This window comes from Bacillus sp. FJAT-25509, from assembly GCF_001420605.1.
In the GTDB taxonomy this organism is placed as follows: Bacteria; Bacillota; Bacilli; order Bacillales; family Bacillaceae_G; genus Gottfriedia.
The window spans coordinates 230,686-288,356 of sequence record NZ_LJIZ01000026.1 but is presented as its reverse complement, the minus strand read 5'-3'; the positions used below and the strand labels follow the sequence as shown (position 1 = coordinate 288,356).

Here is a 57,671-nt window from a genome sequence, read left to right as displayed (position 1 = left end):
CTAACCCTCTATCATAAGAGGTTGTGAAAGATAATTTTCCTAACTTAATATTATTAGTGATTAACTCTTCAATTCCTGGTTCATAAATAGGAGAAATACCTGCACACAAATTTTTTATTTTAAGTTCATTTATATCAATACAAGTTACTGAGTGACCAATCTCTGCTAAACAGACTCCTGTTGTTAAACCTACATAGCCCGTACCTAATATCGAAATTTTCAAGTCAATCCACTTCCTGATTCTTCATATTTAGAGCATGTTCAGATATGACCTCATTTAAAAATTCAATTACCTCATCTTTTATATCTTCTCTATTAATCGCAAAATCAATTGTAGCCATTATAAATCCGATTTTATTTCCGATATCATATCGTTTACCTTCGAAATTATATGCTAAGACAAATTGATTTTTATTTAATTCATTAATCGCATCTGTTAATTGTAATTCACAGCCTTGTCCCACAGAAATTGTTTCTAAAACATCAAAAATCTCTGGAGTAAGAATGTATCTTCCCATAATTGCATAATTTGATGGGGCATCTTTCAATTTTGGTTTTTCCACTAGACACTCAACTTGGAATAGATTTGTATTTGTATCGTAAGTACTGTCCTTTTGTTTAATAACGCCATATTTACTTACTTCTTCATCAGGAACATTCTGAACAGCAATAACCGGGGCATTATATTTCTCGTAAACATTAATAATTTGCTGTAAGCAAGGTGTTGTAGACATTACTATGTCATCTCCTAACAAAACAGCAAATGGTTCATCTCCTATAAAACTCTTAGCACATAATATTGCATCGCCTAATCCTTTCGGTTCCTTTTGACGCACATAGAAGATTTTCACCATATTAGATATTTTCTGCATTTCTTCCAAAACAGTTAGCTTGTTTTTTCGAGATAATGATTCTTCTAATTCATATGATTTATCAAAATGATCCTCAATTGCTCGTTTGCCTCTACCACTAATAATAATAATTTCTTCAATTCCTGAAGCTACGGCTTCTTCAACGATATATTGAATAGTTGGTTTATCAACTATAGGTAACATTTCTTTTGGCAACGCTTTTGTTGCCGGCAAAAACCGAGTCCCGAGACCAGCAGCGGGAATTATAGCCTTGCGGATTTTCATTTAACTTGCCTCCAAACATTTGTTCATTATACTTTATATGTAAATACCGGAGGACTTGTCACCATATATACCTATTATGTTTAGAAAGTTTCTGACTTAAAAACTAGCTTTTTTAGCCTACAGATTTATTTATTTTAGAACACTAATAAACCATTCTATTAAAAAGAAATATTTGTAGGTATTCATGCACCAAAATAATCTATATGAAAGACTTTCCGTGTTATTTGAACTAGTTTTGTATGATTGAATCCATGATGTATATTTAGCTGTAATATGGCCAATTTTGTCGTTTATGGAATTGACACACTTAAGACATTCATTACGTCGTTTTGGCGTTAATTTAGCCAATTTAACCTTCATTAAGCTGTGTTATTACAAAGTGTTAGTAGTATAAACCGCTCTCGTCTGAAACCCCTCATAAAAAATTATTTCCAAACTAAAAAAGGCTATCTCAAAAGTATTTAAACTGATGAGACTGCCTCTTTTTATTTAGACATATTCCTCAAAAATATGATTTTTTATCGATATCTGTTTCTATGCACTTCAGTTACGCTAGGAATTTTCTTTAATCTAAATGGTTCTGATTTAACATGATTAGATAGATTGTTAGCCCTATTTTCTACTCTACTTACTTCATTTGCATATGGTCTTTCGTTTAGGTTTGAATATGAGCTTGCATTATTTACGACCTGATCAGTTACTCTTCTAATTCGTCTTAATACTCTTGGATTCGTATTAACTGAAAATTCTTCCGTTACTTTTGTGACTACATTTTCTTTAGGAACTGATTTTGCTTTCTCTACTAAGATTTCTAGCATTTCTCCAATAGAATTGATTTCGGACTGAGTTACTGGTTTTGGTACTTCTACTATTGATTCAGTAGTTGGTTTTATTTCTACAGTTGGTTCGATTACTTCAATGATTTCTGTCGTCGGTTGTTCGTTTACTTCAATAATTTCTGTCGTCGATTGTTCGTTTACTTCAGATACACTATTATTAGCTACATTCAACTGTGAATTTTGTACTGCAGTTTTAAATAATTTTTGAGGCTCATATTGTTCTAATAGTTCTGGTGAAATAGATGAAGCATATTCAGTTTGGCTCCATGTAGATAGAATTTCATTTGCTACACGACTCCATAAATACTTAGTAACTGCAAGTTCTCTACCTTTTATTCCCATATTCTTCATAAGCGTTTTGTTTGATAATATTTCTGTGATTTTGGTAGCGAATTCATCTGGATCCACTGGATTTTCTACGATTAATCCATTCTCACCTGGTATAATGACTTCAGGATTACCACCTCGAGCAGTTGTTACAATTGGAAGTCCAGCTGCCATCGCTTCATAGTGAACCCTTGCAAGAGGCTCTTGCCATAATGAAGTACATACAAATAAATCTGCTACTGCAAACCAGTTGTGAATTTCAAAAGGTGATACAAACCCTGTTGTAATAATCGGCACATCTTGCTTTTTGGCGATTGCACGAATATATGCTACATAGTCTGTAACATTATTTTGACTAAACCAATTGCTTCCTACGATGACTAAAGCTAAATCCTTGAAGGTTTTTGAAAGTGTTGGCAATGCTCTTATTAGACGGTCTACACCTTTGTTTTCTGAAAGTCTTCCTGCAAATAAAATAACCGTTTTATTTTCTAAACCAAATTCTTTTCTAAGTGTGTCTCTTGTACTAATCATTTTAGGATCATTACCAGGTAAGAAACGGTCAGAATCAACACCTGAGTAGATCGTTCTGATTTTATTTGCACTTTGAGGATAAAGTTCACGAATTACATTTCCTACATAATCACTTACTGTAACGATACTTGAAACTTCTTCTAATACTAAATTCGCTTCATCAACAGCTATTTTTCCAATATTAAACATATCATTATGCATACTTAAAGTGATTTTTGAATTTGGTGCTACTTTTCTAATCGGAAGGACAAGTCGTGGTCTGTTAAAAATGTGGATTAAATCAAATTGATTTCCTTTAATATATTCAACTACACCTTCACGATACAGTTCTAATACTTTCCCAGGCACACGTACATAATGTACACCGTCGATTGTTTCTTCATCTGGTAATGATGGGTCATTAACACCTAATACTGTTATATCGTGTACTTTACTTAAATAAGGTAAACTTCCTGCAATATAAGTCTGAATCGCACCACCTAAAACTGGAGGTACTGGTAGGTTTTCTGTACATACCATTAATATTTTCATTCTTTTCCACTCCAGTCGTTGCGAACCTCATTCAATGTTGCCCACTTTGACTGCTCTAAGTCAACGATTGATTGAATTAATTGTTTAGTCGGTTCACCTAAAAATAATTCTGGTTCATAAAGTACTTCTTTAATGTTTTTATAAAATTCATTTGGCATTGTAAAATCAATCATTAATACTTCATATAATTCTTTAGAAATTGGATTTGCTTCGTGATATGCGTTAATCATTTCCCTTACCCATGTAGCATCCCAAGCGAATAAATCGGACATTGTACCAGATATCAGTTTTCTAAGATCACGAATTGGCAAATCATATGCAACTCCGTCTAAATCAATAACCCACATTCCATTTGGTCCCATTTGACCATTTGACCAGCCGTAATCTTGGTGAACTAGGCCCCAACTTGCATTTCCTTCATTCACCATATTAAAGTAACCCGAATTGTTTAGGTCTTCCATACTCTTTCTTGCTTGTTCTTGAAATACATCTACTACATTTAATAAATCCTGACTAGCTGGCATTTCATCATAAGCCAATGCAATTGTTCTAAACCAATTCATTTTGTTATATACTTTTTCATAACTTTTTGGCCATTTGTGCAATCTTGATGCAATTTCTGCTTGAATCGGTGGTTCATAGCCTTTACTTAAACGATGAAACTCACCAAGCGCATAACATAACTGCTTAGCACCTTCTAAGTCTTTAGAAACTGGTGCTAACTCTTCAATCCATTCTGCAACGAACCATAGCTTTCCACCAGCTTCTACATATTCTTCGCCATCTCTAGTTCGAACAATGCTTGGAACCCTAGCCTGTTGAACCTCAACTAAATACTTCTGAGCCCCTAAACTAAACATACTTCTAGTTGGTCTTCTGTGTAAAAGCTTAAAACTTTTTGGACCATCGTTTGTTTCAATTTTCCAAATCGCTCCGCCTTTGTCAGCTTTCGTCGTAATTACTTGCATGCTATTTACTTGAAGGTCATAGAATTTAAGTACTTCAAGACCAATTTTTTCAATATATTCGGGCACATAGAATTCATCATGAATAAGCTCATCGACAATCCATGGCTCAATTATTATATTATTCAATTTCTCCCTCCTACTTTTTAGAGCCCATAAAAAAATTCACATTTCTTTTTCATGAAATGTAATAAATCATTGCTTATCTACTCTTATTGCTCTAAGTGTATTAAGACCTAATGTAATAATATGATTTTGTCCAAGTATTGTGAGGGTATATGTGTATTCTATTAAAAAAGTATTTTCCCTAAACTAGTTATATACATATTTATAAATGTATTCGAACTTTGTCGTTTTCTCCAACATATGATATTCCAACTCTTGTTAGATAAGGAGGTTTTTAACATTAAAAAAGCTAATACTATGCGCATCTTTATTACCGGATGTGCCGGATTTATTGGATTTCATCTAAGCAAGCGCCTATTAGATCAAGGTTTTCAGATTATTGGAATTGATAATATTAATGATTACTATGACAGACGTCTAAAATATGATAGATTGGAACTTTTAAAGAAATACGAGCATTTTAGTTTCATAAATGGCTCAATTCATGAAATGGAACTATTAGAAGAGCTATTCGCACAATATAATTTCGATCTAGTCATTAATCTAGCAGCACAGGCTGGAGTGAGATATAGTTTAGAAAATCCAGGGTCATATATCCAATCAAACCTTGTAGGTTTTGCCAATATATTAGAGTGTTGTAAAAATCATCAAATTAAACACCTCATATACGCCTCTTCTAGTTCTGTTTATGGAAATAATAAAAAAACTCCCTCTTCAATTAATGATCGAGTTGACCAACCAATTAGTTTATATGCAGCCACAAAAAAATCAAATGAATTAATGGCATATTCATATAGTCATACGTTTAATCTACCTACTACTGGATTGCGTTTTTTTACGGTCTATGGACCATGGGGTAGACCAGATATGGCATTATATAAATTTGCTAATTCAATTACTAACGGACAACCAATAGATGTTTATAATTATGGAAATATGAAACGAGATTTTACTTATATTGATGATGTAGTTGAATCAATTGTAAGAATCATTAAAAATGGACCACCAAATGAATCTTCCTCGTTTTATAAACTTTATAATATTGGTAACAATAGCCCAGTGAAATTAAACTATTTTATTGAAGTTATAGAAAAGGAACTTGGCATAAAGGCAAATATCCGATTATTGCCGATGGTTACAGGAGAAGTACTTGAAACATATGCCGATATTGATCAACTCGTAAATGACATTCAGTATAGTCCAACTACTTCGATTGAGGACGGTATTGCTAAATTCGTTAAATGGTTTAAGGAGTATAAAAAGATCGACTAATAACTTATGTAAATAAAGTTACAAATGAAAATAACCACATGGATTAATATTCCTTGTGGTTTATTTGTCTAATCTAAAAATAATTTTCAGCTATTGCTGTTTAATGACAAAAAGAAGCCCAGTTTAAGGGCTCACTGCATATAAATTATTCGACTGGTTCCGATCCTCACTTAACATTTGAATATAATCTTCATTTAATTGATCTGTTAAATGTTCTCTATAGTGCCAAATTGATAATAAGCATTGTTTAAATTTTTCAATTATACCTACATTTTTAACTTTTCTAGCTACCTTTATTAAATCATTTAGACCTTCAATATATTGCTTATTTTCACATTTTAAAAGTGATTGTGCGTAACAGAAATCCAAATACAATTGTTGTTTATACAAGTTTGTACTATATGCCATTTCATTAATTACTTTTTCATTTTGATTGATTAAAACTAAAGCATCTTCTAATCTACCTAATTTTACATAGGATTCTATAATTCTCGGAATACCTACATATAAATCATCTCGATCTTTTATCCAATCATAGTATTCATCAACATAATGTAACTCACCAAAATCAAGGAATGTAACATAACGATTACCGATCGCAGCCTCTTCAAAAAAATCATTAATCTTTTTATATTTCTTTATTATTTCAAGCACTTCATCTATTGAACTACTTAACCTATTTAAAGCGAAGCCTTGGTATACTAATGCATATCCAAAATGTTTTTGATTCTTTGCCATTTTTTCTAATCGTTTTGAATAATGGAGGACCTTGTCCCATTGTTTTAACATATAGTAAGTAGCCGTAATCCACAAAATTGTTAATTCCTGAAAATCATCTGGCATATAGCTCACATACTCAAGTACATGGACAAGAGTAGCTGGTCCTTCCTCTGTTAGTCTATTTAAATAGTACTTTCTAAAATAACTAATAGCGACTTCTTCTGCTGTTTGATCTGGCATGTCATGAATAATGATTTCATACAAAGGTAATGCCTCTTTCTCCTTCCCTTCAGAAAATAACTTTTCAGCAATCTCAAATAAATTTTGTAAATTTTTCGTCCGTATTGTCTTAGATTTTTCCTCTAACATTTCAGAAATGATAAAGTTTAACTCTTTTTTAAATCCCTTTATAGCACATTTATAAATAAACGCTACACTTCTTCGTTTATCTAAATATCGATTCTGATTAAAGCATAATTGTGTATAGCTCGAGTAAAAATGTCCTTCTGCCAAACCGAACGCTTCTGTAATTGCATCTAAATAATGCAAAGATAATGGTTTTTTATTATTAAATACTCTACTAATATCACTAATATGGATTCCAGAATATTTAGCCAAATCAGCTTTATTCCAATTTTTGTCATTCATTAATGTAAGAAAATCATATAGAAGTATCTGATTCATCGGCTTTCCTCTCATACTTGGTAATAATTTATTTCAATTTTTCGTTTCCAACCTTTTGTCTAGATAAAAAAATGGACAACTAGGTATTATCACACATATTCTAATAGGTTTATTATACTATTTTGCAGTTTTTTTAAAATAGGAAATATTCAATTATTTAATTAAAATTAATTAATTATTTAAAAGCTGTTTTATCCCCTTCTGCATGCTTTTCCTATAATGGGAAATAATACCTTTATCATTTATTAAAATTTTACCTGAGGATGATTAAATGTTGAAAAAGATTATTTCATTAATACCTGAGTATCCCATTTTCATTCAAGCTTTTGTTACCTTTATCGTTCCTGTAGGTTTATCAAAATTTTTCAAATGGGTTCATTATATGGAGAAAGAGTGATTTAAATGAAGCGGTGGAGATCCAAAATTAATCAGGAAAATGAGGACTCTCTAAATAATGAAGCTCAAAATAATGATGAGAATTTGTCCGATGAACTCCAAGTAAACCTGTCTCGGATTTTTAATGATATTGGACAAAATTCTGATGTTAAATTTAGAGAATTTCTATTAGGTGAAACAGATATTCAACTAGCAATCATTTTTATTGATGGCTTATCTAATGCAGACTTAATTCAAGTACATATTCTGGGCGAATTAATGACGGGACTCACTGACATCGCCATCAATCTAAGAAATAATGGACAATCTCTAAATCTAAAAGACATGAAAAGATTTATTAAAGAGCAATCACTCACTGTTTGTACAATTGAAGAGGTCAGTACTTATAAAAAATTAAAATCAGATGTTCTATTTGGTTCAATTGCTTTGTTAATAGATGGTATTTCTGAATGTTTTTTGATAGGAGAAGCATTAACGAAAACTAGAGAAGTAAAAGAACCTGATTCTGAGGCACTTGTTCGTGGTCCAAGACTTGGCTTTGTTGAAAATTTAGCTGATAATACAGCCATGTTAAGACGCTCTGGAAAAAATCCAGATTTAACAATGTTAGGCTATGAAGTCGGAGAAGTTTCAAAGAAACAATTAGTGATAGCATACATCTCAACGATTGCGGATTCAAAAATTATTGAAGAAGTAAAAAAGAGAATTAAACGAATTGAAATTGATAGCGTTCCCGATTCTGGTTATATCGAACAATTAATAGAAGATGATTATTTAAGCCCTTTTCCTCAGATTCAAAGTACCGAACGACCTGATCGAGTTATGAGTGCATTAATGGAAGGGCGGGTTGCCATTATATTAGATGGTTCACCATTTGTGCTAATTGCTCCTGTAACTTTTCAGATGTTAATACAATCTCCTGAGGACTATTATGAAAGATGGTTTGCAGCAACTTTAGTTCGATTATTACGATATTTAGCTTGTTTTATTGCATTGTTTGCTCCATCTTTATACATTGCATTTATTTCGTTTCATCAAGGCTTAATTCCGACAAAATTAGTATTTCATATAGCAGCCACTAGAGGTGGAGTGCCATTTCCTCCGTTAATTGAAGCACTAATAATGGAAATCTCGATCGAAGTATTAAGGGAAGCCGGACTTCGTTTACCAAAACCGATTGGGCAATCTTTAGGAATTGTAGGAGGATTAATTATTGGTCAAGCCGCAGTTGAAGCAGGTATTGTCAGTACAATTATGGTTATTGTCGTTGCAGTAACGGCAATCTCCTCATTTACATTACCACAATATAATGTAGGAATTGCCCTTCGTTTGCTACGTTTTTTATCCATGCTTTTTGCGAGTGTATTTGGTTTATATGGAGTCATTTTATTTTTTCTATTAATATGTAGTCATTTAGTTCAACTCAAAAGCTTTGGTGTTCCTTACCTAAGTCCTGCTGCTCCAGTTCGATTTAGTGATTGGAAGGATTTCGTCGTAAGAGCTCCTTTATTTATGATGAAAAAACGACCTAAAAGTATTCAAGCTAAACGAACTAGAAGGATGAAATAGCATGAGAAAAGAGGAGTACTAGATTATGGTTTCAAAGCCGATTGATCAAATATCAACGAATCAAACTGTGATGCTTATCGTAAATTTTATTTTTGGTGCAGGAATTTTACTATTACCAAGAACGATTACCGAAAAAGTAAAAACGCCAGATGGTTGGATTTCCGTAATAATTTCAGGATTATTAATTATGATCTTAGTCTTCTTTCTAGTTATGCTATGTAAACAATATCCTAACGAAACCTATTTTCAATTTACTCAAAAAATAATTGGTAAATGGTTGGCAATTCCACTAGGTATTATCATAGTCTTTTACTATATTTTCCTTTCAGCTTTTGAGGTTCGGGTAATGGCAGAAACTACTAGATTATTCTTACTACAAGGTACTCCTACTTGGGCCATTTTAATTCCATTCATGTGGATTGGTTTATATTTAGTTCTAGGTGGCATCAATCCAATCGCTAGAATATTGGAAATTATTTTTCCAATCACTGTATTATTCTTTTTATTAGTTATTTTTTTAGGAATAGAAATTATTGAAATAGACAACCTACGTCCTGTCCTAGGAAATGGTTTCAAACCCGTCCTTAATGGTATTAAAACAACTTCCCTTTCATTTTCAGGATATGAAGTGGTTTTGTTTATTTTTATGTTTATGAAGGATAAAAAGAAGATTACAAAATCAATTGTACTTGGGATAGGTATACCATTTGTTTTTTATTCGGTTACCGTTGTTGCTGTAGTTGGTGCTTTCTCGGTAGATGGTGTTTTATTACAAACTTGGCCTGTACTAACTTATATTCGAAGCTATGATATACAAGGTCTAATTGTAGAAAGATTTGACTCATTACTACTAGTTATTTGGGTTATGCAAATTTTTGCTACATTTATCATTGCATATTATATTTGTGCCCTAGGAGTATCTCAAATTTTTAATAAAAAAAGTATGAAGCCGTTTCTCTTTGGTTCATTACCATTTATTTACATTATTGCAATGATTCCAAAAGATATAAATGAAACTTTTAAAATGGCCGATACACTCGGAAATACTTCATTTTATGTATTTGGCATTGTCCCTCTTCTGCTGCTTGTGATTTCATTTGTGAGGAAAAAATTAAATGAGAAAATGTAGATTTAAACGAATCTTAATAAGTACATTTTTTTATCTAAGTCTCTTAACTTTATTATCAGGATGCTGGAGTAGTAAACCAATAGAGGATTTAAATATTATAGTAGGTTCTTCTATAGATATGGATGGTGAAGGGAAAATTAAATCGACACTACAATATGTAGTTCCTGAGGCAATGACTACAAAATCAGGTGGTGCTATTCCCACAAAACCTTATATAAATGTGATCGGCGAAGGCATTTCGTTAGAACCCTCTGGTTGGGAAACAACTTTAAAAAGAGAAGGATTCATTTTTGGCGCACATCAAAAATGCGTTGTAATTAGTGATGAACTTGCTAGAAAAATAAAACTACGTGAGCTTACTGATTTGTATTTCCGAGATATTGATATTCGTGGTAGTACTCTAATTTTTATAGGAAAAGGGAAAGCCAGTCAAGCACTAGAAACAAGTGAACCAAATGTAATACCTGCATTACGAATTGTAGAAATCGCAAATGAATCATTAACTTCAGAAATTGTCAGTAAAACTCCATTAATAAAAATTGGAGGATTAATGAACTCTGGTACAAGTTTTCTACTCCAATTATTAGAAACAACTGATAAAGGTGTTAAGTTTGCTGGTGGTGCAATCTTTAATGGTAAGAAAAACAAAATGATTGGCACTCTTGATAAACAGGAAGTTGAAGGAATTAACTGGATTACTGCACAAGGAAAAGGTGGTGCTGTAAAAGCATTCACAAAAAAATCGGATGGTCCAACTTGGTTTCAAATTGAATCAATGAAAAGCAAGGTTACACCTCATTTAAAAGGTGACAAAATCTCTTTTGACGTAAAAATTGAGTCAGAAGGTAGAATTTCAGAATATTGGAACCCTAAATTAAGACCGTTGTTTGATGAGAAAAACGTAACAAGAGCTGAAAAAGCTACAGAAAAGGAAGTAAGAAGCATTGTAGAAAATGTAACGAAGAAGCTTCAAGAAGAATATAAAACAGATGTTGCAGGATTTGGTAACGAAGTAAGAATTCAATACCCTAAACAATGGAAAAAAATGAGTAAGAATTGGGATGAACGATTTAGTAAAGCTAAAATAAACTACGATGTTCATATTTTGATCAGAGACTATGGAATGATTGGAAAGAAAAAAAATAAATAAAGAAAACTCGTCGATTGGTAAACCTTTAGGCGAAGACAGAGGCGTAGTTGCACTTATACTTAGTTCCTAAAATTGGCAACTACGTCGAGTTTTCTTCTCTGCTGCCAATTTATAATTTCTTAATGTGTAAAAAAAGAAAGCTCGAATCCATAATTCAACTGGATTTGAGCTTATTTAATAAGTTGGTTTTATTGATCATTTAATGTTTCTTTTGTTTGTAAGAAGAATGTAGAAACTATTCTTTCTTTACTTAATTCTAAAGTAATTATTTTTTTCATTTTTGAAACTAGATTAGCATCAACCCATAGTTCCGTATTTTCGTATTGTTCCGAAAATACATCATAAAATAAATGAGGAAATATTAAATCAGCTTTTAGCAACTGGTAATGATTACAAGTTAACGGATTGATTTCCTGATATGCGAGGATCATTTTCTTCATTAACTTTGGATTCCAATTTTTTTCTTTTTTCATTACCTTATTTAAAATTCTTCTCATATCATGAATCTGTAACTCGATTTTTAACGAACTCATATCTAAGAAATATAAATTTCCGTCTTCATCAATTGTAAGGTTTTTTACATCAAAGTTCTGATAACATATTGTTTTATTTATTGCTCCCTTTTCGCAAGTCATACTATATTTATCTATAATAGCTAATGCTTTCTCACATTGTATTAAAATGGTATTTATATTTTTTAAATACAGCTTATCAATCTCATTTGGATGCTTAACCTTAGCTCGTTCTTCTTTCCATTTAGTTAATTTTATAAATTTAGTTTGTAAATCATTTTTCCACTTTGTTTGAAATGATGAGTATTGTTCATTCGTTAATTCAATACCGATTGAAGCTTTATGAAAAGAAGCTATACCGTTCATTATCACTATGAGATCTTCTTCACTCTCAAAATTTGGTCTCCTCCCATTAACAGCTTCAAATAACATAAAATATTCATCTTTCATCTTTACAAAACCGTCACCTAATTTAGTTGTTAATACCTCTGGTGTATATACGCCATTATCTCTTAGATAGTCAATCGCATAGATTAAAAATTCAATATATTTATCATCAATTAAAACTTTCTTCAATAAAACTTCACCGATATTTGTATCAATGGGCCACTCAGCTTTTTTTTCATCCATGTATTCTAAAGATTTATGTTTTACTTCTATAGGGTAATTTGCAATTACTTTTTTTACTAAATCACTAAAAAAAGCGTCCAAAAAAGATACCTCCCAAATAATACTTATCCATTGTTAATCTATGAATATGTACATGTTTAGAGACGGCTAATCTACTAAATAAATTAGGAAGTAAATTATTTTCTACTAATAAAGTCTTACATTCTTTACTAAATCTTTAATTAGTTACTTTCTATTACAGTTTACTTTTAAATTCCTAATAAATTACAACAAAAATTCAATATTTTCTTAAGTGTTTAAATGCTTTTTGAAATAATAATTGATGATTATAATTGATGATTATAATTGATGCTTTTTAAGCACTTATTACACGTGTACAAATAAAAAGTAATATTGTCATGTATACCCAATTATCGTAAAGGGGGATGTACGGGGTTGATTTCCACTTCAGTGCGCTCGCTTTCCATGGGGCATCCTGTAGTGGAAAACAACAAGAGATTACTTTCTTAATTGACAACTTTATTATTCATAATGACACTTAAATTATAAGAGTAAAACCACCTCGAATTTCTAATAATACTCATAAAAAGGAGTGTTATGGTTGAAAGAAATATTGATTTTTGTTTTGTTATCATTTTTTTGTTTCTTGTTATTTTACGGGCTTACATTATTGCAAGGATTTGATTTGCATTATTTAATTTTAGCGATTTCTTATAATAAAGTTGGTTTTATGACTCTTGATAAAATTTTATTTGTTTATTTCATTCTCTATTTTGGTTTAACAATGTTAGTGAAACTAAGAAAGAGATAACTTTTTTTGAATCTTTAAAGTCACGAATAAAATGAATGGCAAAATAATTTGAAATGGCACATGAAGATATTTAGGGACTAAATCAAGTCCTATGTGAACATGCTGTGCATATGAGACAGTAGTGAAAATACTAAAACAGATAATAATAATTCCGATTAAAAAAGTTATTAACCAGTTTTCTTTTAAACGAAATATTTCCATCGTCCCTACAACTGCCCCAAAAAATAAAATTGATATTTTAATAAAGCCTAAAATTACAAATACAATTACCGCTAGTGATTCTAATCTAGTAAAAAAGTCTCCAATGTTAATTAATGATACACTAGAAAGGACTGGGTAAGTTGAAGCTTTAAAAATAATTTCACCTAAATTTGCAATATGTATGATTGTCGATATGATTAGAAAGAGACCCGCATAAATCATTGCTAAATAGCTCATTTTATGTACATTTTTTGGTTGTTCATAATGTTGCAGCAATAATAAAAATACGATTGATTCTCCAAATGGAAAAGTAATAGTAGTTGGAAATACTGATTTTAAAACTGGTTTCCATCCATATTCAAGGAAAGGTTTTAAATGGGAAAAATTTAAAAATCCAGTTAATAATTGTGAGAAAATGAGTATAAAAACCATAATACCACTTAATAGAAAACAAACCCAAACAGTCCTTGCAAAGCTTGTAAAGCCATGCATCACAGTATAAATCAAGAGAAACATCATTAACATCGAAATTGTAAATAATCCTGTATTATCTAATGCAACCGTTAAAATAAGCTCCGCAAAATCTCTCATCACTCTCGATGCAATATATATACAATAAACAATATATAATACCCCAATGAAGTTGCCGATGTATTTTCCCCACGCTGTTTGTAAACACTTAATTAGTGAATTAGAAGGGTTATTTTTATATATCCCTAAATATAAGCTTAATAAGATTAATCCACAAAAAAGACTGATCAAGATTGATAACCAAGCATCTCTTCCAGCATCCTTTGCAGGGTCAACAGCTACAGCACTTCCTATTAAGTAAATTGCTAATAAACTAAATAATTGCTCTGAATTAAATTTCATATTCTGCATTGCATCACCTTATTTCTTCTTCATAATAACAGGGTCCCCTAATAAGCCACTGCGTTTAATAATGACAGTAGTTTTCACATTTACTTTTGCTTTTGCGAAATCTTCTGCCCAATGGTTTTTAAGTTGTTTCCATTTTTTAGGATCATTTGTATGAATCATATCTCCGAAACCAAAGACATCACTTTTATAGTTTTGAGCTGATTTAATGCTATGCTCAATCTGTTGTTTGACTACTTTAGCAGCTTGTTTTTCAATCTTCATTAGATCTTCAACACTTTCAATATTTACCGAACAACCAGTTTCATCAAGTAATGTAAGCAGAGTATTATCAATTTGAATAATTGGGATATTCCCCTTAACCTTTACATTCGTTTTTATTTTTTGAGCATGTAGACGAAGTGAACTATATTTATTATTTCCACAAGGCACTGCAAAATTAGTTTGTTTTATTTTATCCAATACCATTAAGATGCCTCTAACATCGCGTCCGGAGATCCAACCAACTAGTTTACTATCTCGAAATAAAGCTAAGTCATCAATTTTAGTTTGAGCTGGCTCCATCGTTTGTAAATTAGTTAATGTATTTTTTTCCTTATTCCCATTAACAATTTCAACTCCACTAATCGCAATCTCTTTCCCAGAATAGGTAAGATCTTCTCCTAATTCAAATACATTAGGATTTACACTTTCTCCTAATGAAAAATTAACATTCTGTAATTTTGAAACCATTTCTGCTGAAGAAACTTTATTTATAGGTGTCATCGTATTTAATATTTGTTCAGCCGTTGAATTTTTAGCTACAAGAACAGACATAAAAGCAGAGACCCTTGGTTCTCGAATAATAGCGTCCACTATTTCTTCTATACCGTGCTTTGCTGCGTTCTCCCCTATTACCGTTAGGCCAACATGCGTAAAATCTTTGTTCTTCGTAATTTTTTTTCCTGCTTCTCGAATTGCTTCTGATAGTGTTTTCCCTTTACTTGTATAAAGAATCACCGGTGAAGAATTGCCACCACCATTTTGTCCGGTAGCTAATTCAGTTGGATTAATAACTTGTAATGTAACCTTAAAATTAGAATCGTCAGTCCAATCGACACCTAATCCTGTAATAAATGAAATTTTATTTAACTCCATATAATTACTACATCCTGTTAGTAACAATACAAATGACATTAACAACTTTATTTTAAGATTTCGTTTCATTATCTTCACCGTTTTTAGTTTTTTGTTGTTTTTTTGACCGAGTTGAATCTGGAACAAAATCTTTACTTGAAGTCTTCAAATTTTTCCAAGGTAAACGGATAAAATTATCTTCATTATCTCTAATTGATAATGGAGATATTGGCATTAAGTATGGCACTCCAAATGAATCGATTGTATTTAAATGAACTAGCCAAAATAAAAACATTAATGCAATTCCATACAATCCAGCAACTCCTGCACTTAAAATAAATAAATATCTGAGTAATCGTGCAGATGCAGCAACACTGTAATAAGGAAGAGTAAAACTTGAGATACCAGTTATCGAGACAAAGATAATCATTGCAGTAGATATAATTCCCGCTTGTACAACAGCTTGACCTATTACTAGTGCGCCAACAATTGCTACGGTTGATGCAAGTACTCTTGGGCTACGAATACTAGCTTCCCTAATAATTTCAAAAGCGAATTCCATTAGTAATAACTCAACGATCGCAGGAAATGGTACACTTTCTCTTTGCGCTGCAAGACTAACTAATAATGGTGTTGGGATCATCGAACGATGGTGTGTAATTAGCGCAAGATACAATGCCGAAACTAATAATGATGTAAAAAAAGCTGTAAATCTTAAAAATCGTAGAAAGGTTCCAACTATATATCGTTGATTATAATCATCAGGAGATTGGAAGAACATTGGTAAAGTAGCTGGAAGTACTAACCCCATTGGACTACCATCTACAATAATTCCAATTTTTCCTTCTAATAAATTTGCAGCAACTACATCAGGTCTTTCACTGTCCAAGACAGTTGGAAATGGACTAAAGGGTTTTGATTCAATTAAATATTCAATATTTATTGATTCTAAAACTCCATTAACTTTGGAGTTTTTTAATCTTTCTTTTAAAGTATGCAAAATATCTTGATCAACCTTGTCATCAATATAAGAAATGACTACACTCGTATTCGTAACATCACCAACTTTAATCATTTCCATTTTAAATTGAGCACTTCGAAGTCGATAACGAAGTAGCGACATATTCGTTGCGATTGATTCAGTAAAACTATCTTTTGGACCACGAATAATTGTTTGCGCAGTCGATTCTGAGACTGAACGGAATTGCCCACTTTTTGTATCAATTAGCAATACTTTAAGCTGATTATCAATAAAAATCGCTGTGTCACCATTTAACACCGCCACCATTATGTTATTCCATTCATTTTCAATTTTAACTTGTGGAACATCAAACGTATTTTCTTTCATTTCATTGAAAAAATTAAGATCACTTAAACAGTCTAAATTCGTGTTTTTACATCTATTAAGAATTGGTTCAACGATAAATTGACTAATCGTGTCACCATTAGAAATACCTTGCAAATGAATTAAAGCCATTTTTCTTTTTTTGGTTTCTCCAACCTCAAACTCTCTAACGATTAAATCAGCACAATATTGCAATTCACTATTTATATTTTTTAAATTTTTTTGTAACTCGGATGATAAAACAACTGGAGCTTTAACTTCCTTTGATTGTTTACTTCTCTTTGGATATCCCAATCGCATATCAATCACCTAATTAATTTATTTATTATTATTTAAAATTTGTTAAATGTAGAAAAATTATGCTATTTATTACCAATTTTTTAAACAAGCGTATAATATAGTGAAAAATAACCTTATTTATTTAAAATTTAGTAAACGTTTCAAATCAACAAAGTTCATTTTTTATTATGCTTTCTAATTTTCTTGTACAAATTTCTTAGGGGGTATTCTATTAGTCGTTCTAAAAGCTAAAAAGAAAATCAAAGGTAAAACTTAAGATGACATTTTGAAGGATTTAGAAATTCAATAATCAACTTTATAGAATAATAGAAAACGTCGGATCAATAGAACCGACGTTTTTCTTCCTATATACGTCTTATTGCTCAACTAATTTATCAATTCGCTTATTCGATGACATACTATTTCTTGTAATAAGACTAACAGTAACCATTACTAGCGCATTAATAATTAGTGCAATAATCCCTACATTTAAGTCTTTCACTACTTGTGGAAGGTGTGGAAAAGCTTGAGCAAAAGTCTTTTCACCTAAATCAAAAATTGAAACAATAACACCACCAAATATAATTCCAGTTATAGCGCCCTGCTTTGTTACAAAGTTCTTATTCATTAAACTTAAGAAAAATGGCGGAGCAAGCTGCGTTATAAAATTATACGCCACAATTGCAATACTAAATAAAGAACTACCACCTTTAAAAGTAAAATATAATCCAATTAAAGTAATAAAAGGAACAATTAATTTTATTAGTTTTGTAATATGTACTACTGATTTAGTAGGGACAATTACTTGGTATATATTTTTAACAAATAATGTGGATATTACCATTAGAATCAAAGAAGCAGGTACTAATGCAGCTAATACCCCTGTTCCACCTATTAAACCGACGAACCATGGATCAAAAGTCTTTTTCGAAAGAAGTAATAATATTTTGTCACTATCACTTCCTTGCAACCCTTTAATTTGTAAGATTGCTGCAAATCCCACGAAAAAAGCAAATAATAAAATTAACTGATACAAAGGCATTATGATTGCGTTTTTTCTTAAAACCTTTGCATTTTTTGCTGCAAAAATAGGTGGAAATGAATGAGGCCACATATACATCCCAATCCCACTTAATATAATAGTAGAAATATACCAAGTTAAATTCATCCCATGTTCTGGTAGGATTGTAAAGTTTGGCTTTGCTTGTTCAATAGCCTGATACATCGGCTTAATACCGCCATAAAAATGAACTGGAAAATAAATACCTAAAAATAAAATGATAGTAAGAATTAAAATATCCTTTAAAACAGAAGTCCATGCTGAACCATGAATTCCTGATAGCATGACGAATATAGTAACCCCGAGTGCGCCAAATAAAATAGCCATTTTTGAAGAAATAACTCCATAAGATGTAATCTCAACGATATAGCCTAGGCCTTTAAGTTGTAATACTAAGTAGCAAAATAAAGCCACGATTCCAACTATAGCAACAAGTACTCCAAGAATCGGACTACCGTATTTCTTCGCCATAAAATCTGACTGAGAAATTAGTTTATGTTTTTTAGAGTATTTCCAAATCTCAGGAAAAGCCCAATAAGATATAATTGATGCAATACACCCGTAAGATACGATACTAAATATGGAACCACCTTCACCGTATGCTGAGCCACTTGCACCTAAAAAGGTAAAGGTTGTATACATTTCGCCAGCTGATAATAAAAAGATGAAAAGCGTTCCCATTCCCCGGCCACCAACAGACCATTGTTCTAAGTTCATTTCTTTACCTTTTTTTGACCATATACCAATCACAATCGAAACAACGAAAAATAAGAAAATAAATAGTGTTCCAATATTCATTATATTTCCTCCTCTTTATTAGCAGGGTCAAATAAATAGATTAAACCTAAAAATGCAGTAGTAAGAAAAGACCACAGTACAATAGAGAAGTGAAAAAAAGGCATTCCAAGTACATAAGGTGTAACTTTATTCGAAAACAACGCACCTATTACAAAACCAATAATCGGAATAAAACCAAGTAAATAGATTTTCTTCATATTCTACTCTCCTTAATTTTTTAATTATTTAATATGTTAAATGCTCCTTGAACAAAAATCTTTACTCCATCCTTTAAAGCTCTCTCATCAATATTAAATTTTGGATGATGATGCGGATACACTATTCCCTCTGCCTCATTTCTTGCACCTACAAAAAAATAAGTCCCAGGAACTTCATGAAGGAATGCTGAAAAATCTTCACTTCCCATTATTGGTTTAATTAATTCACGATTTTCTTCTCCAACGATTTCACAAACAGTTTTGTCTATTAAACTAGTTACTTCATTATCATTAATGACCGGTGAGTATCCTAGATGGTATTCAATCTCATACTTTGCACCATGAGCATCAGTAATACCTTTTACTATTTGCTCGATTAACACTGGTATCTGATTGCGAACTTCAGGTTTAAAGCTCCGAACTGATCCACCAATTTTAACACTGTTAGGGATAACATTTATTGCTGTCCCGCCATTAAATTGTGTTACTGAGATGACAGCTGTATCGATTGGATCGAGTTTTCTTGACACAATATGCTGTATATTTGTGACAACTTGGGTTCCAATCAGAATTGGATCAATTACTTGATTCGGCTGTGAAGCGTGTCCACCTTCACCGATTATTGTAATTTTAAATTGATCTGCACCTGCCATAATGGGCCCATAATTTAATCCAATTTTTCCAGTTTCCAAATTACTCATTAAATGTGCCCCAATAATTAGATCAACTCCATCAAGTACACCCGCATTTACCATTTCTATTGCACCACCAGGTGGTAATTCTTCAGCATGTTGGAAAATAAAACGGACCTCACCTTTTATTTTATTTTTAAAGCTACAAAGTAGTTTCGCAGCTCCTAAAAGCATTGCAGTGTGTCCATCATGACCACATGCATGCATTATGCCATCCTTTTTAGAACTAAATTCAATTTTAGTTTCTTCTTGTATTGGGAGTGCATCCATATCTGCTCGAATTGCAAGTACTTTTCCTGGATGAATCCCTATTAATCTAGCAACAACACTAGTCTTTGTTGGTCTAGAGATTTCTAAGCCTCCAAATGAATTTAGTTGATCGTACACAAATTGAGCAGTATTTTCTTCTTGAAATGATAACTCTGGATTTTCATGTAAATATCTTCTCCACCCAATCACTTCATCATTAATCGAACTAACTACATCATCTAATTTTAATTCAGAAAAAACATAATACATCATCACTACACCTCCGAGATTAATTCAAATTTATTTAAGGAATATTTTCGGTCTTTTTCCTTATATATCGATTTTATTACCTGAAAACGGTTTCTTCAATAACTTTTTGTTAAAAATTCAAAATATTAATAATATTTAACGCTCACAAAAAAAATAAACACTCCAAATTTGGAATGCTTATTTAAAACGATATATTTTACTGGGTCTCCCACGGTAAGATAAAGATTCCTCACCTATACATTCTAATAATTCGACTTCACATAAATCTGCTACAATACGTCTAGCATTCCGTTCTGTCATTTTAAGCTGTTCAGCTAGATTTTTTGTCGTAAAATCCTTCCATGCCATTCTTTTAATTAAGTTCTCGATTTTATGATATGTCTTTACACTAATATTTCCTAATTTAAGCTTTTGCAATAGCTCTTGGTCGTTTGTACGGTATGCATAAGTCATCTCTTCTTCACGACCAAGTGACTCAATAATTTCGCCATTCTCTTGTACAATTATTATTTTTCGTTCATGCATCTCTTTTGACTGCTGAATTGATTCAATTGCATTTTTCTCTGCAGAATAAACAGTCTCACCAAAACCAATACCTACAGAAATTTTAGCATCCGATTCTAACGATAACTGCTCGAGCGTATTTTCTAGCAGATGAATCTCTCGTTCAATTGCACCTCTAGAACTATAAATCAAATATTTACCATATCCCTTTTCAATCAGTGAGCCATTTAATTGTTCGCAAAGTGTTAAAAGTACATCTTTCATTCGAAGTTCGATATGCTGTAAATGATAAGGTGATTTTGATTTCTGTATAATGCTCTCAAAATTTTCAATTTCAATTAACTCTACTCCAATTTGAGAGTCTTTAAAATAAAGAGCTTTCACTTTCTCTGTTAGGAGTCTTAATGTATGCTTAATATCAACACTACTAGTAGAGATCCATTCGACTGGAATATCGCGCTTTTTTAATTCCTGATAAATGAATGGAAAATTAGTCAATGCACCTTCTGTTTTATCGGAATCCCATAACTCAATATGAAATTGTAATAATTCCTCTAAATCAATCTGTTCTTCTTCAAACTGTTTGATATAAAACTGATCAAATGACTCATTTAATTGCTCTAAAGCATCTTCTAACAAATTAGAATACGTTGGCATATCGATGCTTAATTGATTAATTAACCCACCAGTACTATACATGATATTTAACAAACTTTTATAAGCCGAAGATTCTGTATGAGGAATATATAATAATTTTTCTTTTGAATGTAGGATTTTTTTTGCAATATTGTATGGCAATTGCCCCGAAAAAAGCCAGACATCTACATCTCGGTCATGTTTTTTTACAATTTCTTTTGTTTCAACAGGTTCATCATATGAAAATGGAAAAAATTCCAATTCATGTTCATATTCTTTAGTAAAACTTAATATTCGCTCCAAAGACCACTCTGGGCCAACAAGACCAATACGATACATTATTACACCTACCAATTACTCTAATTTTATAGGGGATTAAGTTTTCATATAGCTAATTTATATATAATTAATCTTAACAGTATCTCACTATAAATTACCATGATATTTAGAAATTGCTTGTGCAAAAAAAAAAAAGATCTTTTGACTAAGATCTTTTTCATTTCCTTTTAAAAAGGTTTCTTTTAGAAGGTCTTTTTAATCATTTTTCTTTTACTTTAATTTTTCCGTACTTAAAACGAACTTAAAAAATCCTTCATTTCATTAACTAATTCTTCAGGTGACTCATACATGCTCATATGTCCTGCACTGTTTAAAGTAGCAGTTTTAATATTATCTTTTTTTACCGAAAAAGTCTTTTCAGTTGGTATAATCTGATCGTCTTTACCTGCAAGTAAAAGTACAGGTAAACTTGTATCGTTAAGGACATAATTTCGGTCTGGTCTATTTTTCATGCTTATTAAGGCATTAACCGTGCCATCTACTGAAGTTTTATACCCAATTTGCTTTACCAAATCTATTTCTGCACTATTGATTTGAATATTTTTTGGAGAGAAAAGTTTAGGAATTAATCCGTCCACTACGTTTTTCACTCCTTCATTTTTTACTTTTTCACTAGTTGCTACTCTACCTTTTTTTGCTTCTTCACTATCCGGATAAGCAGTAGAGTGGATTAATGAAAATCCATTTAAGTAATTTGAATATCTTTGAGCAAATGCAAGTGTAATATAGCCTCCTAATGAGTGGCCAAACAACGTTATTTGCTTAATGTTTAGTTGATCAAGTAAATCTTTCAACACATCTGCATAATCTTCTATTGAATGCTCTTCTTTTATAGCTGTAGAGTCTCCATGTCCTGGTAAATCAATTGCGATCACGCGATAGTTTTCAGATAGCTTTGGAACTACTTTTTCCCAATATTCATGACTTCCCATAAAACCATGAATTAAAACGATTGGCTTCCCTTTGCCTTGTTCCTTATAAGAAATTGATAAATTTTCAAGTTCAACTTTACTATTAATGATCATTCAACTCCATTCGAGAATTTTAAAAGAATCTTATGAACAAAATTCTGCACTTAATTATTTTCTCCTCTCTTTTCTCTAAATAATCTTTAAATAGAAAAGGAGAGTCTCAAAAATGAGAGACACCCCTATTTATTAGATGGACATTAAAATTTATCTACTTTCTGATTATGAACTGCATCGTTACGTTGAATTTTCTGACCTTTATTTTTATTTATAAATAAGTAAGCCACAGATAATACAATTAACCAAGGTATACCGAATTGAAGCATAATTTTAAAGCCAGTAAACCAAGAAGTAATTGTTAGTCCCAACAATAATATTGCACCTAAAATTGTGAAGTAAGGGAATCCAATCATTTTCACTGGTAATTTTCGACCACCTGATTGTTCCCATTTCTTTCTAAAAAATAAATGTGAAATAAAGATGGTCATCCATGTAAACATCGCACCAAACATTGAGATTCCCATCATAAATGCATAAGAGGAATCTGGTAGTATTGCATTTACGATTCCGGCAACTACAATACCAATAGTTGAAACTGCAAGAGCATTTGCTGGAACACCTTTTTTACTTACTTTTCCTAAAATATTTGGCGCATGATTAGTTTTTGAAAGTGAATAAACCATACGAGTTGAAGCATATAATTGGCTATTCATCGCTGACAAAGCTGCTGTTAATATAATAAAGTTCATAAGTCCTGATGCAAAAGGTATATTTAATATTTCCATCACCTTTACGAATGGACTCTCATCAACCCCTGCCGATTTCCACGGAACGATGATCAGCATGATTGCAATCGTTAATACATAAAAAATTGATAAACGAAAAACGGTTGCTTTAAGGGCTTTTGGAACAGCAATATCAGGCTCTTTTGCTTCACCCGCTGTAACCGCTATCATTTCAGTTCCTAGAAAACTAAATAATGATATAAAGACGGCTACCCACATGCCCCACCAGCCAAATGGCATAAATCCTCCATCATTTGTTAAGTTCTCTACACCGATATTTGAATGGTGAGATGAACCAAACAAAACATACGATCCAAGTAGGATAAACCCAACAATTGCACTTACTTTAATCATTGAAAACCAATACTCAAATGTTGCAAATGTATTAACACTAGTAGCATTTATATAGATTAATACTGTTGCAAAAAAGGCGATCCAAACGATTCCTGGTACAGTTGGAAACCAATATTTCATATAGACTGCAATTGCACTTACCTCTACTCCAACAGCAAGGACTTGTGCCACCCAATATGAGTAACGAACAAGATATCCTGCCATAGGATGAATATATTTTTCGGCAATTGTTCCAAACGAACCACTAGTAGGATGTGCAACGGTCATCTCTGCTAAACAACCCATGAGCAGTAAAACGATAAATGCACCAACTGCATAACTGAGTAAGACGCTTGGACCAGCAGTTTTTATTGCAAGTCCGCTACCAAGGAACAACCCCGTCCCAATCGCACACCCCATTGCAATCATCGTTAGTTGACTAGTTTTCAACTCCCTTTTCAAGCCCTTTTCTTGCTCGTTTTCAATTTTATAATTAGTGGTGGATTCCTTCATGATCTCATCCCCTTGTCCCCTTAGATAGCCAACTAAACTTATGCCACAACTTCACGTTCATTTTTAAATTTTTCATATTGCTTTTCGGTCATGATTTTCTTAAGTTTTTGTACAACTTCCCAAACTTCCACGTAAGAAGTGTAAAGTGCAACTGGTGCAAGTCGAATAATATTTGGTGCTCTAAAGTCAGGAATAATACCATTTTCTTTCAGAGACTTACAAATACGTGCTGCTTCTTCATGTTCTAGACTTACATGTCCTCCTCGTCGTGCATCCTCTCTAGGAGATCCAATGAAAAATCCCATGTTTGGCAATTCTTGTTCAATACAATCCATTAAATATTGATTTATTCGAAGTGATTTTTCTCGAATCGTATCAATTCCAGCTTCTGTAAAAATCTCTAAAGATCCTATTAATGGTGCACAGCTTAATACATGTGGAGTACCGATTTGATAAGCTCCAGCAGTTTCAGCAGGAGTTAGAGTGTGCTCCATATCAAATTGCTTATCTTTTCTTGAACTAAACCAGCCTGCAAGTCCTGGCATTGCACCAAAATGTTTACGATTAACAAATAATCCACCTACACCACCTGGTCCACCATTTAAGTGTTTATAATTACACCAATAGGCAAAATCAACATCCCACTCACTAAACGAATGAGGAATTGATCCAACAGAATGACATCCATCAAAACCAATTAAAATTCCTCGTTTATGAGCCTCTTCAGTTAAGCGCTTCATATCTAAAATTTGACCGCTACGGTATAAAACTGTCGGTAAAATAATCAAAGCGATTTCTTCTGTCATTGCATTAATAATATCGTCCTCTTCTAAATAGCGTCCATCTTTACTTTTTACGCATATTAGGTCTTGATCAGGATCTAATCCATGAATACGAAGTTGACTTTGAAGAGCATAAATATCTGATGGAAATGTAAGCTCATCAGCTAATATCTTTTTTCTACTACCATTTGGTTGAAAAAAAGTACCAACTAACTGATGCAAATTAACGGTCGTGGAACCGGTTACAATTACTTCCTCAGAAGAAGCACCTACTAATGGAGCTAATTTTTCTCCTAGTTTTTCAGCCATGAAAAACCATGGGTGATTTCCATTTGTCCAACCATCTATTCCAAAATTCTTCCAATCTTCCAATGATTCTAGTAATGTACGTTCAGCTCTTTTAGAAAGTAGTCCTAAGGAATTACCATCCATATAGATTGATCCAGGGTTTAAGTAAAACTCATCTCTAAACTTTCTAAGTGAATCGAGACTGTCCATTTTTACTGCGTATTCTAATGTTGCTTCTGTAACTTTCGTATTCATAATATTCCTCCTCTATCAATCTACTATTTAAATCTATTTGTGAAAAAATCATATCAAAATAACTGACATAATGTCAATGACATCATGTCATATTTTCTGATAATAACAAAAGTTTAGATATAAAGAGATTATTTTATGTTAAACATACATAGTTTTCTGTGATTTCTTCCATTTTTATGAATTTACCTATATGCTAGAAGTAACATATGTTGGAGGATCGTAGTATGAGTAATGACAAAGTAGAATCTAAGCGTCAATTACGTTCATTAATGACAAGACAAAAACTATTAGAAGCTGCTAAAGAAGTATTTCTTGAAGAAGGATTTCAAAAAGCAACGATAACACAAATGATAAAAAAAGCTGATATTGGTTATGGAACAGCTTATGTACACTTCAAAGGTAAAGAAGAGCTTTTAATTGTATTAATGGAAAATGTAATGGAAAGGTTTTATGAAATTGCCGAAACTTCCTTTTTTCCAGAAACGAAAGAATCCGCTGAATCGATTATTTATAAACAAGCTACTTCTTTTCTAAAAATGGCAGAAGATGAGCGTAATATGATGCAAATTTTTGAACAGGCTATTGGAGTATCTGACGTCATCTCAGACAAATGGAAAACAATTCGTGAAAAGTTTATTGATCGCATATCACTCGATGTTTCTTATGCACAAGAAACAGGATTAGCAAGAAAAGAGCTAAATCATGAACTAGTCGCGCGTGCTTGGTTTTTTACAAATGAGATGTACTTATGGGAAATCGTTCGAAATGAACAGCATTATACGATTGAAGAAATTGCCAAAACAATCACATCACTTTATACAACTGGTCTTTATTAAGAATCAAATTTAAAAGCTCAAACTTTCACTACTTAAGTTTGAGCTCTTTTTGGTTTCTATTTTGAATTAGTGCTACAATAAATTTCTCGTAATATAAACTTCTGAACCTTACCAGATGCGTTTCGAGGAAGCTGGTCAATAAATTCAACAATTCTAGGAATCTTATACCCTGCCATTCTTTCACGACAAAAAGATCCAATCTCCTCAAAAGATAGACGATGCCCTGGTTTTAATACGACAATTGCGGTTACGACCTCTCCCCATTTAGCATCAGGCGTACCGATCACTGCCGCTTCCAAAATTGAATGATGCTCATACAAAACATTTTCAATTTCTACTGAATAAATATTTTCTCCACCAGAAATTAACATATCCTTACTACGATCAACTAACGTGATATATCCTTCCTCATCTACTACAGCTAAATCTCCCGTATATAACCAACCATCTTTAATCGTAACTGCTGTCTCTTTCGGCTTTTTATAATATTCCTTCATAATTGTTTCACCTTTTAAGATCAATTCACCAACTTCACCAGGTAAAACTTCTTCATCTTGCTGATTAACTATTTTAATAATTGTATAGAGTAAAGGTGTTTTTCCTGTTTTTCCAAAATGGAGCTCATGATCTTCTGGTGAAAGATAAAACCCTGTAGGTCCCCCTTCTGTTAATCCACATAAGCTGAAAAATTGATTTGTATTAAATAATTTCATACTTTTCATTAAGATTTCAGGAGGCATTGGAGCTGCACCGTATGCACATCTTTTTATTGAAGAAAGATCATATTGGTCAGCATTTGGAACTTGCTGTAAATAGTTATACATTGTAGGAACACCAAAAAATAAAGTAATTTTATATTTTTCTATATCCTTTAACACATTTAACGGGTTAAAATCTCGATGAATAACATTTGTCATACCTAAATATAAACCCGGTAATAGAAAGATGACGAGCTGAGCACAATGGAATAATGGAGCAACATGTAAAAGCCGATCCTGACAGCTTTGTCCCATTACCGCACTCAATCCATTTATGAGCTTTTCAATTCGTTTATAGTCGAAAAGCGCACCTTTTGGTTGTCCAGTAGTACCTGAAGTATATAGTAAATGAAAATCATCGTCTCCTGAAATCTCTACTTGGGGATCTTCTTCAATTGATGACAACACATCAAAGAAGCTTAAACTATTCGGCGAAGAAGCTAGAGGAGCAGTAATGATATTTCTTACTTTCGATGAGGATTTTGAAGCATCTAAAACGACCTTTTCTAGTTCTGAATCACAAATAACAAGTACACTATCCGACTGCTCTAAAATATATTCAACTTCTCGAGAAACAAGACGGAAGTTGATTGGAACGACAACAGCTCCTACTTTTACAGCAGCACAATAACCAATCACAAATAAGTCAGAGTTTGCCATCATAAGAGCTAATTTCTCACCTTTTTTTATACCTAATTTCTGTAATCCCCATGCAAAACGATTAACCACTTTATTGAATTCCATATATGTGTATGTACGGTCTTGATAGACTAATGCTAATTTATCTGGGTGCCTTTTTGCGTTTAGCGATAATACATTTCCAAAACTCATTTGCTTACCCCCGTATTAAATAATTTAGATTTAATCAACTGACCTAATAATTCCTTTTTCAATGAATTGATTAATTGTTTGATCATCGTATCCTAAATTTAATAAAACCTCTTTTGTATTCGTCCCGGGTTTTACTCCAACATGTTGATAAGTAGGTTTAAACACTGAAGATTTAAAAGGTGAAGCAATTTGTAATTGATTGGTACCGTCATTTCTTTGGACGTTTACTAAAAGCCCCCTTTCTTTTACTTGCGGATGCTCACATGCTTCTTCAAAAGTTAACACTGGCTCAACACATGCATCAAATTTACTAAAAATTTCTTTAAACTCATTAAACGTTTTCTTACTAAATGCACGTTTTATTTCATTTTTAAATAAATCCACCTCATTTTTATCCTCACTAAAAGAATAAGGAAGAAATGGCATAATTTCTAATGCCTCACATAATTGTTTTCGAAATGAAGGTTCAAGACTGCCGATTGAAAAGAATCGACCATCTGATGTTTCGTAATAGTCATAAAACACGCCTCCATTTAAAAGATGTTCCTCAGGTTTTGGATTAATTTTTTGAGTTAACCAACCAGAACCCATTAAAGATTGCAACGTAAAAGTACAATCTGTCATGCTAATATCAACCCACTGTCCTTCACCAGTTTGCTCGCGATGAATTACAGCCGATAAAATGCCAATAATTGCGTGTAATGATCCACCAACTTGGTCTGCAACTTGAATTCCCATCGGAACTGGACGTTCATTCTTTCTTGTTGAATAACTCAAAACACCAGTTAATGAAAGATAATTGTTATCATGCCCTGCTCGATTTCGATACGGACCTGATTGCCCATATCCAGTAATTGAACAGTAAATTAGTTTCGGATTTATTTTCTTTAATTGCTCATAACTTAAGCCAAGCTTTTCCAACACTCCTGGTCGAAATTGCTCAATGAGAATATCGTACTCCTTTACTAGCTTATAGATAATTTCAGTACCTTCGTCGCTTTTTAAATCAAGGATAATAGATTTTTTAGAACGATTAATCGTTTGATGTGCGGCAGATTGGTCCCCATCAAATGGAGGTGAAGTTTGTAATAAGTCGGGATGAAATGGAGATTCGATTCGTAATATTTCTGCACCTAAATCCGCTAATATCATAGTTGCATAGGGACCCGGTAAAAGACGTGTAAAATCCAGAATTTTCAATTTATTCAACATATACTAAACCTACTATTCAATTTAATTTCCTCACTCCATCTCTTTAATTTGTCATTGTACATTCATTATTCTAGATTACTTGGTATCTCTCCTTTTTTTAGGTTAATAAGTTTAGCCATTTGAACTTTAATTCTACTAAAAAAGCCATTCTCTAAAGGATGGCTTTAACAATTAGATAAATATATATTTAGTGCGTTACTAAATTTCCTCCGTTTTGAACAACTACATGAACTTTAAAATCTAATGTTAAATTAGGATAGTATTTCTCTTTTACCAACCAAAGCTAACGCATTATTTGATCGAATGTCTTATTAGTCAGAAAAATAGATTCTATTTTATTTTGAATCGTCTTTAATGTTTGAGGTAAATCAACTAGACTCTTAAACCCTAACAGGACAAAAGGAGCATTAACAAAATGCTCTTTCATTATAAAAAAATCATCAACATTACCGAAATGGTTTTTAATATCCTGCAATATTGTTTCCATACATGAAAATACCTCCTACAAAAGACACATATTTATAAATTTTCCCATTTGATTTTTTTTATTCTTTTCAACCATTTTCTGTAAAAAAACAAGTTTAATTGAAAAATACAAACTGTCTATTAAATAGTATTAGACTAAAATTTGCAACATGTATTGGAGAAAATTACACTATTTGAATATTTATAAAAGTTTTATAATAAATATACATGATTAAACATTCTTAAAACTTTATATAATTCGCACTTATAAATTGCGTTCTACTGAAGGAGATACAATATGTACCACACACATGAAAGATTTGACAATCGATTTAACGATATGATCTACACAAACACATATCCAAACGATATTTTGGATACAAAACCTCCAAAAAAACGATGATGAACAAGAATACAGCAATTAGATTAATCATTCGAACAGAATGCGATTACTAATAAATGATTTCATATTGAAAGTAAAAAAATGCACCGACCAGTAAATGGTCAGTGCATTTTTTCATTTGCTTGCACATACATATGACATTTGTACAGTTCAAGTGGAGCCGTTTGTTTTAACATGCTAAACAACTTGAACTAATGCATTTCATTTGATTAATAGTCACTCACTGCTGAAAAAAGTCACTTAAAAAGTGGTCTTTTAATCACGCATTGCCCCTGCCTCACGTGAAGTCATTGCTCCCTGTCCATGGCTTACATCACTTTGAATTTGCTGTTTTACCTTTTGAGGATTCGTTCCTGATTTCATATTAGTTCCCATATTCCCTTTACCTTGTGTATTCTGTGGCATAAAATCCCTCCTAAGATTATTCTTAACAATTATATTATTTACAATAAAAATCGTTATATCCTGTGAATCTGAGCAAAAAAATCGTTCCTTTATTTAACAGGTATTAAAAAATTAAACAATAAAATAGTTTGACTATTCAGATTTAACATTCTATAATCATATTAAACTAACTACCGGTAGTTAATAACCGGAATAACAAATTAGGAGATGATTTTTGTGAAATATCCACTTTCACCTGATGTAAAACCTGAGTTTTGTACAACTGGAACATTTATGCGACTTCCTTCTGCAAGAGAAAATGCGAAATTAGCAATCGTTGGCATGCCTTTTGATACTGCAGCTTCATTTCGTGTTGGTGCACGATTTGCTCCTCAAGCAATCCGACAAGCATCTATGACTTTATTCCCATATCATCCAATTCATAAGGTATATCCATTTGACGACAGCAATGCGATCGATATTGGAGATGTATCAGTGATCCCACATAATATCCATCGAAGCTATAAACTAATGGAAGACGCAATGTTTGAATTAATGGATGGTAATATTATCCCAATTGGTTTAGGTGGTGACCACTCAATTACTTTAGCAAACCTACGAGCTGCGGCTAAAAAACATGGTCCAGTTGCGATGATTCACTTTGATTCGCATACTGACACTTGGGATACATATTACGATGAAAAATATTGGCATGGATCACCTTTTATCCGAGCTCACGAAGAAGGACTTCTAATCCCAAATAAGGTTTTCCAAATAGGTATACGAGGCACATTAAATCATCCTGGAGATATAGATGCTAGCCATGAGCTTGGCTACAATGTTATTACTACTCCTGAAATTTATGAACGTGGTTTTGAATCTATTTTAAAAGAAATGAAAGAAGTTATTGGAGATACACCGTGTTTCTTAACTTTTGATATTGATTTTGTCGACCCATCTTGTGCACCAGGAACTGGGACACTTGAAGTTGGTGGATACAATAGTATGGAAACATTAAAAATGATTCGCTCATTAACTGATTTCAATTTTATTGGTTTTGATGTCGTTGAAGTACTCCCATCCTATGACCCAACTCAAATCACATCACTACTAGCTGCAACGCTAGTTCATGAATTTGCTAGTTTAGCTACATTGCAAATTAATAAAGTAAACTCAAAGTAATTTAAAAAGCTCTGTTTTTTAGACAGAGCTTTTTTCGAAGGCTTGAAGGTAGTATAGTTCATTATTTTGCTTTTTTACTACCTCATAAACCCTTTATGAGGTAGTATAGTTCAGCTTTTTCTCTTTTTACTTCCTCATGAACACTCTATGAGGAAGTATAAATCAGTTTTTTCTCTTTTTACTTCCTCATGAACACTTTATGAGGAAGTATAAATCAGTTTTTTCTCTTTTTACTTCCTCATGACACCTTTATGAGGTAGTATAAATCAGTTTTTTCTCTTTTTACTTCCTCATGAACACTCTATGAGTAACTTATTTTCAGTTTTTTGCTTTTATACTTCCTCATGAACACTCTATGAGGAAGTATAAATCACCTTTTTTTCTTTATACTTCCTCATGTACCCTTTATGAGGAAGTATAAATCACCTTTTTCACTTTTTACTTCCTCATGAAAACTCTATAAGGAAGTATAAATCAGCTTTTTGCCTTTTTACTTACTCATGACACCTTTATGCACCACTCCATGTACTTAAACAACATGAACAACGCTCTATCTCCTAAAACAAAGCTTTTTTGCAATAAATATAAACAATATTTAGACTTCACAAAGATTCCAGTTTATAATCTAGCTAACAAGAGTTAGTTTCGGAGGATGAAGATGACAAAGGATAAGATTATTGCAGCAGCACTTGCCTTATTTTCTAAAAATGGCTATGAAGGTACAAGTTTAACTGAAATTGCAAAAGCAGTTGGGATTCAAAAACCATCTATTTATAACCATTTTAAAAGTAAAGAAGAAATCTTTCTTACCATTTATGAGAATAGTTTATGGCTTCATGTGAAAAAAGTAGACGAGCTGATGGGAGAAATTCGTGAATTGTCAGCAAAGGAACAACTATACCAAATTCTAAACGTAACATTTGAATACTATATTGAGTTCGAGGAGCAATCTACTTTCGTGAACCGCGCTGTCTTTTTTTCTCCAGAACCATTAAAGGAACAATTACATACTCAGTTCATGGAATCGGAAGAAGCAATGTCAACTATTTTAAGATCAGTGATTGATAAGGGAATTAAAAGTGGAGAAATTCGAACAGGCAATGTAGAAGATTTTGTTATGTCTTATTACTGCTTAATTGATGGCATCTTTATTGAACTATCTTATTATGGAGCTGAAAAGATGAAGCCAAGGATTTCAAATATTTGGAGGAATTTTTGGTACGGTTTTAAAAATGAATAAAAAAAGGCGTTCGATTTTTCGAATGCCTTTTTCACTATTTTTACTGATTAGAAGTTAAATCAGATTTGAATTGATGAACAATCTCTGGTGATGCTGGTGCAGCAGGCTTGTAATACCCTTTTTGAAGCGCATAATTGTACAATGTACGTTGACGTGCTTCGTCCTGATTGCGTAATTGAATTAATGTTTGTCTTAAGTCAGAGTTTGCTGACTCATTAATAAAACCTGCATAAGCCGTTAAACTAGCGTTTAGTCCCTCTAAATAATCATTAACCATATCTTTATCTTGAAACATAATAAAATCTCCTTATCCTAAAAAGTTTAAAAGCTTTTGCTTAGATTCCATTGCTGATTGTGCATCTCTTTCTAAAAGAGCTTTAAATTCAGGATCAGAACATTGCTGAGCATATGCCTCTAATTTATTTGCGATTGTACTATGTCCTCCGATAATATGACGAAGGTTTTCTAACTCAAGTTCTGTTAATGAATTGTTCATTACTTAATTTCTCCTTTCGAACAAAAAGTTGTATAATTCTGCCTGCGCTTCTGCCCTTATCTGATTTTGATTAAATTTAAATATTGATCGACAAGGTTTTTCAACAGTCCACACATTGACATTATTAATTTTCCAAAATCCTGTAAAAAAATACGTAAAAAAAGCTCAATCTATCCGAAGCATAGATTGAGCTTTAAACTACTTGTCAGATTTAATTATTAGTCTCTGCTGAAATCAGCTTCTTCTAATTTAACCTTCTTCGTTTTCATAATTACTTTATAGCCGAGGTATCCAAGAATAAATAATGGTAGTCCAATATAAGAAACTGCAATACCATACCAGTCAATTTTTTCTCCAGTAAATGCTCCATAATTCGTTCCAAGCATTGCAACTAAACATAAAACTGTTGCTAAAATTGGACCTAGTGGGAACCATTTTGCTAAATAAGGTAGATCCTTTAACTTTCTTCCTTGGGCAATATACGCTTTACGGAAGCGGTAATGCGTGATTGAAATACCTAACCAAGAAATATAACCAGCTAAACCAGCTGCATTTAATAACCAAGAGTATACTGTACCATCACCAAATAATGAAGTTAAAAAGCAAAGTGCACCAATTAGAGTCGTCGCAATTAATGCACTAACTGGAACTCCACCTTTGTTTACTTTTCTTAAGAACTTTGGTGCTTTTCCTTCTTCAGCTAATACCCATAGTACACGAGAACCAACGTATAAACTTGAATTACCCGCTGATAAAACTGAAGTTAATATAACTGTATTCATTGCAGCAGCCGCAAAAGCAAGTCCTGCATGTTTAAAAACTAAAGTAAATGGACTGATCGCAACACTATCAACGTCTCCACCTAATAAGTTTGGATCTGTATAGCTTATTAAACAGCCGATAACGAAAATCGCTAATACGTAGAATAATAAAATACGCCAAAAGATTTGCTTGATTGCTTTTGGAATATTCTTTTCAGGATTTTCACTTTCCCCTGCAGTTACTCCAACCATTTCAGTTCCTTGGAAAGCAAAACCTACAATCATAAATACACTAAAGATCGATAAGAGACCACCTTTAAATGGTGCTTCCCCTTTTGTAAAATTGTCAAAACCACCAGTGTGCCCCTTCATAATACCGAAAATCATTAATAATCCAATTACAATGAAAATGATAATTGTAGCTACTTTAATAATTGAAAACCAAAATTCAGATTCTCCATATCCTTTTACAGACAGTACATTTAAACCAAAAATTAAAACAAGGAATATAGAACTCCATACAATACCTGGAGTATGTGGGAACCAATATTTCATAATTAAAGCCGAAGCTGATAATTCTAAAGCAAGGATGATGGCATTGTTATACCAATAATTCCAACCAACAGCAAAACCAAGAGCTGGGTCGACAAATCTTGAAGTATATGTGCTAAAAGAACCCGAAACCGGAATTAAAGTTGCCATTTCTGCTAAGCTAGTCATTAGGAAATAAACCATAATACCAGCAATTAAATATGCAGCTAGAGCCCCACCAGGCCCTGCATCATGTATTGTTGCTCCACTCGCTAAAAATAGACCAGTACCAATCGTACCACCCATAGCGATCATTGTTAAATGTCTCGTTTTTAGTTTTCTTTCTAAATGCTCTTTTTTAGGCGTGTTACTTTGAATAGTGAAATCAGTTTTACGATTTGTATTTTGCATGAATACACCTCTTTATTTTAAATTGAAATTCCCCTAAATACGAAAAAGGCTGATCAAATCTTTAAATTGCTCACATTCCAATCGATCCATTGGCATTGTCATTTCGTACAAAATTACAAATCACAGACTAAGTTACCTATTTTAATACTAAGCCTGGAAACTGAGCGATGTAAAGATGAAAATCCTCCCTTCTGAATTTAACAAAGGAACAAATCTTATACCCTCAATGCTGATAGCGTTTTCATTTTTTTTGCTTTCATCATCGAAATGTACTTAATTAAAATTATCATAATATGACGAAAAATAGAAGGAGTTTTTTCATTGTTTAGATAATTTAGAGTTATTTAAGAATAGTTAAATTTTCAAAAATCGTATATTTATTTGAAACAATAAATATATATTAAGTCCTAGTTTAACATTCTTCAACTATTAATTTTTAGATTGGAAAATATTATATAATGAAAGCGCTTTGTTATGGTTTAAAATTATTTTTCCTTATTTATTAAAGCTCTAGACTTGTAAGCAGTCCCAATAAAAGTATCTGTATATAGGAAAATCATCACTCTTTTTTAGGTGAAATGTCCTGTTTTTTTATCTTTCATTTCATCGACTCTATACAAAAAAATGAATAAAACCAGCTCGGAAATTTTCTGAATTTTTAAAACGTAAAATTCAAAAAAAACATTCTTCATATCTCCAAAAGAATGTTTTTTCCACCTAATTTTATTTTCTTATGGGGTAACGATATTAACCCACAGATTAAAATGATCAAATAAATTTACCATCTCTTTAAATTTCTCTTTATTCCCAGTAATGCTTAGCTTCCCATTTGCAATTGCCTTATTTACATCGAGTTTCCCGTACATAATTAAATAAAAAGTTACTTTATCTACAAATAATGTGGCATCAGGACTTGGAGCAGTTAAACCATCACTATAATTAAAAACGGCGTCCTTTATTTCAAATGTGTAATTTGTTTTCAGATCAGTAAAATTCACGTTAAATGTAAAACGCTTATTCTCTGCTTTTGGACCATTAAGCGTGATCGAAATATAATCAAAAAAATCTTTTACGCTCATGTTTAAGATCGATTGTTGGTCTACAGTACTTAATGATTGTGAATCATCTATCTTCATAATACCTTTTCTCAATTCCTGTGCACCCGTCAAATAAACATTTCTCCAGGATGCAGATTCGGCCCTGTATCCTAATTGCTCGTAAGATTTAGCTAGTAAGTTCTTAGCCTCTTTGTTATTCGGATTTGCCATGACTACGTTTTTCAAAACTTGAGCAACAAAGCGATATTCACCTTTCTCAAAATCTAGTTTTGCGAGCTTCAAAACCTTCTTTTCTCCACCCATGTATTGAACATATTTCCTTCCAGTCTCTACTTGTGGGAGTGGATCTAAATCAGAGGGATTACCATTAAAATATCCTAAATAATAGTTGTAAACTGCTTTAGCATTTTGCTTCAAATCACCATAATATCCTCGATTTGCCCAATATTTATCAAGACTACTAGGTAATTTTATTTGCTCAGCTATTTCATCTGCAGTGTAACCTTGGTTGGCTAGGCGAATTGTTTGGTCATGAATATACTTATATAAATCTCGTTGCTTTGTAAGATGCTCTATTACACGAACCTTCCCCCATAACGGCCAGCTGTGTGCTGTAATTAATGTGTCGATTTCTTCTTTACCAAATAACTTAATTGTATCATCCAAAGCTTTTACCCACTCAGAAGCATCTCGTGTCTTTGCTCCTCTTAAGGTATAAAAATTATGCATAGTATGACCCGTATTTTCAGCCACTACTAAAGTTTTGTAATCTTTTATGTAATAATGCATTTCTGATGGTGCTTCAGTATTTAACGTTAATAAAAACTTAAACTTAACTCCATCTATTTCCATCGTTTGTACTTTATCTTTTATTTCAATTGTCGGTGGCAGAAAGCTGATTGTACCGGTACTAATTCTAGGACCAATCCCATTTGTTACATATCCTTTTTTATTTACGGGTAAAAGATTTCCGAACATATACCCCGCTCTTCTTGACATGATATTACCTAAAAGGATATTCTCACTTACTACTTCCTTAGAAAAGTTTAATGGTGCAATAATTGGTACCTTTTCTGGATTGATCGCGTATTGTACAATTCCTTTTACCCCTCCAAAATGATCAGCATGACTATGACTAATAACTATTGCACTAACTAACTTTTTAGGGCGATACTCATAATATAATTCCATTGCTGCTTTAGCAGTTTCAATTGTTGATAATGTATCCAATATAATTAAACCTGTTTTACCTTCTACAATTGTCATTACAGATACATCTTGCCCACGAATTTGATATACCCCATCGACTACTTTATAAAGTCCAGGAGTATTTAATAATTGAGCTTGTCTCCATAAAGATGGATTTACTGTTAAGGGTGCAGTCCCTTCATTAATAATTGAATATTGATTGCGATCCCAAATAACAGCACCTTTTGAATTTTTTAATTGATCTTGCATTAATGGTGCGATGAACCCCTTATGAGCATCATTAAAATCTTGTTTATCATTGAAATTTAATTCACTATAAATTTTTTCATTTGCTTTAATTGTATCTTTAGTAGGAGGCATGGCTTGAGAAAATACGTTTTGAGGAAAGGGGGTAATAAAAAAAATCGTTATTATTAGTAAAAATGATAAACCTTTTGTTTCAAACATGATTCTACTCCTTCTAGTCATCAACATATAGAATTGGAACAAAAAGCAACATTAGTTCTTCAATACGTTACTCTTTGTTCCAATTTATTTTTTATGAGGATATGTATGTTTACTATTAATAATCTTCCTTAAATCTCCTCTAATTAGAGCATCTTTCATTTCTTTTGAGTTAAATGGAATAAACGGTGCTAAATATGGAACCCCCATTGATCTAATTGATGCCATATAAGCGATCAAAATAATTAATCCGATGAAAATCCCTTTTAACCCAAAGAAAAATCCTAAAAATAAAAAAACTAATCTTAACGCCATAACCGATCCATACAGTCCTCCTGCAGCAATTGCAATACTAGAAAGGAAATTAATTCCTACTATTATTAACGTCGCAGAATGAATCAGTTTTGCAGTGACTGAAGTTTGTCCAACTACAATAGCCCCTATGAGTGAAACAATAATGACAGTCGATTTAGGAATTCTCAACGATGCTTCAGTAAGTAACTGGAAAATAATCATGACAAATAATATCTCAACGATAATAGGTATCATAGTATCTGACTTTGCGAAAAACACCTTTGCAAATTTATGCGGTACCCAGTCATGATGAAAACGGACCACTGTTTCATAAAGGCCCAATAAAATAATTGAAAATAACCAGCTAAACAAACGTAAAAACCTGAATCCATATCTTCCTGATTTAGTATTATATTCATCCGGTTGATGAAAATAATGAAGAAAAAGACAAGGAACGATAAGACTATAAGGAATACCATTTACTAAAATCGCAACACGCCCCTCATATAATGCTGACACAGTGACATCTGGACGTTCACACGTAAAAACGGTTGGAAAGAATGTTTTTTTCCCTTCTAAAGCGTCTTCAATTACTCTAGCTTCTAATAAATAGGTCACATCTATATTTTTTATTCTTGACCTTGTTTCATCTAATATGTTTTTGTCAACAAATCCGTCCATATAAATAATCGAAACATCTGTTTTTACTTCGTTGCCTACCTCTAGATTTTCAATACTTAACTTATTTGACGGTATAATATTACGGAGAAGATTGATATTAACTTTTAACTGTTCATTAAATCCTATTAACGAGCCTTTCAATGATCTTTGAGTATCAGGCTCATTGATTGACCGCATTTGCCAATCAGCAGTATCTGCTAAAATTCCTTCTTCATAACCATCAACTAATATAAGTGTCTTTCCTTTCGATAGTCCAAACAAAATCTCTTCATAGGCTATTACCTTCATCACATCAGCAATCGAAAGATGACGGGTGATAAAAGCGTCAATACTGTCGAATTTAATAATTCTTAGCAAAGGCGTAAGAATATTATCTTGAATAGATTGTGTATTCGTTATCCCATCAATATACAAAATTGCAGCATCACGAATGACTTCATCATTTACCGTTAGTAGTCTAACTTTCAAATCAGTACCGTTATTAAACTCTTCTTTTATATAATGAATATTCTTTTCTAAACTTACTACTAAAGTTGACTGTTCCGTGTTATTCACTAAAAAATCTCCTTAAGCATATTTTGGTTTAGTTTGTCCTGCATATTCCAATTTATGTTAATTTGGGTGAAGGTTTCAGTTTCAATTTTGTATTAAAAAATAATCCAGCCTTATTGGAAGGTAAAGTTGTTGAAGTCGACTTACTAAGTTATGAACCTTTAGATGTGACACTTGGTCTTTTACGTTTAAAAAAGAAATTATTATCCCCAGTTGAAAAGCAATTCATTAGATTTATTAAATCGGAAATGAATGAATATGAAGGCTAAGTAAAAAAAAGATGATATCGTCACACGATATCATCTTTTGATTTATTCAGTTGATTCTACTTCTTTCTTCTCATGATCTGTTACGCCCAATACATCTAATAAAAAGATGAAAACTGGTATCCCAATAATAAGACCCCATACGCCAAAAAAACGTTCAGAAAAAACAAGAATTAGAAAAGTATAAAAAACTGGTAAGTTCGTTTTAGCTGATATTAGCTTTGGATTTAAAAAATAAGTTTCAAGTGCATGTAAAACAAGAATCATCAAAATTACATACATGATATGTGTCATTCCACCGATTGTATAGGCAATCGTACAAAGTGGAATTAATGAGATAAACATTCCAGCAACCGGGATTAGTCCAAGCAAGAAGATCAAGAAGCCTAAACCGATAAGCTGTGGAAATCCCATAAATCTTAATGCGATCACCGATAAAATACAATTCACTAATGCAATTAAAAACTGGGCTTCAATTACTTTACCAAAAGAACGTGAAAATCTTTCTCCAAAATAAGCCATCTCATAATAAAAAAGTGATATCTTACTATTCTCAAACTTTTTGGTAAATGCAATAATCCTAGGCTTTTCAAGTAGAAAAAAGAAACTTAGAACTAAAGCAATTAATACTTCAATCCCCCATTGGCTAATATTAGAGGCATACTTATATAAAAAATCTAATCCTTGCTCAGTATAACCTGATATTTCAACCTTTTTAATTGCGGTTACAATATAATTGATGATTTTCTCATCTGGTGGATTCATATAAAAGGTTTTGATTTGTACGATTAGTTGGACAACTTGAGATGTAATAACAGGTAAATAATTATAGATCCCTACGACTAAAGCTGCCACAATAACGATATACAAAGAATAGACAACTACTAACCGATTAACCGGTAAAATCTTGTTTACTCTATTAATAATAAATTTATGTACTCGATCCATTAAATAAGTAAAAATGAAAATTAGTAAGACTAAATTTATTATTTTGCGAGTTAAGATTAGTACTAGAATGATACAAGCCATCATTGCTAGTCGTCTAAACGTACTACTTTGAAAAAATTTTCTGACCTCCATTCCACAACCCCCTTACCTAGATATTATTGTGCCTGAGTAGTATGGAAATCTTAATTTTTATAATAAAAACATAACCACATCCCAAAGGAAGTGGTTCATAAAGTTGCTTCTCTTTTCATTTTTATTTAATAAATTCTTCAATTATGAATTTTCATTTAACAAATTCTTAATGTTGAAAAGCGCCACTTTTTATTTTACCAATTCTAACACTAAAAATAAAGATGCTCCTAAACAATTATGTTTAGCTGCATCTTTTAATTGAACTTTTTGTGTCAATAATTGTTCCCCATCCCTTTTCATTCACACTTGGGCACTGAATGAATACTATAGGCATGAGGGTGTGATTCAATGAATGACTATAAGATTAAAGAAGATCTTCGTATTATCGCTACTCTTCAAAGAGATTTAAATGTCGCCGCTGCAGCATTATTATTAACTGGCCAAATTACGATAATAGGTGTATTTGTAACGTCTGGAGAATTTAGTCTTTCTCTAAGTGGACCCTTATTAGGTAGAGAACGTGTAGAAAGTAAATATGGAGATCAATTTACAAATGCTCTCATTGATGTAATCGATATAATTATTGCTATTTTATTATTAATAGATGAAGTTCGAGTTGTAAGCTCCGTTATAGGACCCGGTAGATTCTCACTAAATGTGAGTGGACCTATTTTTGGTGCGCCAGTTAGCGAACCGACACTTCCTTTTCTAAAAAAAACATATTACTTTTGTAAAAAAATTGTTTCGAAACATTTTGATATTGATCCGAGAATCTTTAGTAAATAAAGGAATGGTGATTATGGCTTTAACAGATATCCCTACTGTAAGACCTACTGATACCCAAGTTTTTCTTATGGCAATTTCCGTCATTTCGTTTATTTTCTTCTTTACACAACGAAAGTCAAGTGATTCAACGACTTCAACGACACAGGTGAGTTAAGAAATCACTGTTCGTCTTTTTCTAACTCATTATTGATTGGTTTTTCCCTATTTTCGATAACTGATAAAACAGCTTCTTCAATTTCTTCATAGCATGTGCATCTACAAATATTAGAAGATAACCATTCTTTCATTGTTTCATATGTTGGATGAGGGTTTTTTATTAAAAGTGAATGACAATTCATGATGAATCCAGGTGTACAATAACCACATTGAAACGCAAAATTTTCAACGAAGGCTTTTTGTATAGGTGAATCTTTTAAACCTTCAATTGTAGTTATTTTTTGTCCGATTGCCTCGATGGCAAGCATAATACATGATTTATACACTGTACCTTCCATAACAACTGAACAGGCTCCACAATCTCCATTTAAGCATCCTGGTTTTGCGCCAGTAAGCCCGAGCTTTGTTCGTAACACATAAAGGAGAGTGTCTACTGGACGAATCTCCACTTGTCGAATTTCGTCATTAACATTTAAAGAAACGGTTAATTTTTTTATTGGAGACTGGTCCATTACCTTCCCTCCATTTCAATCATTATCTCTTCTATTGTGTTTTTTAGTACAAATAGTCGGTACTCTTTTGAGCCTTCAACATCGTCAAGCACTTCTCCTGGAATGAATTGCAATGCTTTTTGAATTCTTTCTTCTATGCTCAAGTTAGTATTATTTAACTCAACTTCCATTTGCTTTGAACGAAACGGAAAAGGGCATAGCCCACTAAAAGCAAAACGCAATTGATTATCTGATTTAATAGATGCGATCGTCAGTAATGGATAACCTGTATCCCATTGCTGACGCTTTTTTATGCTCATATATGGTAGATTGATATACTTCTTTTCCGTTAAAAGTTGGATCAAAAATTGTCCATCTTGGAGTTGAAAGTTTTGGTTGAAGATTTGCTCGATTTGAAAAGCCTCTATTCCATTAAATCCAGCAACAATTACTTGGCTATCACAAAGTAGAAATGGTAAAACTGCTTCCCGGTAAAAAATTTGACCACATAAATTTCCGCCTAAGGTTATTTTATTTCTTGCCGTACGATCAGCTATTTCCATAGATGCTTTAGAGAGTAATGGAAAAAGGTTTTTCTCTTCAATTTCTGTTAGTGAGATTACAGCACCTGATATTAAATAGTCTTCATTAAACTCAAATAATTGGCACTCACTTAGATCTTTAAGATCGATCAGGGCATCTGTTTCAACCAGATTTAACCGACCAAGTGTTATAATTTCTGTACCACCTGCATAATAAATCGGCCTCTTGTTTTTAGCTTTTAAAAAATAAAAAGTCTCCAATGCTTCTTTAATCGTCATTGGTTTATAGTATTCTATATTAGAAGATAACAAACTAGTTCCCACCTTCTTTTACTTTCCATAATAATTCTGGGATAATTGGTAAATTGTTAATGTTTGCCGAAAGCGAAGTAGAAAGACTGTTACCAAGAGCAGCTGGCATTCCTAATAATCCATGTTCCCCTACACCTCTTGCACCAAAAACAGCATCGACTTGTGGCGTTTCAACAAAGGCTACTTCATATTTAGGGTTCTCACCAAACCGAATCGGTCGATAAGTTCGTAATTGAGGATTTAGTACCTTCCCTTTCGCATCGAAATAAAAGGTTTCTCTTGCTGCAAAAGATAAGCCCATACTCATAGCACCTTTAACTTGCCCAGTTGCAGTCTTACTGTTTAGTACTTTGCCAATATCAACAGCTGTAACGGCTTTAAGAATCCTATATTCATATGTTTTTAGATTGACTTCTACTTCTACACCATGTGCACAAACCGTCCACTCTGGTCCAGGTTTTCCAGCGCCAGTTTCTCGATTTAAACGGGTTAAGCCAGTTAAAATATAGTGTCCCCTTCCAATTATTTGTCCTCCTATTGAATTTCCATTTGGAAATGTATAACCGTAAGCAATTTTTTCAATTGGGATATTTGTATCTGGATTACTTCTTAAAAACACTTTTCCATACCCAACTTCTAAATCATCAACAGGAGCACGCAATATAAATGAAGCTAAATCTTTTAATTGCCTCATTAAATCCTCAGCAGCTGCTAACAATGCTCTACCAGCCATGAATGTTCCTCTACTTGCAACTGTTTTCCAATGCTCAGGTGTATTTAGAGTATTGATATTCATTTGAACATGAATGTCGTTTACATCCATTTTCAGGATTTCTGCTAACATTTGAGCAAGAATCGTTTTAGTTCCCTGACCGAGTTCTACAACACCGGACATTAAATTAATACTTCCATCTGCATTGTAGATCAATATTACGCCTGAGCTTGCATTTGGTGTAATAGTAGAGGTCTTCCATGAACAGCTAATTCCTTTAACTCTTACTTTATGATTACCTAAGTCAATAACTTGACCTTCCTGCCAATTAATTAATTCTTTCATTTTTTCAATACATTTTGGGAGATTTCCAACTGTACTAGAATTTAATACAACTTGTGTAGGAGTCGTATCACCTGGTTTAATGGCGTTTCTTTCTCGTAGTTCGATAGGATCCATATTTAATTTTCTAGCAAGAATATCCATTGCTCTCTCAAACGCAAAATGTACTTCTGAATGACTAAACCCTCTAAAAGGTGCTGGGTATGGATGATTCGTATACATGCATAAAGAATCACACCAAATATTTTCAATATTATACGGTCCTGTGCAATCAACTGCTCCTGCCCGTGTTAAGTCAATCGATTTATCTGCATATGCTCCGCCATCCCATAAATAGTGAATTTCTGCAACTTTGAGCATTCCTTCTTTTGTACTTCCCAGTTTTACATTCGCCTCAAGACCAATATGTCCCGGTGATGAAAGCATATCATTTTCACGAGTGTTATATATTTTTACTAATCTACCATTTACAGCTCGTGAAGCAATATAGGCTAAAAGTTCTAACTGGACTGCTCCTTTTCCACCATACCCCCCACCTACAAAAGGAGTGTTTACAATAACTTTTCCGGGTTTAACTCCAAAATAATCTCCAATCAAATCCTTAACCATAAATGGGCATTGTGAAGAAGTTGTAATCTCAATTGAGCCATCATGATGGATTTGAGCAAATGAACATCTTGTCTCCATTGCAACATGGTCAGATGATCTAAATGCAAAATTCTCATCAATCATTACTTCGCTCTCTCTCCAACCTTTGTTAAAATCTCCTTTACGAATTTTAATCCTAGTAGCAATATTCGTACCTGGCTCTGGATAAACACCTTCAGTTATTTTATACTCTCCTAGTTTTGGATGTATAAGTGGTGCATCTTGTTTAAGTGCTTCTGTTGGAGAATTTACAACTGGAAGTATTTCATATTGTACTTTTACTAAATTAGCAGCTTGATTTGCTTCATAAAGGGTGTCCGCTACAACGATTGCCACTACTTCACCAAAAAATCGAACACGGTCAAAAGCGATTGGATAGCGGTCAAGTATTCCTTCTCCTACTAAAGGTAGATTCTCACCAAATATGATTTTTCTTACACCTTGTACTTTTAGAGCATCGGTAGCATCTATACTTTTAATCATCGCATGAGCGTATGGACTTGTTACTAATTGAGCGTGAAGCATATCATTTGTCTGAAAGTCGTCTGTATATTTAGCATATCCCGTAACTTTTTCAAAAGACTCTTTTCGGGGTATCCCTTTTCCAATTATATGCATCGTGTTTTCTAAACCCCTTTCGAAAAAAACGTTTAACATAAATTTCTTTTATATGAGATACTATAAAAATTTATGTTTTGAAAACAAAAAAAATGCCCAGATAGGAGAATCAGGCCATTTATAACTCATAATCAAAACTAAAATTGAGATTTTTTCTTTATTTTAAGTATGTGACCTATTTTTTTCCTAAGAAGTATTTCCATACATATCCAATTTCACAAAGGGAATAATACTTATATTCTTAGCGGAGTTTTTAAGGAGTTGATTTAAATGGAAGTAAACGAAAAAACCTCCATGCTTGAAGAAGTACAAAGCGCATTTCAATCTAGTTCAGATTTTAAATATAAAAAATATTCAATCGAGGAAGTAACTCTACATTTATGTTATTTAGACACTTTGATTGATTCAGAAGTAATTCAAACACATATACTAGAACGGATTTTTTCAAAAAATAACTCAGATCGAATTGTAACAACTATATTGGATACTGAAGATGCGTATACACTTGATGAGTGTATTCAGTTTATTCTTTCTGGTAACGTCATTGTTTTTAATGATAATAATAGGAGTAAAGCGAAGTCATATTCTGCACTTTCTGATAATAGCGATCGTTCAATATCAGAATCAATTTCCGAAACAGTAATATTAGGACCCCATGACAGTTTTGTTGAGAGTCTTCAAACCAACTCAACTTTAATTCGAAAAAGATTACGTACGAAAGAATTAATCATCAAAAATATAACAATTGGTAAAAAATATCCTGTGACGCTTTCCATTTTTTATTTAAACGATATTACTCCAAAATCAATGATTGAAACAATTGAACAGAAAATAAAAAAGCTAGAGACAAGTGGAAAAGTTGAACCTGTACAAATGATCGGAACTGTACATATTCAAAATATGATAGAAGAATATCCCTCTTCTCCATTTCCACAAGTGATGTTCACTGAAAGACCTGATCGTACAGTTCGTCATTTATTAACAGGAAAACCTGCAATTATACTCGATAATGACCCTAGTGCATTATTATTTCCTTATGATATTTATGGTTATTTCCGTAGTGCAGACGATTTTAATTTTAGATGGCTTTTTGGTATATTTTTTTATTGTTTAAGAATATTCGCATTTTGGCTTGCAGTAACATTACCTTCAATTTATATAGCAGTTACAAATTATCATTCGAATATCTTACCTACTTCTATTTTTTATACATTAAAATTATCAATTGAAAATGTACCACTTCCACCTATAGTCGAAGCTTTTTCAATGATTATTATTTTAGAGTTATTGAAAGAAGCAGCTCTGAGACTTCCAAATCCTGTTGGTGCAACTATTGGTACTGTTGGGGCTATTGTAATTGGGACAGCTATAGTACAAACAAATTTAATCTCAAACTCTATGGTTGTTGTAATCTCAATTACTGCCGTTTCCTCATTTGCACTACCATCAAAAGAAATGTCTATCGCCTCAAGAGTAATGGGCATACCTCTTTTAATCCTTGCAGCAATTTTTGGATTTATTGGTATTAGTCTTGGTATTTTTATGATGCTTGCTCATCTATCCAAAATTAGAGCGTTTAGTTATCGATATGTAGAGAATCCAGGTTTCTCCGAATTTGTTTTATTAAAAAATAGAAAGGGAAAAGAAACATGATCAATAATAAACACCTATTTTATTTAATTATATTTTCACAATTCGGCGTTGCCATTACTAACCTCCCAAATAATATTTATAAAAAAGCGGGGCACGATGGTTGGATTTCGACACTTATTGGTGGTGTAATCGTTCAAATTATACTATTTCTTTATTATAGTTTGTATAAAAAATTTCCAAATAAAAGTTTTACAGACTATACAAAAATAATTACGAATCCATTCATTGGAACTTGTATTAATATTAGCTATTTCATCTATTTTTTGTATGTAGTGATCTTAATATCTACTAGATTTTCTGATATTATCAAGATTTGGATTTTTCCAAAAAGCCCTGCTTGGCTTATTCTCATTTTATTTTTATTTACAGCCTATATTGTCGCGAAAAATGACATCTTAACAATCGCTAGAACGTATGTACTTTGCACATTTATCTTTCTGATATTTATTTTATTTCTACTAGTTTCTTATAAAAATGTTCATATAGGTAGAATATTACCTATTGGTCAATCTCCAATTACAAAGATCAGCTCTGGTGCATATTCATCCTTTATTGAAATGTTAGGCTTTGAAATCTTTTTATTTTTACCGCCATTTTTTCAAAATACAAAAAAAAAATTATTCACTTTATCTATCGCAAATTTTTTTACAACATTAATGTATACCTTTATTCTTTTCACGTCCTATATCAAATTAAGCAATAAAGAAAATAGTTACATCATTGACCCCATACTTTATATATTTAAAACTTATCAGTCAAAAATGATCGATAGTCTAGATACATTGTTTTTAAGCCTATGGATCATTGTAATTTGTGCAACAGTAATTAACTATATTTATATCGTTAGTGAAGATGTACATAAGGGTCTATCTTTAATCGTAAAAAATAGAAAAAGTATATTACTTTTCATCATCTTAATCATATTTGCTTTTTATCCTTTAATTTCTTTACAGGTAATCAAAAGAGAAGCACTTGCGAATTTTGGCACTTATTTAGATCCCATCTTTATTATCATCATTCCATTTCTTCTATTCTTAATTAATAAAGTTAGGGGGCTAATAAACTGATGAGTAAATCTTATAAAATTATTAGTTTATGTTCCATTCTTTTATTAGCTACAGGTTGTTGGGATACTAGAGCAATTACTGAAAAGACATTAGTTAATGGGATTAGTTTTGATTTAGATCAAGATAAAAAAATTGAGGTCAATGCGCTAATACTTGATATTATCGGTAAGGGAGCTGGCGTATTCGATTTCCAGAGTGAAACTGTTGATTCTAAAGGCATCTCAGTTTCTCAAGCTTCAATGCATTTACAATCATTTTTACCTGGAGATATAACGACATCCAAAACTAAAATTTTATTATTTGGTGAAGATTTCGCGAAAACAAAAATTACTCATATTATAAGTACTTTTAGAAGGAGAACGTTATCAAATCTAAATGTATCTGTTGCAATAACAAATAAACAACCTGCAAAAAACGTTTTAAAATTAAAAACAGTCGGAACTAAACCGTTATCGGTAATATTGAGTCAAACTATAAAAAATGCTGAATTCACTTCAATCGCTCAACAAATACAGCTTTTTAATATTTTTACATATACTTCCGAAGAAGGTATAGACTTTACAATACCAGTAGTAGATGTAACACCAGCCGATCGAGTAGAAGTTACTGGCGCAGGTTTAATGCATAATGGTAGCTATACTGGACGTTTCGTTTCTTCTGAACATTCTCCGCTTCTTCTAATGATGATGGGTGAATACGGCTCTACAGGTAATTTTATTACAAAGCTTTCTAAAAAATATGAACCGCCATACAATATACTTGCTTATAATATTATTCGACCTAAAAATAAATTAACAGTTTCGACCTCTAAAGATAAAATAGAGGTCAATTTAACAGTTAAAGTTAATGTATCGATAGATGGAATATCTACAATGAAATTTTTAGGCGAGGATGAAATGTGGTCAGTTATTAATAAAGATCTAAATAAAAGAGCTCAAGAAGTTATTAAAGATATTCAACTTGCTAATAGTGATGTACTAGGGATTGGTCGATATTTAAAAGAACATCACCCAGAAAAATGGCGAAAACTTAATTGGGAAAAAGAATATCCAACAATTAAAATCAAACCTAAGGTAGTCGTAACCATATTAGACACAGGTGCAATTGGTAAAGAAACTCAGTTTGAAGAATAATATAATAAAGAAAACTCGCCGATTGGGGAGTTTTTAGGCGAAGACAGAGGTGTAATTGCATTTATAATTAATTCCTAAAATTGAAAACTATTCGAGTTTACTTCTCCGTTGCCAATTTATACACTCTTAATGTGTAAAAAGATCGTGTAGTCAGTTCCAAATCCTGCCTCCACGATCTTTTTTATATACTATTTTTAAACTGTTTTTTTATTTTCTCAATAAATTCTCTTGCTAATGGTGACAAACTTTTCGATTGTAAATGAATTAGCCAAAAGTCAACATCGAAAGTAGTCTCTTCCTTTAAGGGAATTATTTTAATATCCCCACTTAGAATCATTGGCTGATTTCGAATCGAAAATTCATGCAAATACAAAATTGCTTGGCTCTCTTTTACTAACTCATAAAGTAAGCTACTTCTATTTGATCTAAGAACGACGTTGTTTGAATTCAATTTTGAAATTTTTTCTAGTGTTTTATAGTCGGAGTTTTTATACATAACTATTTTGGTATTTTTCAATTCATTTGGAGATACAGAATCATAAGTATAAAATGGTGATTTTTTACCGACTGCAATACAAATATGTCCTCTATGTAAGTGCTCATATTCAATGAATCTTTCTTTTTTTAACTCTTCGTTTGTAGAAGGAATAAGTGCAAAATCATAATCCTGATTACTGAAATTTTGAATAATACTGGCAGGATTTTCTTCAACAACTTCAAATGTAACTTCATATGGTTCTTTATTAAACATTACCATTGTTTCTTGAAGCATATATGTAAAAGTAGGAGCGGTTATTATTTTCAAATGCGTTTCACTTCTATTTTTAATATCAAAAATTTCTTTGTTAAGCTCTTTAATTGTGCTCAATAAAGTAATTGCCTTTGAAATAACGATTCTCCCTTCAAATGTTGGAATAACACCTTGTTTCGATCGGTTAAAAATTTTAATACCAAGCTCATTTTCTAACTGAGTAATGGACTGGCTCATGCCAGAAGGTGAGATAAATAATTTTTCAGCAGCCTTCGTAATTGACTTTTCCTTTGCTGCATAAACGATATGTTCCATTTGTTCGAAATTCATGATTCACCACTCTCTTTTGTATGACCAGATATCATTATTGATTTTATATTATTTTCAAAAGTAATGTATCATTCTTAGTATTATCTTGTTCTATGCTCACATACTTAAGTTTACTAAAAATTTAAAAGAGAAGCCAAATTATTGGCTTCTCTTTCAAGCTGTTGAAATACAATCTTGTCAATTAATATCCAAATTTTCGTAAAGAAGTAAAGTGAGGTTGATTTCCATTACAGGATGCTCGCTTTCCATGGGGCGAGACCTGAGCCTCCTCGTTCCTGCGGGGTCTCAGCCTTCCCGCATTTCCCATAGGAGTCGAGCACCCCTCCATTCCAATCAACTAATTCATCAAAAAAAGTTTATGATAAAAACCTAATTTAATATCCTTTACTTAGAGTAAATAACAATTTATTAGTCAGTTTGTTGGTCAATTAAAATCGACATCAAATTTAAAACTAATCATAGGAACTTGTTGATCTAAACATAATGACTACTCAAACATATTAAACATTTTAAAACCATTAATAGATCATCAAAAAATGACAAATTTATCATCAATAATGGTCACTGAATAGACGTTTTCCTTTTTGACCGTTCTATATTTCAACACATTGAAAAACGGAAGCCTAAGTATGTAAACTGTTGAAAATTACTAACTCATAACAGCTTCACGAGTAAGTAAATAAGCTAAAATTTGAAAGCAACTTACTCATAACAGGTTCATGATAAATAAATATGCTAAAATTTCAAAAATACTTATTCATAACAGGCTTTAGTTAAAATCACCCACCATTAATTGAGCACTAATTGACAAACGCATTTTTCAACAGTATAAAAGAGAAGCCAAATTATTGGCTTCTCTTTCTAGTATCTTACTTTAATCCTAATTGCGTTAAAACATCATCTAAATTTACACCTTTATATGAAGACCTAGCCTTAGGAGGATTTGGTACTGTCGTATTTTGTAAACCAAAGTTTTTAACAACGTAATCCATATCCTTTTTGTCTACTACACCATCGAAGTTTAAATCAGAACCTGAATGGCTCGTACCCCAATAAGTTTGTAAATTTAATGCGTCTAAAATATCGATAACATTATCTTTATTTGTGTCCCCAGCTGCAGCCTGACCTAAGCTAAAGCCTAACCATTTTCCAATCGCTTCTCCGCGAACATTATCTGATAAAACTAATTGTCTAGACAACGTAAAGTGACCAGGTGCATCTACCTTAACTGTATATGGTTTTGTATCAGGATCCAGGTTATCTGATACGAGATAAGTTCCATTTTTGCTTGTCCAGATTGCATCTTGAACATTTTTTCCATCATATGAAGTAATTGTCACTTTAGCACCTATATTTTGTTGATCTAACTTATAATTCATCTGACCAGTAGCTGGATCATATGCTCCTTCTAATTTCATTGTGCCAGAATATCTAGACATTGTTTGTTTTATATCAAACGATTCCATATAACTGTAAATATTATTTGTTACTACATTTGATTGATCGGTTGTTTCTCCAGTAATGAGATTCAAAACTGCAGGGAACTCCCTGTTGGTGTAACGTTTAGCTGTTACTAAGTCGAAATTTACTAATTGTATATCTTCAGGTAAAGATTTATTACCTAAATAGTTAAATGTTATTGTATATGTTGTTGAGTAATTCGGTTTAGTTGTTGAAGATACAGATACTTGTGCATCACCGTATTGCTTTACAGCATCACTTATTACAACATTTTCAATTTTTGCGTAATCTTTGTATTCCGATACTGCAATTGGAATTGTAATTTTCGCAGTTTTTAGATTTTTCATATTATTAGAACGTAGAGAATAATTAATTGTATCTCCAGATGAAGCTTCTTGTTTATTTGCTTTTAAGTAAAAATATGGATACGATTCTGGAACAAACACTACCTTTAAAAATCCCGTAGCACCTGAAGTAAAGTTTCTTGCCGCATCATTTGCAACAAACGATACTTTACATGGTACTTGCTTTTTTTGTACTAGTATTTGATCTTTAATATTTCCATCTTTATCCGCGTTTATTGCTGGCTCTGGATAACCAGCATTGTTGTATGGGACAACTTGATTGCTAGACTGATCAATTGGAATTCCTGCTTTATTTGCATCTGCTACTTCTGGATCATTAACATTGATATTAAAGTCATATAAAAATTGTCCATTTGAATCAAATTGACTGTCTGTATATTCAATAACCTTTTGATCTAACGAATCAAAACTTGAAGTCATCTTTGGTTTGCCTTTTTCATAAATGAAATCAGCTGATTTAGAGAATGTTTTACCTTGATCATTTGTACCAATCGCTCTTAATTTATAATGTCCTGTTTTTGCTAATACAATTGAATCACTTATTGGATTTTTTGGATCACCAGTGAATGGGAAATAAGCCCCAGCAAATCCAGATGGCACTCCGGTAACAACATTTTCCGGAAGTCCACGTGTATCATATGATGCAAGTAAACCTAGATCTTCACCAGTAGTTGCATCTTGGACTACAAAATCGAGGGTTTTCATATGTGATTTTAACGAAATCTTAAATAGAATTTGGCTTATTGCTCTATTTGGTACAGCTGTATCACCTGAAAACATATTAGTCGTTAGTGTAAAAGTATCAATACCTTCATTTACTACTCGTCCACCAAATGGAATTTGATAAGTTTCAGTCGGATCAGCAGCATTTGTAAAAACGATATATCCTTCATATGTGCCTTTTTCTGCTGTTTTAGGAATATTTAAATTAAACTTAATATTCTTTGTGCTAATTCCATTTAATTTAACTGAAGTTGGTCCAGTTAATGTTACATTATTTTTAGCAGCATCTAATGATCCTCTTAAACCAGTTTGGAATTTAACATTTACATTAAATGTTTTCGCTTTTTCACTTCTATTTTTCAATGTAACAGTACGGTCATCAGTAATATCTTGGTCATTAAATCCAAATGAACCGAAGCTAATGCCACCTGTTAATTCTTTAATGGTTTTTAGTTTACCTTTATCATTTATTGTCGGAGTTTGATCATTCACTTGTAGTTCCACATTTGAGTGGATAGCTTCATAAGCATCAACTCGTCCGCTTCCAATTTCAAACACACTGTAATTTTTTGATAATGAATCAGCTGTGTTCATTAAGATTGATTTTACATCAGCTGGTTGCAAATCTTTGTTCGACTGTAATAACAATGCAGATACCCCAGCAACATAAGGTGTTGCCATTGAAGTTCCAGATAAGCGTTCATATGCATATTTATAATCTTCTGGTTTGGAACCATCTACTGTTTTATTGTTTACATAAAACGGAACAGTTGACATGATCGCAACACCAGGTGCTGTAACTTCCGGTTTAATATCATAGTTAACACGAGAAGGACCTCTTGAACTGAACGCAGCTAATTCATCGCTAGTTGAATGGATTATTGAATAGTCCCCAAACGAGAAGTTTGTATTACCCGCTTGAAGCGCTGCTAGAATTTGTTTTCCATCACTGTTTGATATTGTAAATGATGGAATTGCATCAACTGATTCACCTAAAAATGCATTAATTGGCCCTTCAGCTTGGTTTAGCTCATCGTTATACATAATGACTCCGACTGCGCCTCTCGTTTTTGCATTTTTAATTTTATCAATTAATGCATTCGTTCCACGCTTAATGAATGCAATATTTCCATTTAGGTCCTTGCCGGTAAAATCAGCTGTTGTTCTAGCTAGACCTACATCTACTAATTTGAATGTTTTTCCTTTTAATTGAGTTAAATCATCCGAGTAATTTCTTGCTAACTGTCTTAACGTGTAATTAGCACCATTTTGCACACCTGCATATTGATAAGCTTCAAGTGAAATGGATGAAGCACCAACTGTTAACGCTAATGCTGATGCACCTGGTGAACCTAATGTATACATTTGATCTCCAGAATTACCCGCTGCAACAACTGTTGTCACACCGCTTAAAACAGCATTGTTTAAAGCAATTGATGTCGCATAAAGTGGATCATTTAACGAGTTACCTAATGACAGATTAAGAACATCCATCCCATCCTTCACTGCTCGATCGATCCCAGCGATAATCGAATCAGTTGTTCCGCTTCCATATGGACCTAAAACGCGGTAAGAGTAAAGATCCGCATCTGGTGCTGCACCAAGCATTTTGTATTCACTATCCGCTTTACCACGCCCACCGATAATACCAGCAACATGTGTACCATGTTCTGTATAATAAGTACCTCCACCACTAGTTTCTGGTTGTCCCGATTTCTTCCAATCAGCATACGTGGTTTCCATTGGATCATTATCATTGTCGACGAAATCATATCCGCCTTTATAAGCATCCTTTAAATCTGGATGATTATAATCGATTCCTGTATCCAAAATACCTACTTTAATTCCTTTACCTGTGTATCCTTCTGCATGTAAGCGATCTAAACCATCATAAGGCGTGTAGTTTCCAACTTTTGCTTCATCAGCTTTTAATTGTTCGTTATCATCTGCAGTTGGTGGTTCAATTGAGAATGTTTCATTGCTCCAAACTGTTTTAACTGCTTTAGATTTTAATAGATTTTTTATTTGATTAGCTGGTAGGTTCATCGAAACACCATTAAAAGCATTTTTATATGAACGTGTAATCTTATAATCTACCTTCTTATTATTGTCATCAATTAATAGTTGATCTACATCTTGATTAAACGTTTGGTGATCTTGATCAATTAATTTTGTAGATTCATCTGTCGTTAAAGTTTGCCCTTCAAGACTCGCTTGAAGCTGAGCAACTTTTGTAGGCTGATTTGCAAATTGTACGATGACTGATGTTTGTTCAGTAGACGTTTGATCAATATCAGACGAAACTTGTAGACCTGTTTCTTCATTAACTGAAAGCTGGTTAAGTGCATCTCTTTGTTGTGGAGTTAAGTTTGCAAGAATATCTTCAGTCTTTGAATAGCCTGCAGCTTTTGTAAGATCTAAATGCCCAATAGATCCCAAAATAAAACTAGATGATAGAGCAACTACAGATAAGCTTTTAACAATTTTACGATTGTAAGACTTTTTCCCCATTTTCTTCCTCCATACCTATGTTTATTACATATGTTAGTGTTCATGAATAACGATACGATAATTTAATTGTGAAGCACTGCATTAGTTCTCATTAAATCTTGTACGATTTCATTACAAACTATCTATGTTAATACTATTATTGAAGAAAGGGGGACTTGAAGTAAATTGGGGAAATTAGAAGTTTTTTCCTTATTACAATAGTCATATTTACATTTTTAATTTTCAGAATAAATGTCAAATACTCTCATTTATTGTAAAAAAATTTGATTGTATTAATGCATTATTAATTTTTTTTAATGTAATATGTAGATTTTTGTAACCAAAAATAAACTTGTATTTGGGGGAAAAATAACAATATCATTTAATAAGATAGATAATATATGAATATCTCATTTTATTTTTTTTCAGAATGCTACATTTATCCTATATGCTTCCTTAATACTTCGTAAGTAAAAAATCTTAATAGTTCAATACTCTCTAAAAAAATTGTACTTTTTAAGAATGTACAAATCTTTTTCTAAGCACACATACTAAATTCTAATAAATAAAGAAAACTCGCCGATTGTCGAGCCTTTAGGCGAAGACAGAGGCGTAGGTGCACTAATACTTTATTCCTAAAATTAGGCTCCACGACGAATTAACTTCCTCGCTACCAATTTATACTTTCTTAATATTTAAAAAAGATCGTGTAGTCAGTTCAAAATCCTGCTCCACGATCTTTTTTATAAATTATTATTAAACTGTTTTTTTAATTTCTCAATAAATTCTCTTGCCAATGGTGATAATCTTTTCGATTGTAAATGAATTAGCCAAAAGTCAACGTCGAAAGTAGTCTTTTCCTTTAAAGGAATGATTTTAATATCTCCACTTAGAATCATTGGCCGATTTCGAATCGTAAATTCATGCAAATACGAAATTGCTTCGCTCTCTTTTACTAATTCAAAAAGTAAGCTACTTCTATTTGTTTTAAGAACAACATTGTTTGAACTCATTTTTGAAATTTTTTCTAGTGCTTTATAGTCGGAGTTTTTGTACATAACTATTTTGGCATTTTTCAATTCACTAGGAGATACAGAATCATAAGTGTAAAATGGTGATTTCTTACCGACTGCAATACACATATGTCCTCTATGTAAATGCTCATATTCAATGAATCTTTCTTTTTTTAACTCTTCGTATGTAGCAGGAATAAGTGCAAAATTATAATCTTGTTTAATAAAATGTTGAATAATATTAGCTGGATTTTCTTCAACTAATTCAAATGAAAGATCATTTTGTTCATCATTAAACTTTATCATTGTTTCTTGAAGTAGATAAGCAAAAGTAGGTGCAGTTAAGATTTTTAAATGAGTCTCACTTCTATTTTTAATATCGTATATTTCCTTATTAAGCTCCTTAATCGTGCTTAACAATGTCATTGCCTTTGAAATGACTATTTCCCCTTCAAAAGTTGGTGTTACACCTTGTTTTGATCGATTAAATATTTTTATTCCAAGTTCATTTTCTAACTGAGTAATGGATTGACTCATTCCAGAAGGAGATATAAATAATTTTTCTGAAGCTTTCGTAATTGACATTTCCTTTGCTGCATAAACAATATGTTCCAATTGATCAAAATTCATTTTTACAATTTCTCCTTAGAAAAACTAAATCTACTTCTTTTTACGGATTTCAACTTTACAATAACACTAAAAAAAATCAATTATTTCTTACTATTAACTTATTAACCATCTACATGTGGAACTTTTTATAGACCTTTTGCCAAATAAATCCTAATATTTTATACATTTACCTTTTATATACAATAAAAAATAAGACAAGAATACTACCTAAATCGTATTCTTGTCTTTTATTATTTTTTAAGGGAAAGTTTGTATTTGAAAAAAGATGATCGAATCGTATTACTTTCAAAAAGGGTGTTTAATCAATCTTCTTAATTTCAAAAACACCCTTTTTGACTTTGTTACTTAAGAGTAAATTGTACTGCCTGTTATTTCACTTTTTATAGTTTAATAGACATTACGTTTGTCCAATCACCATAAATTTTTTGCGATCCAACCATTTTGTAAGAACGGATTTTGTAATAGTATGTTTTACCTTTACTTAATCCTTTGTTCGTGTAATTAGTTGTTGTCACGCTAGTTAGGTGAGAATAT

Annotated in this window: 46 protein-coding genes (2 of these 46 only partly in view); 13 read left to right on the top strand and 33 right to left on the bottom strand. The window is 32.3% G+C overall.

Annotated elements, in window-relative coordinates; translation table 11 throughout:
- From AN960_RS17400 to AN960_RS17385, 4 genes are all read right to left on the bottom strand, one after another.
- Window positions 1-223: the beginning of a UDP-glucose dehydrogenase family protein gene (locus AN960_RS17400; RefSeq protein ID WP_056473967.1), read on the bottom strand. It extends 1,088 nt beyond the left edge of the window; 223 of the gene's 1,311 nt are visible here — the first part of the coding sequence; its start codon is at window positions 221-223; its stop codon lies off the left edge, out of view.
- A 1-nt stretch (window position 224) separates the two neighbouring features.
- Window positions 225-1,136 (bottom strand): UTP--glucose-1-phosphate uridylyltransferase GalU, encoded by a 912-nt coding sequence (galU, locus tag AN960_RS17395; RefSeq protein WP_056473964.1) that lies wholly within the window; start codon window positions 1,134-1,136, stop codon window positions 225-227.
- Between the two features lie 518 nt (window positions 1,137-1,654).
- A complete protein-coding gene (locus AN960_RS17390; RefSeq protein ID WP_082459559.1) occupies window positions 1,655-3,367 on the bottom strand; it encodes a glycosyltransferase family 4 protein in 1,713 nt (570 codons plus the stop codon).
- Window positions 3,364-4,461 carry a CotS family spore coat protein gene (locus AN960_RS17385; protein ID WP_056473962.1) on the bottom strand — a complete coding sequence of 366 codons (1,098 nt, stop codon included), beginning with the start codon at window positions 4,459-4,461 and terminating at the stop codon, window positions 3,364-3,366. Before AN960_RS17385 ends, AN960_RS17390 begins: the two co-directional genes overlap by 4 nt.
- A gap of 294 nt (window positions 4,462-4,755) precedes the next feature.
- On the opposite strand from AN960_RS17385, the gene AN960_RS17380 reads away from it, so the two are divergent.
- Window positions 4,756-5,730 (top strand): NAD-dependent epimerase, encoded by a 975-nt coding sequence (locus AN960_RS17380; RefSeq protein WP_056473960.1) that lies wholly within the window; start codon window positions 4,756-4,758, stop codon window positions 5,728-5,730.
- Between the two features lie 123 nt (window positions 5,731-5,853).
- Here the strand turns inward: AN960_RS17380 and AN960_RS17375 are convergent, their stop codons facing one another.
- Window positions 5,854-7,134 carry a helix-turn-helix domain-containing protein gene (locus AN960_RS17375; RefSeq protein ID WP_056473958.1) on the bottom strand — a complete coding sequence of 427 codons (1,281 nt, stop codon included), beginning with the start codon at window positions 7,132-7,134 and terminating at the stop codon, window positions 5,854-5,856.
- Window positions 7,135-7,405: 271 nt separating this feature from the next.
- On the opposite strand from AN960_RS17375, the gene AN960_RS25150 reads away from it, so the two are divergent.
- The 4 genes from AN960_RS25150 to AN960_RS17360 are packed head-to-tail and all read left to right on the top strand — an operon-like array spanning window position 7,406 to window position 11,378.
- On the top strand, window positions 7,406-7,531 hold the full coding sequence (locus AN960_RS25150) for a hypothetical protein (protein WP_286131742.1): 126 nt from the start codon (window positions 7,406-7,408) through the stop codon (window positions 7,529-7,531).
- A 5-nt stretch (window positions 7,532-7,536) separates the two neighbouring features.
- A complete protein-coding gene (locus AN960_RS17370; protein WP_056473957.1) occupies window positions 7,537-9,099 on the top strand; it encodes a spore germination protein in 1,563 nt (520 codons plus the stop codon).
- 25 nt (window positions 9,100-9,124) lie between these two features.
- A complete protein-coding gene (locus AN960_RS17365) occupies window positions 9,125-10,228 on the top strand; it encodes a GerAB/ArcD/ProY family transporter (RefSeq protein ID WP_056473954.1) in 1,104 nt (367 codons plus the stop codon).
- A complete protein-coding gene (locus AN960_RS17360) occupies window positions 10,215-11,378 on the top strand; it encodes a Ger(x)C family spore germination protein (RefSeq protein ID WP_056473952.1) in 1,164 nt (387 codons plus the stop codon). Before AN960_RS17365 ends, AN960_RS17360 begins: the two co-directional genes overlap by 14 nt.
- Window positions 11,379-11,566: 188 nt before the next feature.
- On the opposite strand, the gene AN960_RS17355 is transcribed toward AN960_RS17360, so the two are convergent.
- The 11 genes from AN960_RS17355 to kynU form a co-directional block, all read right to left on the bottom strand.
- Window positions 11,567-12,601 carry a CotS family spore coat protein gene (locus AN960_RS17355; RefSeq protein ID WP_056473951.1) on the bottom strand — a complete coding sequence of 345 codons (1,035 nt, stop codon included), beginning with the start codon at window positions 12,599-12,601 and terminating at the stop codon, window positions 11,567-11,569.
- A gap of 715 nt (window positions 12,602-13,316) precedes the next feature.
- Complete coding sequence (locus tag AN960_RS17345) at window positions 13,317-14,414, bottom strand: GerAB/ArcD/ProY family transporter (protein ID WP_056473948.1); 1,098 nt, start codon at window positions 14,412-14,414, stop codon at window positions 13,317-13,319.
- Between the two features lie 9 nt (window positions 14,415-14,423).
- Complete coding sequence (locus AN960_RS17340) at window positions 14,424-15,548, bottom strand: Ger(x)C family spore germination protein (protein WP_286131741.1); 1,125 nt, start codon at window positions 15,546-15,548, stop codon at window positions 14,424-14,426.
- 52 nt (window positions 15,549-15,600) lie between these two features.
- Window positions 15,601-17,172 carry a spore germination protein gene (locus AN960_RS17335; RefSeq protein ID WP_056473945.1) on the bottom strand — a complete coding sequence of 524 codons (1,572 nt, stop codon included), beginning with the start codon at window positions 17,170-17,172 and terminating at the stop codon, window positions 15,601-15,603.
- 355 nt (window positions 17,173-17,527) lie between these two features.
- Complete coding sequence (locus AN960_RS17330; RefSeq protein ID WP_056473943.1) at window positions 17,528-19,009, bottom strand: sodium:solute symporter family protein; 1,482 nt, start codon at window positions 19,007-19,009, stop codon at window positions 17,528-17,530.
- On the bottom strand, window positions 19,009-19,206 hold the full coding sequence (locus AN960_RS17325) for a DUF3311 domain-containing protein (RefSeq protein ID WP_056473942.1): 198 nt from the start codon (window positions 19,204-19,206) through the stop codon (window positions 19,009-19,011). The genes AN960_RS17330 and AN960_RS17325 overlap by 1 nt, the downstream gene beginning before the upstream one ends.
- A 20-nt stretch (window positions 19,207-19,226) precedes the next feature.
- Window positions 19,227-20,420, bottom strand: a complete 1,194-nt coding sequence (locus tag AN960_RS17320; protein WP_286131740.1) for a M20 family metallopeptidase — start codon at window positions 20,418-20,420, stop codon at window positions 19,227-19,229.
- A gap of 174 nt (window positions 20,421-20,594) precedes the next feature.
- Window positions 20,595-21,896: a hypothetical protein gene (locus tag AN960_RS17315; RefSeq protein WP_056473940.1), complete on the bottom strand. Its 1,302-nt coding sequence runs from the start codon at window positions 21,894-21,896 to the stop codon at window positions 20,595-20,597.
- A gap of 230 nt (window positions 21,897-22,126) precedes the next feature.
- The gene (locus AN960_RS17310) at window positions 22,127-22,921 is read right to left on the bottom strand and encodes an alpha/beta fold hydrolase (RefSeq protein WP_172795433.1); all 795 of its coding nucleotides are present in this window, start codon (window positions 22,919-22,921) and stop codon (window positions 22,127-22,129) included.
- Window positions 22,922-23,064: 143 nt separating this feature from the next.
- The gene (locus tag AN960_RS17305) at window positions 23,065-24,495 is read right to left on the bottom strand and encodes an amino acid permease (RefSeq protein WP_056473938.1); all 1,431 of its coding nucleotides are present in this window, start codon (window positions 24,493-24,495) and stop codon (window positions 23,065-23,067) included.
- Between the two features lie 38 nt (window positions 24,496-24,533).
- Entirely contained in the window at window positions 24,534-25,820 is a 1,287-nt protein-coding gene (gene kynU, locus AN960_RS17300) for a kynureninase (protein ID WP_056473937.1), read from the bottom strand.
- Between the two features lie 224 nt (window positions 25,821-26,044).
- Between kynU and AN960_RS17295 the strand changes: the two genes are divergently transcribed.
- Window positions 26,045-26,656 (top strand): TetR/AcrR family transcriptional regulator, encoded by a 612-nt coding sequence (locus AN960_RS17295; RefSeq protein ID WP_056473934.1) that lies wholly within the window; start codon window positions 26,045-26,047, stop codon window positions 26,654-26,656.
- A 56-nt stretch (window positions 26,657-26,712) separates the two neighbouring features.
- Here AN960_RS17295 and AN960_RS17290 read toward each other — a convergent pair whose 3' ends face one another.
- The 4 genes from AN960_RS17290 to AN960_RS24815 form a co-directional block, all read right to left on the bottom strand.
- Window positions 26,713-28,245 carry a long-chain-fatty-acid--CoA ligase gene (locus tag AN960_RS17290; RefSeq protein ID WP_056473932.1) on the bottom strand — a complete coding sequence of 511 codons (1,533 nt, stop codon included), beginning with the start codon at window positions 28,243-28,245 and terminating at the stop codon, window positions 26,713-26,715.
- Window positions 28,246-28,275: 30 nt separating this feature from the next.
- The gene (locus tag AN960_RS17285; RefSeq protein ID WP_056473931.1) at window positions 28,276-29,457 is read right to left on the bottom strand and encodes a CaiB/BaiF CoA transferase family protein; all 1,182 of its coding nucleotides are present in this window, start codon (window positions 29,455-29,457) and stop codon (window positions 28,276-28,278) included.
- Between the two features lie 283 nt (window positions 29,458-29,740).
- Window positions 29,741-29,944: a hypothetical protein gene (locus tag AN960_RS17280; protein WP_056473929.1), complete on the bottom strand. Its 204-nt coding sequence runs from the start codon at window positions 29,942-29,944 to the stop codon at window positions 29,741-29,743.
- Between the two features lie 636 nt (window positions 29,945-30,580).
- On the bottom strand, window positions 30,581-30,730 hold the full coding sequence (locus tag AN960_RS24815) for a hypothetical protein (protein ID WP_172795432.1): 150 nt from the start codon (window positions 30,728-30,730) through the stop codon (window positions 30,581-30,583).
- Window positions 30,731-30,946: 216 nt separating this feature from the next.
- Here AN960_RS24815 and speB point away from each other — a divergent pair, with 216 nt between their 5' ends.
- Window positions 30,947-31,891, top strand: a complete 945-nt coding sequence (speB, locus tag AN960_RS17275) for an agmatinase (RefSeq protein ID WP_056473927.1) — start codon at window positions 30,947-30,949, stop codon at window positions 31,889-31,891.
- A gap of 658 nt (window positions 31,892-32,549) precedes the next feature.
- Window positions 32,550-33,131 (top strand): TetR/AcrR family transcriptional regulator, encoded by a 582-nt coding sequence (locus tag AN960_RS17270; RefSeq protein WP_056473925.1) that lies wholly within the window; start codon window positions 32,550-32,552, stop codon window positions 33,129-33,131.
- Between the two features lie 40 nt (window positions 33,132-33,171).
- Here the strand turns inward: AN960_RS17270 and AN960_RS17265 are convergent, their stop codons facing one another.
- The 6 genes from AN960_RS17265 to AN960_RS17235 form a co-directional block, all read right to left on the bottom strand.
- Complete coding sequence (locus tag AN960_RS17265) at window positions 33,172-33,426, bottom strand: spore coat protein (protein WP_056473924.1); 255 nt, start codon at window positions 33,424-33,426, stop codon at window positions 33,172-33,174.
- A gap of 12 nt (window positions 33,427-33,438) precedes the next feature.
- Window positions 33,439-33,627 (bottom strand): hypothetical protein, encoded by a 189-nt coding sequence (locus AN960_RS17260; protein WP_056473922.1) that lies wholly within the window; start codon window positions 33,625-33,627, stop codon window positions 33,439-33,441.
- 218 nt (window positions 33,628-33,845) lie between these two features.
- Complete coding sequence (locus AN960_RS17255; protein ID WP_082459557.1) at window positions 33,846-35,330, bottom strand: amino acid permease; 1,485 nt, start codon at window positions 35,328-35,330, stop codon at window positions 33,846-33,848.
- A 731-nt stretch (window positions 35,331-36,061) separates the two neighbouring features.
- Complete coding sequence (locus AN960_RS17250; protein ID WP_056473920.1) at window positions 36,062-38,044, bottom strand: alkyl/aryl-sulfatase; 1,983 nt, start codon at window positions 38,042-38,044, stop codon at window positions 36,062-36,064.
- A gap of 84 nt (window positions 38,045-38,128) precedes the next feature.
- Window positions 38,129-39,571 (bottom strand): spore germination protein, encoded by a 1,443-nt coding sequence (locus tag AN960_RS17245; RefSeq protein ID WP_056473918.1) that lies wholly within the window; start codon window positions 39,569-39,571, stop codon window positions 38,129-38,131.
- Window positions 39,572-39,879: 308 nt separating this feature from the next.
- A complete protein-coding gene (locus tag AN960_RS17235) occupies window positions 39,880-40,914 on the bottom strand; it encodes an AI-2E family transporter (RefSeq protein ID WP_056473914.1) in 1,035 nt (344 codons plus the stop codon).
- A 348-nt stretch (window positions 40,915-41,262) separates the two neighbouring features.
- Between AN960_RS17235 and AN960_RS17230 the strand changes: the two genes are divergently transcribed.
- Entirely contained in the window at window positions 41,263-41,700 is a 438-nt protein-coding gene (locus AN960_RS17230; RefSeq protein WP_056473913.1) for a hypothetical protein, read from the top strand.
- A gap of 13 nt (window positions 41,701-41,713) precedes the next feature.
- On the top strand, window positions 41,714-41,854 hold the full coding sequence (locus AN960_RS24810) for a hypothetical protein (protein ID WP_172795431.1): 141 nt from the start codon (window positions 41,714-41,716) through the stop codon (window positions 41,852-41,854).
- Window positions 41,855-41,858: 4 nt separating this feature from the next.
- Here AN960_RS24810 and AN960_RS17225 read toward each other — a convergent pair whose 3' ends face one another.
- The 3 genes from AN960_RS17225 to AN960_RS17215 are packed head-to-tail and all read right to left on the bottom strand — an operon-like array spanning window position 41,859 to window position 45,521.
- Entirely contained in the window at window positions 41,859-42,368 is a 510-nt protein-coding gene (locus tag AN960_RS17225) for a (2Fe-2S)-binding protein (protein ID WP_056473911.1), read from the bottom strand.
- Complete coding sequence (locus tag AN960_RS17220) at window positions 42,368-43,201, bottom strand: FAD binding domain-containing protein (RefSeq protein ID WP_056473908.1); 834 nt, start codon at window positions 43,199-43,201, stop codon at window positions 42,368-42,370. The genes AN960_RS17225 and AN960_RS17220 overlap by 1 nt, the downstream gene beginning before the upstream one ends.
- Window position 43,202: 1 nt before the next feature.
- Window positions 43,203-45,521, bottom strand: coding sequence for a xanthine dehydrogenase family protein molybdopterin-binding subunit (locus AN960_RS17215; protein WP_056473907.1), 2,319 nt, complete (start codon window positions 45,519-45,521; stop codon window positions 43,203-43,205).
- Window positions 45,522-45,791: 270 nt separating this feature from the next.
- On the opposite strand from AN960_RS17215, the gene AN960_RS17210 reads away from it, so the two are divergent.
- From AN960_RS17210 to AN960_RS17200, 3 genes are read left to right on the top strand one after another with little or no spacing between them, the layout of a single operon-like run.
- Entirely contained in the window at window positions 45,792-47,174 is a 1,383-nt protein-coding gene (locus tag AN960_RS17210) for a spore germination protein (RefSeq protein WP_056473905.1), read from the top strand.
- Entirely contained in the window at window positions 47,171-48,241 is a 1,071-nt protein-coding gene (locus AN960_RS17205) for a GerAB/ArcD/ProY family transporter (protein WP_056473904.1), read from the top strand. The genes AN960_RS17210 and AN960_RS17205 overlap by 4 nt, the downstream gene beginning before the upstream one ends.
- On the top strand, window positions 48,241-49,374 hold the full coding sequence (locus AN960_RS17200; protein WP_056473902.1) for a Ger(x)C family spore germination protein: 1,134 nt from the start codon (window positions 48,241-48,243) through the stop codon (window positions 49,372-49,374). The genes AN960_RS17205 and AN960_RS17200 overlap by 1 nt, the downstream gene beginning before the upstream one ends.
- 181 nt (window positions 49,375-49,555) lie before the next feature.
- On the opposite strand, the gene AN960_RS17195 is transcribed toward AN960_RS17200, so the two are convergent.
- From AN960_RS17195 to AN960_RS17180, 4 genes are all read right to left on the bottom strand, one after another.
- Window positions 49,556-50,455 (bottom strand): LysR family transcriptional regulator, encoded by a 900-nt coding sequence (locus AN960_RS17195; RefSeq protein WP_056473900.1) that lies wholly within the window; start codon window positions 50,453-50,455, stop codon window positions 49,556-49,558.
- A gap of 869 nt (window positions 50,456-51,324) precedes the next feature.
- On the bottom strand, window positions 51,325-55,515 hold the full coding sequence (locus tag AN960_RS17190) for a S8 family serine peptidase (protein WP_056473899.1): 4,191 nt from the start codon (window positions 55,513-55,515) through the stop codon (window positions 51,325-51,327).
- Window positions 55,516-56,237: 722 nt separating this feature from the next.
- Window positions 56,238-57,137, bottom strand: a complete 900-nt coding sequence (locus AN960_RS17185) for a LysR family transcriptional regulator (RefSeq protein ID WP_056473897.1) — start codon at window positions 57,135-57,137, stop codon at window positions 56,238-56,240.
- A 380-nt stretch (window positions 57,138-57,517) separates the two neighbouring features.
- On the bottom strand, window positions 57,518-57,671 hold the 3' end of the coding sequence (locus AN960_RS17180) for an InlB B-repeat-containing protein (RefSeq protein ID WP_056473895.1). 8,354 nt of this gene lie beyond the right edge of the window; 154 of the gene's 8,508 nt are visible here — the last part of the coding sequence; its start codon lies beyond the right edge, outside the window; its stop codon occupies window positions 57,518-57,520.

Coding starts and splice junctions, on each gene's coding strand:
- AN960_RS17360 (WP_056473952.1), top strand. CDS start 10,215: ATGAGAAAATGTAGATTTAAACGAATCTTAATAAGTACATTTTTTTAT.
- AN960_RS17185 (WP_056473897.1), bottom strand. CDS start 57,137: ATGAATTTTGATCAATTGGAACATATTGTTTATGCAGCAAAGGAAATG.
- AN960_RS17195 (WP_056473900.1), bottom strand. CDS start 50,455: ATGAATTTCGAACAAATGGAACATATCGTTTATGCAGCAAAGGAAAAG.
- AN960_RS17190 (WP_056473899.1), bottom strand. CDS start 55,515: ATGGGGAAAAAGTCTTACAATCGTAAAATTGTTAAAAGCTTATCTGTA.
- AN960_RS17255 (WP_082459557.1), bottom strand. CDS start 35,330: ATGCAAAATACAAATCGTAAAACTGATTTCACTATTCAAAGTAACACG.
- AN960_RS17200 (WP_056473902.1), top strand. CDS start 48,241: ATGAGTAAATCTTATAAAATTATTAGTTTATGTTCCATTCTTTTATTA.
- AN960_RS17225 (WP_056473911.1), bottom strand. CDS start 42,368: ATGGACCAGTCTCCAATAAAAAAATTAACCGTTTCTTTAAATGTTAAT.
- AN960_RS17310 (WP_172795433.1), bottom strand. CDS start 22,921: ATGATCATTAATAGTAAAGTTGAACTTGAAAATTTATCAATTTCTTAT.
- AN960_RS25150 (WP_286131742.1), top strand. CDS start 7,406: ATGTTGAAAAAGATTATTTCATTAATACCTGAGTATCCCATTTTCATT.
- AN960_RS17320 (WP_286131740.1), bottom strand. CDS start 20,420: ATGATGTATTATGTTTTTTCTGAATTAAAATTAGATGATGTAGTTAGT.
- AN960_RS17235 (WP_056473914.1), bottom strand. CDS start 40,914: ATGGAGGTCAGAAAATTTTTTCAAAGTAGTACGTTTAGACGACTAGCA.
- AN960_RS17330 (WP_056473943.1), bottom strand. CDS start 19,009: ATGAATATTGGAACACTATTTATTTTCTTATTTTTCGTTGTTTCGATT.
- AN960_RS17345 (WP_056473948.1), bottom strand. CDS start 14,414: ATGCAGAATATGAAATTTAATTCAGAGCAATTATTTAGTTTATTAGCA.
- kynU (WP_056473937.1), bottom strand. CDS start 25,820: ATGAATACGAAAGTTACAGAAGCAACATTAGAATACGCAGTAAAAATG.
- AN960_RS17215 (WP_056473907.1), bottom strand. CDS start 45,521: ATGCATATAATTGGAAAAGGGATACCCCGAAAAGAGTCTTTTGAAAAA.
- AN960_RS17335 (WP_056473945.1), bottom strand. CDS start 17,172: ATGCGATTGGGATATCCAAAGAGAAGTAAACAATCAAAGGAAGTTAAA.
- AN960_RS17325 (WP_056473942.1), bottom strand. CDS start 19,206: ATGAAGAAAATCTATTTACTTGGTTTTATTCCGATTATTGGTTTTGTA.
- AN960_RS24810 (WP_172795431.1), top strand. CDS start 41,714: ATGGCTTTAACAGATATCCCTACTGTAAGACCTACTGATACCCAAGTT.
- AN960_RS17315 (WP_056473940.1), bottom strand. CDS start 21,896: ATGTATCGTATTGGTCTTGTTGGCCCAGAGTGGTCTTTGGAGCGAATA.
- AN960_RS17365 (WP_056473954.1), top strand. CDS start 9,125: ATGGTTTCAAAGCCGATTGATCAAATATCAACGAATCAAACTGTGATG.
- AN960_RS17230 (WP_056473913.1), top strand. CDS start 41,263: ATGAATGACTATAAGATTAAAGAAGATCTTCGTATTATCGCTACTCTT.
- AN960_RS17390 (WP_082459559.1), bottom strand. CDS start 3,367: ATGAAAATATTAATGGTATGTACAGAAAACCTACCAGTACCTCCAGTT.
- AN960_RS17290 (WP_056473932.1), bottom strand. CDS start 28,245: ATGAGTTTTGGAAATGTATTATCGCTAAACGCAAAAAGGCACCCAGAT.
- AN960_RS17285 (WP_056473931.1), bottom strand. CDS start 29,457: ATGTTGAATAAATTGAAAATTCTGGATTTTACACGTCTTTTACCGGGT.
- AN960_RS17270 (WP_056473925.1), top strand. CDS start 32,550: ATGACAAAGGATAAGATTATTGCAGCAGCACTTGCCTTATTTTCTAAA.
- AN960_RS17340 (WP_286131741.1), bottom strand. CDS start 15,548: ATGGAGTTAAATAAAATTTCATTTATTACAGGATTAGGTGTCGATTGG.
- AN960_RS17295 (WP_056473934.1), top strand. CDS start 26,045: ATGAGTAATGACAAAGTAGAATCTAAGCGTCAATTACGTTCATTAATG.
- AN960_RS17265 (WP_056473924.1), bottom strand. CDS start 33,426: ATGTTTCAAGATAAAGATATGGTTAATGATTATTTAGAGGGACTAAAC.
- AN960_RS17280 (WP_056473929.1), bottom strand. CDS start 29,944: ATGGAAACAATATTGCAGGATATTAAAAACCATTTCGGTAATGTTGAT.
- AN960_RS17375 (WP_056473958.1), bottom strand. CDS start 7,134: ATGAATCAGATACTTCTATATGATTTTCTTACATTAATGAATGACAAA.
- AN960_RS17305 (WP_056473938.1), bottom strand. CDS start 24,495: ATGAAGGAATCCACCACTAATTATAAAATTGAAAACGAGCAAGAAAAG.
- AN960_RS17370 (WP_056473957.1), top strand. CDS start 7,537: ATGAAGCGGTGGAGATCCAAAATTAATCAGGAAAATGAGGACTCTCTA.
- AN960_RS17250 (WP_056473920.1), bottom strand. CDS start 38,044: ATGTTTGAAACAAAAGGTTTATCATTTTTACTAATAATAACGATTTTT.
- AN960_RS17205 (WP_056473904.1), top strand. CDS start 47,171: ATGATCAATAATAAACACCTATTTTATTTAATTATATTTTCACAATTC.
- galU (WP_056473964.1), bottom strand. CDS start 1,136: ATGAAAATCCGCAAGGCTATAATTCCCGCTGCTGGTCTCGGGACTCGG.
- AN960_RS24815 (WP_172795432.1), bottom strand. CDS start 30,730: ATGCCACAGAATACACAAGGTAAAGGGAATATGGGAACTAATATGAAA.
- AN960_RS17380 (WP_056473960.1), top strand. CDS start 4,756: ATGCGCATCTTTATTACCGGATGTGCCGGATTTATTGGATTTCATCTA.
- AN960_RS17210 (WP_056473905.1), top strand. CDS start 45,792: ATGGAAGTAAACGAAAAAACCTCCATGCTTGAAGAAGTACAAAGCGCA.
- AN960_RS17260 (WP_056473922.1), bottom strand. CDS start 33,627: ATGAACAATTCATTAACAGAACTTGAGTTAGAAAACCTTCGTCATATT.